Source organism: Saccharopolyspora flava, from assembly GCF_900116135.1.
GTDB lineage: Bacteria > Actinomycetota > Actinomycetes > Mycobacteriales > Pseudonocardiaceae > Saccharopolyspora > Saccharopolyspora flava.
In genome coordinates this window covers 172,781-230,451 of the sequence record NZ_FOZX01000009.1, presented here as the reverse complement: position 1 = coordinate 230,451, position 57,671 = coordinate 172,781, and the positions used below count along the sequence as shown (strand labels likewise).

The window sequence follows — 57,671 nt, the reverse complement described above, 5'->3', positions numbered from 1 at the left end:
ATCCACACCGCGTCCGGTGCCGGGGAGCGGTGCCGGTTCGGCGAACCGCACTCGGCCTTGAGCTCGTAGCCGAAGTAGCCCACGTAGCCGCCGGTGAAGTCGAACGGCAGCGGCGGGGCCTCGATCTCCCGGTCGCGCAGCTCGCGCTGCAACCGGTCCAGCACCGGCTCACCGGAACCGACCCGGTGGACCAGGGTTTCGCTCAGCGGACCGGAATCGTCGCCCAGGAACGAGAACCGCGACAGCCCCTCCTCCACCCGGGAGCTGTCCAGCCAGAACGCGCGGGCGGAGTCGGCGTACAGCCGCGCGAACACCGCCTCGGCGTCGACCGCGCCCGCGAGCTCCACCACGTTCGCGCGAAAACGCCGCGCGGCCGGGGACTTCGGCTCGGCGACCGGGTGGTGCCGGTGCGCGCGCCCCGGCGTCAGGTCGCGGAAGTTGGCCAGCAGCCGCTCGCCGTGCTCGGACTCGACCGACTCGGGGTGGAACTGCACGCCCCAGCGCGGCAGGCTCCGGTGCCGCACCGCCATCACCACGCCGTCCTCGGCCCGGGCGGTCACCCGCAGCTCCCCGGGAACCGGTTCGGCCACGCACAGCGAGTGGTAGCGCACGGCGCCGAACTCGGCCGGGATCCCGGCGAACATCGCGTCCCCGTCGTGCCGGACGCGGGTGAGGTGCCCGTGCCGCGCCTCCGGCGCCCGGACCACGCGCGCCCCCTCGCTCACCGCCAGCCCCTGGTGCCCCAGGCACACGCCCAGCACCGGGACGGTGGCACGCCGCAGGATTTCCGCGCCGATGCCGAAGTCGCGGGCGAGCTCGGGCGTGCCGGGACCGGGCGAGAGGACGATGTTGTCGTACTCGTCGAGGTCGAGGTCGCCCCAGGCGGCGTCGTGGGTGACCACGTGCGGCTCGCAGCCGTTGACCCGGGCCAGCAGGTGGAACAGGTTGTAGGTGTAGGAGTCGTGGTTGTCGACCAGCAGCGTGCGCACGACTCCCCGCGCAGCGCTCAGTTGCCCGGGCCCTTCTTGCCCGGTTCGCCCTTGTGCTCCTCGCCCTTGCCCGGCTTGTGCTCGTGGGGCTTCGGCGGCTGCGGGTGCTCGACCGGCGCGGGCGGCGGGGGCGGAGGCGGCGGGGGCGGAGGCGGCGGTGCGCTGGTGGAGGAGTCCAGGACCGAGTCGGACTCGATCAGCGGCTGGCGCACGCCGCGCAGCCCGAGCTGGTGGTGCTCGGTGATGCGGGTGCCGTCGGGCATCACCAGCACGATCCCGACGCGCACGGCGTTGCGGCCGGTGACCGTCGGCGGCTCGACGACCTGGACCTCGGACACGCTCGACCAGAAGGCCTCGTAGCCGTTCCTGCCCTGGGCCTGCAGCCCGGTGCCCAGCCGGGTCCAGGCGTTGGAGGGGTGTTCGGGCAGCAGCGCGTAGTAGTCGGACACGACGCGTTCGAGGTCGGCGGGCGCGGCCGTCTGCTGCTGCGGCTGCTCGTCCCCGGAGGGCAGCAGGAGCACCAGCGCGACCAGCACCACCGCGGTGAGCGCTGCGGCCGCCAGGTAGATCCAGCGGCGCGAGCGCCGCGGCGGCCCGACCGGGACGTTGTCCAGGCGGGTGCCATTGCCGACCGGCGCGGCCGCCTCGACCCGGCTCATCGGCTGGGTGAGGTCGGGTTCGGGCAGCGGGTTCGGCGCACCCGACCCCACGGCCCGCAGCGCCTCGGCGGCCTGCCCCGGGGTGGGCCGCTGCGCGGGATCGACCTGCAGCATCGTGGTCAGCACCGGCGCCAGGACCCCGGCCAGCTGCGGCGGCCGGAACCGCCCGGCGGCGACCTCGTGCAGCAGGGCGATCGAGTTCGTCGACTCCTCACCGAACGGCGGCACGCCCTCCACCGCCGCGTACAGCGTCGCGCCCAGCGAGTACACGTCGGAGGCCGGTGTCGGGGCCTGTCCCTGCGCGACCTCCGGGGCCAGGTAGGCGGGGGTCCCGGCGATGACGCCGGTGCGGGTGACCGACACGTCGTCGGCGGCGTGCGAGATGCCGAAGTCGGTGATCTTCGCGGTGCCGTCGTCGCCGAGCAGGACGTTGCCCGGCTTGATGTCGCGGTGGGTGATGCCGGCGGCGTGCGCGGCCTCCAGCGCGGCCGCGGCCTGCGCGCCCATGCCGGCGACCTTGCCCGGCGTCATCCGCCCCTTCTCCGCCAGCACGTCGGAGAGGCTGCGGGAGGGCAGGTACTCCATGATCAGCGCGGGCAGGCCGTCGTGCTCGACGACGTCGTGCACGGCGATCGCGTTCGGGTGGTGCAGGCGGGCGGCGATGCGGCCCTCGCGCATGGCGCGCTGCCGCGCCTCCTCGGCCACCTGCGGGTTCGCGCCCTCGGCGACGCTGAGCTGCTTGACCGCGACCGGGCGCTGCAGCAGCTCGTCGGCGGCCAGCCACACCACGCCCATGCCGCCGCTGCCCAGCCGCCGCTCCAGCCGATACCGGCCGGCCAGCAGCGCACCCACCTCCGTCACGCAGAACCCTTCCACTCGGCGAACCCCGACCAGGCTAACCCGTACGGATGACCCCGCTGCGCCCCCTGGCCACCCGGGCGCGAGATGACCAGGAGAAACGTCCACTTGCGGAACATCCGGCTCCGCTTCCCCACCCGTCCCGCCGGTGCGAGCTCGACCGTCGGCGCCGCGCTCGCGCTCCCACCCCCGGGACAAGAGCGGAACCCGACTCCCCCGGCCCGTCCGGGCGCGTTCGGCGCGGGCGCTATCGTGCTTGGCGTCGTGGCGTTTTCGCTTCGCCGGCGGTCATGTCGGACGCCGGGGCCCTGGACTCCTCGGAGGGGATGGCCTTGAGCAGCAACGAGATTCCGCGTTGGGCCGATCAGCCCACACCGTCGACGCCCGAAGAGTGGATCGCGAGAGCCCGTGCGGTGGCCCGAGTTCTGGCCGCCGACGCCGTGCAGCGCGACCGCGCCGGGACGCCGCCGACCGCGGAAGTCCGCCTGCTCAAGGAATCCGGACTGGTCACCCTGCTCGGCCCGGCCGAGCACGGCGGCGCCGAGCAGCACTGGACCACCGCCTGCCGCGTGGTCCGCGAGATCTCCGCCGGGGACGGTTCGATCGGCCAGCTGCTCGGCCACCACTACGTGTGGGCGTGGGCGATGCGGCTGGTCGGCACGCCCGAGCAGATCGCCGAGACCGACGAGCTCTACACCACCCGCGCGCACTTCTTCGGCGGCGTGGTCAACCCGCGCGACCGCGACCTGATCGTCACCGACGAGGGCGAAACCCTGCTCTACCGGGGCAAGAAGTCCTTCTCCACCGGCGCCAAGATCGCCGACCTGCTGGTCGTGGAGGGCACGCTGGAGCCCGGCGACCAGAGCGTGTTCGCGGTCGTGCCCGCCCGGCAGGACGCGATCACCTTCGGCGACGACTGGGACAACCTGGGCCAGCGGCTGACCGTGTCCGGCAGCGTGGAGATCACCGACCTGCGCGTCCCGTGGTCGGCCGCCGCCGGGTACGTCGACAAGCGGTTCCGCGCTTCGGCTTTCAGCACGCTGCACGTGCCCGCGCTGCACCTGGTGTTCGCCAACCTCTACCTCGGCATCGCCCAGGCCGCGCTGCGCGCCGGCGTCGCCTACACGCGCGGGCACACGCGCGCCTGGCCCTACGGCGGCGAGGGCAAGAACTCCGGGACCGAGGAGTTCTACGTCCTGGAGGGCTACGGAGACCTCCAGTCGAAGCTGTGGGCCGCGGAGACGCTCACCGACACCGCCGGGGCGAGCCTGGCGCAGCTGCTGCACTCCGATCGCGACGGCGTGACGCGCGAGATGCGGGGCCGCGCAGCGGTTCTCGTCTCGGCGGCGAAGCAGCGCACGATCGACGTCGGGCTGGAGATCGCCAACCGGATCTACGAGCTCACCGGCGCCCGCGCGACCTCCAACGCGGTCGGCCTGGACCTGTACTGGCGCAACCTGCGCACCCACAGCCTGCACGACCCGGTCGCCTACAAGCGCGTGGAGGTCGGCAGGTACGCGCTGCTCGGCGACCTGCCGACCCCGTCGGCCTACACCTGATCTACTCCGGCGCCTCGCCGTCGGTCCAGGTCTTGGGCGTGACGACGTGCAACGCGTTGCGGGCGACGCTGAAGGTCTGCGGCGTGCTGGAGACGACCTCGCCGTCGATGTTGATCGGCTGCGGTTCGTCGGTGACGACCTCGACCCGGCGGGTGCGGAACTGCTCGATCTGGTCGTTGGGCTCGCCGGTCTTGAGCCCCCGCACGACCCCGGCGAGCTGCCGGACGCTGCCCTGCCGGAGCACCGTGATGTCCAGCGCGTCGTCATCGATGCCGGAATCGCTGGCGGCGACCTGCCCGCCGCCGAAGTAGCGCCCGTTGGCGACCGAGATCTGCAGCAGGCTGTCGTAGGTGACGTCCTCGTGGTCCCCGTCGGGGAAGCGCAGCGTCGCGGAGAACGGCCGGTGCTTGAGGAACGCCTTGGCGGTGGCCACCGGGTAGGCCAGCGGGCCGACGAGGCGCTTGAGCCGCGGCGACATGGCCTGCGCGACCTCCGCCCCGATGCCCACCGAGGCGCGGTTGACGTAGTAGTTGTCCCCGCACAGCCCCAGATCGACGTCGACGATGTGGCCGCCGAGGATGGTCCGGCAGGCCCCGTCGAGGTCGTCGGGGATGTGCATGGTGCGCGCGAAGTCGTTCGCGGTGCCCAGCGGCAGCAGCCCGAGCGGCACGTCGCGGTGGGCGAGGCAGTCGACGACCGAGCTGACGCTGCCGTCGCCGCCGCCGACGATGATGAGGTCGTGGCCGCCGGCGGCGGCCGAGTCGACGGTCTCCACGAGCCGCGACGGATCGTTCAGCGGGTACGTGGCTCCCAGCGGGACGCCGAGCTCGCGCAGCCGCTCCAGGGCGTAGGCGTAGGCCTTCCCCCCGCTGCGCGAGTGCACGTTGACCACCAGGGCCGCTTTGGTGACAGGCCGCTCGATGCGAATGGTCCGCCTCCTGCGAAGTTCGAGGACACCGATGGCGTCCTTTCTACCTCCGCGAGGTCACGAATCGCACCTACGGGTGACGCCGCGGGTACGGCGAACCACCCCGGCGGCCCGCACCGGCGAGCACCGGGACTGCGGGACGTCGGACGATCAGGCGCGGACCGCGACGTCGGCGGTGACGACCCCGGTGTTGATCATCGGGCGCTTGGCGCGGCGGCTGCCCCACGGACCGTGCAGGGCGATCATGTCGGACGGGACCGGACAAGTGCGCCCGCCTTCGGCGATCCGGGTCATACCGGCTTCGGGGCGGGGCTGGGCGTGCTTGGACACAGTTCTCACCAGTGACGAGTAGACAAAGGGCAGAAAGGTTTCGGGCAGGAGAGCACGCGCTGCCGCAGATCCAGTATGCGCCATTCGATGTCGATCTTCACATCGGGGTCGTTGAACCCGGAACGATCACGGAGAACCCGGAACGATCACGGGCTCATTCCTCTGTGGACTCTTCCGGGGTGGGGGAAGTTTTCATGAAAACTTCGCCTCCCCCACACCCGAGCACGAGCCGCGAATTCAATTCACTTTCCACTGAACCCACAGGTCACACCATCACGAGGGCCGGTGCCCCTCGCCGGGTCGCGTTCACGGCGGCATGTCATCGTTGCGCCATGACCGCCGGGCAGCAGGCCGAGCCGATCGCACCGCAGTCCCCGCCCTCCCCCGGGCAGCGCTTCCACACCGCGATGGAGGCGGTGACGCGAAGACTCCCCTTCGGGCTCTCCCGCGTCGTCGCGCCCAGCTTCCTGGGCTTCGCGCTGATCAACGGCTCCACCTTCGCCCTCGACCTGCTGCTGCTCACCCTGTTCCGCAGCGCGCTGCACTGGCCCGTGCCGGTGGCCTTCACCGTCGCCTACCTGATCGCCTTCACCGCCAGCTTCCTGCTCAACCGGGCGCTGAACTTCCGCTCGCACGCACCGGTCGGACCGCAGGCCGGGCTTTACTCGGTCGCGGTGGCGATCAACTACCTGGTGTTCATCCTCGGCCTCGGCTCCGGGCTGGCGGCGCTCGGCACGCAGTACCACCTGTCGCGGCTCATCGCGGGGGCGTGCGAGGCGGCCTACATGTACAGCGCGATGCGCTGGGTCATCTTCCGCGACACCGGCGGCCGCGCCGACTGAGGGGGCCGCGTGCGCGGGATGGTCCGGAGGCTGACGTCAGCCGACCACGACTTCGTGCGGAGCACCGCCGCGTGGCCGCGCAGCGCCGCCGACCCCGCACTCCGACGCCTCACCCACCTCGCCGACCACAGCAAGCTGTGGCTCGGGCTGGCCGCGGCGCTGGCCACCCGCCGCGGGCGACCCCGCCGCGCGGCGCTGCGCGGAGCCGGGGCGGTCGCGTTCACCAGCGCCGTCACCAACGGCATCGGGAAACCGCTGCTGCCCCGGCGGCGTCCGGCCGCGAACCTGCTGCCCGAGCACCGCAGACTCGCCGCCCCGCCGACGTCCTCGTCGTTCCCGTCCGGTCACGCGGCCTCGGCCGCCGCCTTCACCGCCGCGGTGTCGATGGAATCGCCCCGGCTCGGCCTGGCGCTGCTGCCGCTGGCCGGGGCCGTGGCGTACTCGCGCGTGCACACCGGCGTGCACTGGCCCACCGACGTGCTCGTCGGCGCCGCGATCGGCACCGGCGTCGCGGTGGCCACCCACCGCTGGTGGCCGGTCCGCCCCGCCGCGCCCGGCCTCGCCCGCCCCAGCGCGCGCACCGCCGCGATCGAGCGCGGCGAAGGCCTCGTGCTGCTGGTCAACCCGGCCTCCGGCGGCGGGGACCCGTCGTGCGAGCTCGCCCGGCTGCTGCCGCGCGCCGATCTCGTGCACCCGATCCCGGGCCGCGATCTGACCGAGCAGCTGCACGCGCACCTCGACGCCACCGGGAACGCGCAGGCCCTCGGGGTCGCCGGAGGGGACGGCAGCGTGGCCGCGGCCGCGGCGGTGGCGGCCACGCGCGGTCTGCCGCTGCTGGTGGTGCCGACCGGCACGCTCAACCACTTCGCCCGCGACCTCGGGATCGTCGACGCCGCCGACTCGCTGCGCGCGCTGAGCAGCGGGTCGGCGGTCGACGTCAATCTGGGCGCGGTGCTGGTGGACGACCTGCCGCAGCGGTGGTTCGTCAACACCGCGAGCCTCGGCGGCTACCCGGACGTGGTGCGGCTGCGCGAGAAGTGGGCGCCGCGCTGGGGGAAGTGGCCGGCCGGAGCGGCGGCGCTGGTGCGAGTGCTGGCCAGCGCGGAGCCGATCCCGGTGCGGATCAACGGTTTTCGGCACCGGATCTGGCTGCTGTTCGTCGGCAGCAACGGGTATCGGCCCAAGGGCCTGGCTCCGACGTGGCGGCCTCGGCTGGACACCGGCGTGCTCGACGTCCGCTACGTCCGCGCGGACCTGCCGTTCTCCCGAGCCCGGTTCGTGGTGGGCGCGCTGACCGGAGCCCTGTTCCACAACCGCGCTTACGTCCAGCAGGAGTGCCGGCGGGTGCGAGTGGAGGTGCTCGGCCCGCCGGTGGCCCTGGCCCGCGACGGCGAGGTGTCGGTCACCGGCCGCGCGTTCACCTTCGCCGCCCGCGACGGAGCGCTCCAGGTCTACCGGCCCGAACGAGACGAACCCCGGGCGACGCCGCGTCCCGCGTTCGGCGTCGCCCGGGGTCCTTCGTGATGCGTCGTCAGGCGCCGATGGTGGCGGTGTCGATGACGAAGCGGTAGCGCACGTCGCTGCCGGTGACGCGCTCGTAGGCCTCGTTGACCTGGTCGGCGGAGATGGTCTCGATCTCCGCGCCGATGCCGTGCTCGGCGCAGAAGTCCAGCATCTCCTGGGTCTCGGCGATGCCGCCGATCATCGACCCGGCCAGCGACTTGTTGCCGGCGATCAGCGAGAACGCGTTGTAGGACAGCGGGGTGCCCGGGGCACCGACGTTGACCATCGCGCCGCCGACCCGCAGCAGGCTCAGGTAGGAGTCGACGGGCAGGTCGGCCGAGACGGTGTTGAGGATCAGGTCGAAACGTCCCGCCAGGGTCTGGAAGGTCGACTCGTCGCTGGTCGCGTAGTAGTCCTTCGCGCCGAGCTTGAGGCCGTCCTCCTGCTTCTTCAGGCTCTGGCTCAGCACCGTCACCTCGGCACCCATCGCCGCGGCGATCTTGACGGCCATGTGGCCGAGACCGCCCAGGCCGACGACGGCGACCTTCTTGCCGGGGCCCGCACCCCACTGGCGCAGCGGCGAGTAGGTGGTGATGCCGGCGCACAGCAGCGGGGCGGCGACGTCGAGGCCGATGCCCTCCGGGATGCCGCAGACGAACGAGTCCTTCACCACGACCTGCTGGCTGTAGCCGCCGTAGGTGTTCTCACCGTCGAAGCCGACGCCGTTGTAGGTCTGGACGTTGCCCTTGACGCAGAACTGCTCGGTGCCGGCCTGGCAGTACTCGCACTCGCCGCAGGAGTCGACCATGCAGCCGACGCCGACGCGGTCGCCGACCTTGTACTTGGTCACCTCGGAGCCCACCGCGGCGACGGTGCCCGCGATCTCGTGGCCCGGGACCATCGGGAAGATCGCGGTGCCCCAGTCCTCGCGGGCCTGGTGGATGTCGCTGTGGCAGATGCCGGCGTAGGCGATGTCGATCAGCACGTCGTTCGGCCGCAGGTCACGTCGCGTGATCGTCGTCTGCTCCAGGGGTGCCCCCGGGGACGGAACGGCGATAGCGTTCGTGATCGTGCTCATGAACCCTCCATGGAACAGCTTGTGCACGAGCCCTCGATGTAAGAGCCTTCTTACATCGAGACGTAAGAGGGGTCTTACATATTCCGAACGAGAGATGTGATCCAGGCCATGACCGGGAAGTACCACCACGGTGACCTGCGCGCCGAGCTCGTGCGGGTCGCGCTGGACCTGATCGCCGAGCGCGGCCCCGACGGCTTCTCCGTCGCCGAGATCGCCCGCCGCGCCAAGGTCAGCCCCGGAGCGCCCTACCGGCACTTCCCGGACCGCGACAGCCTGGTCGCGGCGGTCGCCACCCAGGTCGCCCACCAGCTCGCCGACGAGGTCGAGCAGGCCGCGGGCGAGCACACCGACCCGGTGGAGGGGCTGGCCGCCGCGGCGGGCGCCTACACCGGCTACTTGATCCGCCAGCGCGTCGGCATGGACCTCATCAACACCGAGATCCTCCAGGGACCCCGCTACGCGGACCTGCACGACCAGACCCGCCGCCTCACCGACCAGCTCCTGCTCCGCACCATGCAGGTGGCGGCCCCCGCCGACGCGCTGGAGCTCATGGAACAGCTGTTCACCCAGGCCCACGGCTACGGCACGTTCTGGCTCAACGGGGTGTTCACCAAGCACGGCTACACCCCGGCCCTGGTGGTCAGGAAATCAGCCCAGGCAGCCCGCCTCGCGGTCCAGGGCCACCTCCACACCACCCCCTGACCCGGCGACCCCCCGATCACTCCCCGTGTCCGCGAAAACCGGGGTTTTCGACCGGTCAAAAACCGCAGGTTTCGACCCGACGAATACCGCAGGTTTTGACCGGTCGAATACCGCAGGATTTGACCTCGGGTGGGGTCAGCCGGGGGTGGGTTGGGCGTCGAGGGCCTGGATCTCGCGGACGCTGTCGGCGAGGGTGCGGTTGGCGAGGGAGGCCAGGACGGCGTTCTCGGCTTCGGCCGTGAGCTCGGCGAAGTACTCGCCGGTGCGGGCGGCGACCATGCAGACGTGCTCGCCGTCGGGCGAGCGGGCCCAGAGAGGCTTGTCGCCGACCGCGCAGCGGTAGATGTCGGCGAGGGTGATCTCCTCGGCGGGCCGGCCCAGCCTGGCACCACCGCCGCGACCCTTCGTGCAGATCACGAGACCCTCGTTGTGCAGCGGGACGAGGAGCTTGCGCACCAGGCTCGGGTTGGTGCTGAGCTCCTCGGCGAACTGGGTAGAGCTGCGCACCTCCGAGCCCTCCTCGGCCGCGATGGCCAGCCGCATCATCACCTGAAGCGCCCGGCAGAACCGGATGTCGAGCACGTCTCCCACCTCCGTCCGCAGGTCAGGCCGCAGTCTAGCAACGATCCCAGAATAGCGACTGTCACAGTTGCAGTTGGCTGAATCGAATATGTACGTTTGTCTTGCACACTTCATCTCCGGGACGTCACGCCTGGAACGCAGGACAGGAGACCTTCACTGTGAGCAGTCGCGCTTCGCAGGCACTGGCCCGCCCGTTCACGCTCGGCTCGGCCGAGCTGCCCAACCGCATCGTGATGGCGCCGATGACGCGCACCATGTCCCCGGGCGGCATCCCCGGCGAGGACGTGGCCGCCTACTACGCCCGCCGCGCCGCCGCGGGCACCGGCCTGATCATCACCGAGGGCACCTTCGTCGACCACGCCTCGGCCGGCATGAGCTCGCGCATCCCCCGCTTCCACGGCGAGGAGCAGCTGGCCGGGTGGGCGCGCGTGGTCAAGGACGTGCACGCCGCGGGCGGCAAGATCATGCCGCAGCTGTGGCACGTGGGCATCCAGCGCCCGGCCGGTTCCGGCCCGTTCAAGGACGCCCCGGTCGTCGGCCCGTCCGGCATCGGCATGGACGGCGCGCCGGGAGCCGGTTCGCCGCTGACGCTGAGCGACATCGACGACCTGATCAACGCCTTCGCCGAGGCCGCCTGGGCCGCTGAGCGCATCGGCTTCGACGGCATCGAGCTGCACGGCGCCCACGGCTACCTGATCGACCAGTTCCTGTGGGAGCGCACCAACAAGCGCACCGACGCCTACGGCGGCAACCACGTCGAGCGCACCAAGTTCGCCACCGACATCGTCAAGGCGGTCCGCGAGCGGGTGTCGCCGGACTTCCCGGTGGTGCTGCGGTTCTCGCAGTGGAAGGCGCACAACTACGACGCCAAGCTGGCCACCGACCCCGACGAGCTCGCCGAGATCCTGGCGCCGCTGTCGGACGCCGGTGTCGACGCCTTCCACGCCTCGGGCCGCCGCTACTGGGAGCCGGAGTTCCCGGAGTCCGGTTCGGAGCTCAACATCGCCGGCTGGACCAAGAAGCTCACCGGCAAGCCGGTCATCACCGTCGGTTCGGTCGGCCTGGACGCCCAGTTCGAGCCGGAGACGCTGGGCACCAAGGGCGCCTCGGTGGAGAGCATCGAGCGGCTGCTGGAGCGCTTCGAGCGCGAGGAGTTCGACCTGGTCGCGGTCGGCCGCGCGCTGCTGGCCGACCCGGAGTGGTCGGCCAAGGTCCTCGACGACCGCCAGCACGAGCTCGTCCCGTTCGCCAAGGACGCGCTCAACACCCTCCACTGAGAATCCCGTCCGGTGACGACTCGGGTGCGTGGGGACGCGCAGTTTTCATGAAAACTTCCCTCCCCACGCACCCAACCCGAGATCTCCGCTGAAACCCCACCACCAGAGAACGCGCTGGTAGCAGGGCATCCGAGGTTCATCGGTGGGAAAGTTTCAGTGGAAACCTCCCCGGGTGGGTGGTGGGGGAAGTTTTCATGAAAACTTCCCCCACCACCCACCGAGCCACTCATCCGACGCGGAAGCGACGGACGGCGTCCTCGTCGAGCTCGACACCGAGGCCGGGCCGCGCCGGCACCTCGATCTCACCCGCGGCGTTGACCCGAACCGGGTCGGCGAGCATGAAGTCGCGCCGCTCCGGCGTCCAGCCCGGCGGGTCGAAGGGGTACTCGAAGAACGGGCCACCGCCGACTCCGGCCGCGACGTGCAGGTTGGCCAGCAGCCCGATGCCGTTGGTCCAGCTGTGCGGGGTGAACGCGCGGTGCTTGTGCTGCGCGAGTTCGGCCAGCGTCCGAGCCCGGTGCATCCCCACGGCCAGCACGACGTCCGGCTGGTACACGTCGAGCACGTCGTCGTCCAGACAGGACAGCAGCTCGGTCATCGAGTGCTGCATCTCCCCCGCCGCGATCCGCACGCCCGGGTTGTCGGCGCGCAGTCGCCGGAATCCCGCCGAATCCGCGTACGGCAGCGGCTCCTCGACCCAGAACACGTCCAGTTCGGACAGTCGCCGGACGAGCCGGCGGGTGGCCACCAGGTCGGTGGCGTCAGCGGTGTCGCCCGCCATCCGCCAGGACTGGTTGAGGTCCACCATGATCGCGAACTCCGGCCCCAGCGCGTCGCGCACGGCGGCGACCGCGGCGACCCCGTCCTCGGTGCGGTCGCGGTCGATGCGGATCTTCATCGCCCTGAACCCGGCTTCGCGCACCTGCCAGGCGACCTCGACCCGCTCCTGCGGGGACTTGAGCTCGGCGGTCGAGGCGTAGGCGGGCAGCGACCGGGACGCCCCGCCGAACAGTGTCGCCACCGGCAGTTCCGCGACCTTGCCGACGACGTCCCACAGCGCGGCCTCCAGCGGCCAGAACCGGCCGCCGTGGAAGTTCGCCGTCTCGATCGCCCGCACGTGCCGCACGATGTCGAGCGGGTCCTGCCCGACGAACAGGTGCCGCACGGCGTCGAACCCGTCCATCGTGTCCCCTGATCCGATGCCGGTGACGCCCTCGTCGGTGTGGACGCGGACGATCGTGGCGTCGAAGTGCCCGCGCGGGACGGGGTCCCACGCCGCGTGCAACGGCGGGTCGAGTTCGAGGCGGAGCCGGTCCAGGCTGATGTCAACGATCTTCATGGTGCCGTCGACGGTAGGAACGCCGGGAATTCGGCGGCAAGCGTTCCCGGCGGATCGCAACGCGCGTTGCGCTCACGCCAACTGCTCCGTCTAGGCTCGCCCCATGTCCTCCAGCAGGCCCATCGGGCACGGGTTGCGCCGCGATCTGGCGCTGCTGGACGCGCTGGCCTCCGACGAGGCGCAGCGGGCGGGTGGGCTCGGGGTGGTGCGCCTGGCCCGGATCACCGGCCGCGAGAAGAGCCAGGTCTCCCGCGCGCTGCAGGCGCTGGCCGCCGAAGGCGTCGTCGAGCGGGATCCGGAGACGCTGGGCTACCGGCTCGGCTGGAGGCTGTTCTCGCTGGTCGCGCGCACGGTCGAGGACCGGCTGGTGCGCACCGCCGAACCCGTGCTGCACCGGTTGTCCGCCGAGCTGGAGGAGACCGGGCACCTGTGCGTGCTGCGCGACGAGGCGGTGCTGACCGTGCTGTCGGTGTCCGGGCACTCCTACCGGGTGCACGGCTGGGAGGGGCGCGGCGTTCCCGCGCACTGCACCTCGGCGGGCCGGGTGCTGCTGCTCGACGCGACGCCGGACGACCTGCACATCCGCTTCCCCGCCGAGCTGACCGCGGGTCACGCCCCGAGGGCCCGCACGCTGCCGCAGCTGTGGGCGGAGATCCAGCGGGCCCGCCGCGCCGGCTACGCCGCGGTCAGCGAGGAGTTCGAGGCGGGCCTGTCGGGCGTGTCCGCTCCGGTCCGCGACTTCCGGGGCCGGGTCATCGCCGCCCTCAACATCTCGGCGCCCTCCTCGCGCCTGCCCGATCTGGACCGGGCGGGCCGGGCGACGGCCGCGGCGGCCGCGGCGGTCTCGGCCCAGCTGGGCAATCCGCTTCCCGCGTCCGGCCCGCACCGGATCCCGACTTGAGTCAGGCGGCTTCCAGCAGCGGTGTCGGCCGTTCCCAGGGCGCGGCGACCTCGAGCTGGCGGGCCAGGCGCAGCAGGAGACCTTCGCTGCTCGGCGGGCCGACGAACTGCACGCCCAGCGGCAGGCCGGCGTCGGTGCGGTGCAGCGGGAGGCTGATCGCCGGGCGTCCGGTGAGGTTGGCCAGCTGGGTGTAGGGCACCCAGCGCAAGCTGTTGTCGACGATCTGCTCGACGGTGCCCAGCAGCTTCAGCACCCGCGTGGTGCGGGTCTTGAGCATCGCCTTGACCACCGACCGCAGCGCGGCCGGGGTGTCCAGCGAGCCGACCTCGATCGGCGGTTCGCCCAGGCTGGGTGTCAGCAGCAGGTCGTAGCGGCTGTGGAAGTCGGCCAGAGCGGCGACGTGCTCGCGGCGCCGCTCCTGCGCGTCGTGCAGCGCGATGCCGCCCGTCGCCCGGCCCAGCGCGGCCATGACGAGCGTGTCGAGCTCGAAACCCTCGTCCCCGCAGCCGGTTTCGCGCTTGATCCGCTCGACGTCGGCGGCTTGCCGGACGAACCACATCAGCAGGAAGTCGCGGCCGAGCTGGCGGTCGTCGTGCGGCGGGGCGACCTCCTCGACCTCGTGCCCGAGCTCGGTGAGCAGTTCCGCGGAGCGCTCGACCGCGCGGACGGCCTCGGGGTGCGGCTGCTCGCGCAGCGCGCAGCGGGTGCTGTAGCCGATGCGGAGCTTGCCGGGCGCTTCGTCGAGCTGCTCGAGCAGCGGACGCTCCGGCCGTGCGGTGAGGCACGGGCTCACCGGCTCCGGGCCGACGAGGGCGTCGAACATGGCCGCGGAGTCGCGGACGGTGCGGGAGATGACGCCGTTGGTGGCCATGCCGAGGAACTGCTCGGTCTCCACCGGCCCGGTCGGCATCATCCCGCGCCCGGCCTTGAGGCCGACGAGCCCGTTGCAGGCGGCCGGGATGCGGATCGAACCGCCGCCGTCGCTGGCGGCGGCGACCGGCAGGATTCCCGCCGCCACGGCCGCGGCCGATCCGCCGGAGGAGCCGCCCGGAGTGCGCCGGGTGTCCCACGGGTTGCGGGACGGGCCGAACAGGTCGGGTTCGGTGACGCCCTTGGAGCCGAACTCGGGCGTGTTGGTCTTGCCGAAGATGACGAGCCCGGCGTCGAGCCAGCGCTGCACGACGGTGTCGGTCTTGGTGGCCTTGCGGCCGGCGAGCGCGCGGCAGCCGTCGTTGCTGACCGTTCCGGCGAGGTCCTGGTGCAGGTCCTTGAGCAGGAACGGGACCCCGGCGAACGGCCCGGACAGCTCACCGGCGACGCGCTGGTCGGCGTGGTCGTCGAGCCAGGCCACGATCGCGTTGATCGCGGGGTTGACCGCCTCGGCCCTGGCCCTGGCGGTGGCCAGCAGTTCGCTGGGGGTCACCTGCCCGGACGCGACCAGTTCGGCCAGTCCCAGTCCGTCGTGCCGCAGGTATTCCTCGACGTCCACCCGTCCTCCTCTGCCGCCGTCAGCCGAGCGCGTCGCAGCCGAGCTCCAGGCTCTGCCGGAACAGCGCGTGCTGCACCTCCGGAATCGCGCCCAGCATCTCCTCCTCGATCGCCGAGATCAACGGGTCGCAGCGTTCCAGCAGCTCACGCCCGGCGGGGGTGAGCGCCATCTGCAGCACGCGGCGGTTGTTGGGGTCCCGGCGGCGTTCGAGGTGCCCGTTGCGCTCCAGCGCCCGGACCATCTCGTTCATGGTCTGCGGCGTGACGAACGAGCGGCGCGCCAGCTGCGCCGACGACAGCCCGTCGCGCAGCCGCAGCACGGTCAGCGCGGTGAACTGCGGCGTGGTCAGCCCCAGCGGGCGCAGCGCTTCGTCCATCCTGGCCCGGATGGCCAGTTCGAGGCGTTTGACCAGGTACAGCGTCATCGGCTGAGGTTCATCAGCGGTCACCGCCCCATCATCGCGCACCTCAGTCCCGGTACGCCGAAAGCCCCGGCTTGTAGGTCTTGTCGTCGAGGAACTGCGACATGCCCTTCTGGCGGCCGTTGGTGTGGTCGAGGAACTGGGACTGCTCGAACTTGGCGTAGAGGTAGTCCTCGGCCTGCTCCCACGGCATGTCGCGGGCGACCTTGTAGCCGACCTTGGCGGCCCGCAGCACGACCGGGTTGGTGGCGGCGAGCTTGGCGGCGAGCTCGCGGGTGCGCTCGCGCAGCCGCTCGGCCGGGACCGCCTCGTTGACCAGCCGCATCTCGGAGGCCTGGCGTCCGTCGAAGAGCTCCCCGGTCATGATGTAGTACAGCGCGTCGCGCTGCGGCACGGTCGCGGCCAGCGCGCGGGTGACCACGCCGCCCGGCGGGATGCCCCAGTTGATCTCGGACAGGCCGAACCGCGCGTTCTCGTCGGCGATCGCCAGGTCGCAGGCCACCAGCGGGGTGAAGGCGCCGCCGAAGCACCAGCCGTTGACCATCGCGATGGTGGGCTTGGACCAGTTGGCCAGCCGCTTCCACTGCCACTCCGCGCTCGCCCGGCGCACCCGGATCTGCACCGACGGGTCGTCCGCCTCGTCGACCTCGCGGAAGTACTCCTTGAGGTCCATGCCGGCCGACCAGGCCTCGCCCGCGCCGGTGAGCACCAGCACGCGGCAGCGCGGGTCGGCTTCCAGGGCGTCGAGGGTGGCCACCATCTCGTCGTTGAGCGCCGGGTTCATCGCGTTGCGCTTCTCCGGGCGGTTGAGCGTCACCCAGGCGATGCCGTCCTCGAAGTCGACGAGAACGGTGTTGCCCCAGGGCTTCTCGGAAGTGGACATGGTGTACCTCTCCGCCGGAACCTCATAATCAGGAAACCTGATTGTTTCGGGACCGATCGTGGGCGCCGCTCCCCACGATGAGCAAGTTCTTGTGACCCTGGCCACCCAAGAACGATCGCGGTCCCTGATGGTTCAGGCGCGGTGTCCGGTCGCCTCCACCGCGACCTCCACGCGCGAGCGCACGCCCAGCTTGGCGAGCACGTGCGAGACGTGGACCTCGATGGTGCGGCGCGAGGCGAACAGCTCGGCGGCGATCTCCGGGTTGGACTTGCCGTCACCGACCAGCAGCGCCACCTCGCGCTCGGTGCGGGTCAACGCCTCCCAGCCGGTGGTGGCGCGCAGCCGCTTGGTGCGCGGCGTCCGGATGCCGTAGGGCAGCATCCGCGCGGCGGCGCGCTTGAGGTCCCAGCGGGCGCCGAGCTGGGTGAAGATCTCCGCCGCCTGCACGTAGGCCTTGCGGGCCGCCGGGATCTCGCCGCGCTCGGCCAGGACCGCCGCCAGGTCCTCCAGCGCGCGGGCCCGCTTGGGCGGCTGCTTGGTCTTGTCGTAGTGCGCGATGGCCGCGCGCAGCGTGATCGGGTCGCCTTCGAGCAGGCCCCGGCAGTGCTGGGCGGCGGCGAGCAGGTTCGGGGCCGCGCCCACCGTCGCGCCCTGCCCGCAGGAGTTGGTGGCCCGCGTGGCGGTCTCGACGTCGCCGGTCTGCAGCGCGTAGCGGACCAGCATCGGCAGCCACACGTAGTTGCTGCCGAAGCGCTCGCTGGCGTCGAGGGCCGCGACCAGGATCGCCTTCGCGCGTTCCAGGTCGCCGTCGATCTCGGCGCCGAGCACCCCGGCCACCATCAGGAAACCGGAGTTCTCCTGGGAATCCGGCGTCGCCTCGCCCGCGACCGCGAGCTGCTGGTCGAACAGCTCCCGCTCGCCGCGGTACCCGGCGAGCATCGCGCGCAGCCCGTGCAGCCAGCGCAGCTGGTGCGGGGTCATCTCGTCGCTGAGCTCGCTCGCGGCCTGCAGCTCGGCGTCGGCGTCGTCCCAGCGCCCGACGGTGAAGTAGTGGTTGCCCGCCGACAGCCGCACCACGGCCAGCCGGGACGGGGTCGCGCTGGTCTCGGCGATGGCCAGCATCTCGTAGAGCACGGTCTCGGCCTCGGCGGCGTGGCCGAAGGCGAACAGCAGCATCATCCGGTTGCTGAGCACCTGCAGCCGCAGGTCGACGTTCTCCAGCTCGTCGCCGAGCGCCGCCCCGGCCTCCTGGTAGCAGACCAGCGCTTCGGCGAGATCGCTGTTGCGGGCCCGCGCCGTCCCCCGGACGTGCAGCGCGAGCCCGAGGGCGTGGGCGTCGCCGGACTCGCGAGCCTCGGCCAGCGCCCGGTCGACGGTGCGCTCGGAGTCGGCGAAGCGCCCGGACATCAGCTGCGCCTGCGCGAGGGTGCCGCGCATCCGCGCCAGCCAGCGCAGCTCGGCGCCGGTGGTGGATTCGGCTTCGGCGATGACGGCGGCGGCCTCGTCGGCCCGCCGGCGCACGGCCAGCGACCACACGAGGTACCAGGTCAGCTCGGCGGCCCGGGAGCTGTCGGCGACCTCGGCGAGGGCGCGTTCGCTGAGCTCGTGGGCCTGCTCGGGCCGGTCGAGCTGCACCAGCGACAGGGCGCGGGCGGCCAGCAGCACGTCGCGGTGCTCCTCCTGGGACGGCATCGGGACGAGCGCGGCTTCGAGCAGGTCGGCGGCGCAGGCGGGCGCGCGGTGGGCCAGGGCGTGCCCGTGCTGCACGAGCCATTCCAGGCTCCAGCCGTCGAGTTCGCCGTCGCCGATGGCGATCGAGGCGAGCAGTTGGTCCCCGACGCGCTCGACGGAGGCACCGGACTCGTGCAGGACGTGCGCGGCCTGCACGTGCAGGGCCAGCCGGAGGGAGGTGGGCGTGGTCTCGTAGAGGGCGTGGCGCACGACCGGGTGCTGGAAGGCCAGGTGCAGTCCGGATTCGACGAGCACGCCGGTGTCCATCGCCTCCTCGACGTACCCGACGAGGTCGGAGACGGGGCGTTCCGAGAGCGTGGACAGCTCGGTCATCGCGAAGACCGGGCCGAGCAGCGCGGCCATCCGCAGCAGCCCGAGGGTCTGCGGGTCGAAGAACCCGAGCCGCCCGATCACGGCCTCGGCCAGCGAACGCGGCATCGCGTCGTCCCGGCCGGCGAGCTCGGCCCGGCCGTCGTCGACGGCGATCGCACCCTCCCGGGTCAGGGACAGCACGATTTCCCTGGCGTAGCGCGGGTTTCCGGCCGCCCCGGCGAGCGTCCGGCGCAGCCGGGGGCCGATCCGGGCGGCGTGGGTGAGCGTGCTCGCCAGACCGGCCACGGCGGTCTCGGCCAGCGGCGGGAGCACGATCCGGCGCGCCTGCGCGCGCACCTCGCTGTGCCCGCGGGCGGGCCGGGCGGCCGAGATCAGCAGCAGCGGCAGCTCGTCGGTGAGTCCCACGAGGTGCTGCCACACCTGCAGGCTCGCGTCGTCGGCCCACTGCACGTCGTCGGCGACGAGCACGACGGGCGCGTTCGCGCACCACCCGGCGACGAGGTCGGCGATCTCGCCGGTCGGGATGCCCTCGGCCGCGGAGATCCGCTCGTGCAGCTCCCGCAGCTCCGGTTCCTCGGACTTGGGCCCGATGCCGAGGCAGTCGAGCACGAACCGCAGCGGGAACTGCCTGCTGAGCCGGTCGGCGGTGGCGTGGCGCACGGCGCAGCCCTGCACCGCCGCGTCGGCGACGAGCTGGTTGAGCAGCGCGGTCTTGCCGATGCCGGGCTCGCCCTCGATCCACACGGCACCGCCGGTGCCGCCGGCCACCGACGCGACCAGCCCCCGCAGCTCGTCGAGCTCGGCCTTGCGGCCGAAGACCACCGGTTCCGACGTCATCACGCCGCGAGCCTAGCCGCTGTGAGCCCGCCCAGACCCCTCGAGTGATCAACTACGAACCAGATTGGGGGCTAGCCCTACCCCACCCCGCTCACCGCCCGGTGATGCCCAGGCGACGCGAGAGATCGGAGACGAAGATCCCGTCGGGATCGACGGAGTCCCGGGTCTTGCGCCACTCGTCGAGCCTCGGGTACATCCGGCGGATCATCTCCGGGGTCGTGCGCGAGTCCTTGGCGAAGTAGAGCCTGCCACCGGCCGCCAGCACCCTCTCGTCGAGCCGCCTGCAGAACTCGCCCAGCCCCTTCTTCATCGGGAAGTCCAGGCTGAGCATGAGCCCGGGGTGCGGCCACGACAGCGGCGCCGGGCTCCCCTCCCCCATGCGCTTGAAGACGTTGAGGAACGACCTGTGCCCGGAACGGGCGATGGTGCGGACCAGGTCGGCCATCTCCTGCTCGGCGCCGTAGGGGACCGAGAACTGGTACTGCAGGAACCCGGCGGAACCGTAGGCCCGGTTTTACTCGCCGAGCACGTCCAGCGGATGCAGGAACTGGGAGATGTTGGCGATCTTGCCGCGCGCGTGCTTGGGGAACATGCGGTGGGCGACCTCGCCCGCCACCCGTGAGGTGAGCGGGTTGAACACGCCGTTCGGGAACACGTCCGGCAGGGTCGCCAGCTGCGGGGCGTCCAGGCGCAGCGGGTCACGGCGGAGCTTCGCGGGCAGGTCCTCCAGGCGGGCCAGCGAGCCGCGGGAGAACGTGGCGCGGCCGAGGTGCGGGCCGGTGGAGATCGTGTCGGGCACGGCCGCGGAGTACTCGTACGCCTCGTCAGAACCGTTGGTGAGCAGTTCCATCGTCTCGTCGAGATCGCGGGTGCGGTCGTAGTCGGCGAGGAAGTAGGCGGTCTCGGTGCGCTTCATCCGGATCCGGACACGCACGATGACACCGGTCAGCCCGATGCCACCGACGGTCGCCCAGAACAAAGCCGAGTCACGGCCGTCCGGGGTGAGCGTGCGGACCTGGCCGTCGGCGGTGACCAGGTCCAGCGACAGCACGTGGTTGCCGAAACTCCCCGCGCTGTGGTGGTTCTTGCCGTGGATGTCGTTGGCGACGGCTCCGCCGACCGTCACCTGCCGGGTGCCGGGCAGCACCGGCACCCACAGACCGTGGGGCAGCGCGCGGCGCATCAGGTCGTCCAGGCTCACCCCGGCGTCGACGTCGACCACCGCTTCGTCCGGGTCGACGCGGTGCACGCGGTTCAGCCCGGTCATGTCCAGGACGAGACCGCCGGCGTTCTGCGCCGGGTCTCCGTAGGAGCGGCCGAGTCCGCGCGCGACAACGCCGCGCGGGCCCGCCCGGCGCACGGCCTGGACGACGGTCTCGACGTCCCCGGCGGGCAGCACGTCGGCGACCGTTCCCGCCGCCCTTCCCCATCCGCTCAACTCGCGCCGGTGCACGGCGCCGGAGTTCGTTGCGCTCGTCATCCCGCCAAGCTAGCGACGATGGCGGGTTTCGCGGGGGCAGAACGCTCGAACACCGCCCTGACCAGGTGCCGACACGCCGCCCGCGTGTCGGCACCCGACTTCCGGTCAGGAGGTGTGGTGGACCTCCTGGAGGCCGTAGACCGGGGTGGGGATTCCCTCGGCTCGGGCCTTGAGCTGCAGGGCCAGGTAGAGCGAGTAGTGGCGGGACTGGTGGAGGTTGCCGCCGTGGAACCACAGCGCCTGCTGCTGGGTGGGTTTCCACATGTTGCGCTCCTCGCCCTCCCACGGGCCGGGGTCCTTGGTGGTGTCCGAGCCCAGGCCCCAGACCTTGCCGACCTTGTCGGCGACCTCCTGGCCGACGATGTCGGCCGCCAGGCCGTTCATCGACCGGAAACCCGTGGCGTAGACGACGAGATCGGCCTCCAGCCGGGTGCCGTCGGCCAGCACCACCTCGGTCTCGGTGAGCTCGGCGACGTCGCCGTGGGCCAGCTTGACGCTGCCGTCGGCGATGAGCTCGCAGGCCCCGACGTCGATGTAGTAGCCCGAGCCGCGGCGCAGGTACTTCATGAACAGGCCCGAGTCGTCGTCACCGAAGTCCAGCTGGAAACCGGCCCGCTCCAGCCGGGCGTAGAACTCGGCGTCCTGCTCGCGGATCACGTCGAACGCGGGCTTCTGGAACTCGTTGAGGATCCGGTACGGGATGGAGGCGAAGGTCAGGTCCGCGGTGCGGGTGTCGATGCCCGCGGCCACCGCCTCCTCCGAGTACAGCGGGCCGAGGCTGTGCTTCATCAACGAGTCCGACCGCACCACGTGCGTGGAGGAGCGCTGCACCATCGTGACGTCGGCCCCGGCCTCCCACAGCGCGCCGCAGATGTCGTGGGCGGAGTTGTTCGAGCCGATCACCACCGCCTTCTTGCCCCGGTAGGCGTCCGGCCCGGGGTGCGCCGAGGAGTGGTGCTGGTCGCCGCGGAAGCGGTCCTGACCCGGGAAGACGGGCACGTTCGGCTTGCCGGACACGCCCAGGGCCATCACCAGCTGGCGCGGCCGGAGGGTGACCTGCTCGCCGTCGCGGTCCACGACCAGCTCCCACTGGCCGTTGTCCTCGTCGTACTTCGCGCTCAGCGCGGTGGTGGAGCCCCAGTAGTTGAGCTCCATGACCTTGGTGTACATCTCCAGCCAGTCGCCGATCTTGTCCTTCGGCGCGAAAACCGGCCAGTTCTCCGGGAAATCGATGTAGGGCAGGTGGTCGTACCAGACCGGGTCGTGCAGCGCGAGCGACTTGTAGCGCCTGCGCCACGAGTCGCCGGGCCGCTCGTTGCGCTCGACGATGATCGTGGGCACGCCCAGCTGGCGCAGCCGCGCGCCGAGCGCGATGCCGCCCTGCCCGCCGCCGACGATGACGACCTCCGGCTGCCGGGTGTAGCCGAGTTCGGCGAGCTCGGCCTCCCGCCCCTCGCGCCAAGTGACCCGGTCCGGGTTGGCGCCGTGCTCGGCGCCCCGCGGCCTGCGGTGGTTCTTCGGCTCCTCGTGACCCTTGAGCTCGTCCAGGGTGGTCAGGAACGTCCAGGCCTTGCCGTCGACCAGGCGCAGGTGGCCGGTGCCGCGCCCGACGGCGGTCTCGAAGGAGAACCACGCCTCGGTGACCCCGCCGGACTCGGTCGGTTCGCCGAGGACGGTGAACCCGGTCGGTTCCGCGTGCTCCAGCGTCGCCGAGAGCATCGCGGCGATGTCCGCCCGCCCCTCGCAGGTCTTGATGTTCCAGGTGAGCGCGATCAGGTCGCGCCAGTAGCAGTCCTCGCCGAACAGCGACACCACGCGATCGACGTCGCGGGCCGCGATGGCTTCGGAGAACTCGGTGATCCACTGCTCGACCCGGGCTCGGGTCGCGTTGTGCTCGACGGTCTGGCTCACGCCGACTACCTCCCGCGCGGGCGTCGTTGCCCCTTGAGTGGTCGCGATCACATGACATCAGTCATGGAGCCACACCGGCTCCGGTCGCGCACGGGTTGCAGGGGGTTGCAGTCAGCCGCGCACCGACGGGGCGGTGGAGTGCGGCAGCAGCGCGGCCGGGTCGTCGGGCCGCAGCACCTCGACCTCGACGGAGTCGCTGAACCGGTAGGGACGCCTGCTCAGCAGACCGCCGAGGGTCCGGCGCAACCGCGACATCTCGGCCCGCACGGTGACGGTGCGCCGCTCGTCGCCGAACACCTCGGCGGCCAGCCGCGCGGCCGTGCACCCGGCGGGGTGGGCGGTGAGCAGGAACAGCAGTTCCGCGTGGCGGGGGCTCAGCGGGTGGCTCCAGCCACCGGCGGCCGCGTCCACCTCGACGCGGGGCTGGGATTCGCGCAGGTCGAGGCGCACGCGGGTGCGCTCGGTCAGCGTCGCGCCCGGGTCGTCGTCGAGCAGCCGCACCAGCCACCCGCCCGGGACGGGTTCGACCGCGCAGTCGCCGAGAGCGGGCAGCCACGCCCGCCCGGCGTCGCAGCGGGCGGGCAGCGCGACGTGGTCGACCGGACCGAGACCGGTGGAGGCCGCGACCCACCCGTGCGGATCGGTGACCACCGCGCGGCCGGAGACCCGCGACAGCAGCGGAACGGCACTGCCGCGCAGTCCTTCGAGGGAGGTGAGATGGCTGGTCCGCAGCTGGGCCTCGGCCAGCTGCGCGACCGTCTGCACCAGGGCCAGCGTGGTGGGGCTGACGGTGGACGCGGGCCCCGACAGGTCGACCGCGCCGAGCAGCCGTCCGGTGCGCGGATCGTGCAGGGGCGCGCTGGCGCAGGTCCAGGCGTGGTGGGTGCGCACGTAGTGCTCGGCGGAGTAAACCTGCATCGGCAGGCCGGTGACCAGGGCGGTTCCGATCGCGTTGGTGCCCACGACGTCCTCGCCCCAGCTCATGCCCTCGACAAAGCCGAGCGAGTCGGCGTTGCGGCGCACCGCCGCGCTGCCGTCGCGCCACAGCACGTGCCCGTCGGCGTCGGTGATCACCATGATGTTCGCGGTCTGCTCCGCGACCCCGCCGAGCCTGCTGCGCAGCAGCGGCAGCACCTCGGCCAGCGGCGACTGCCGCCGCCGCTCGGCCAGCTCGTCGGCGGGCAGCTGCCGGGGCGCGCGTCCCCGCTCGGGGTCGATGCCCCGCGACCGCATCCGCCCCCACGACGCCCCGATCACCGCCCGAGGCCGAGCGGGCAGCGCCTCTCCGGCCACGGCCGCGTCGTGCACCCGAGCCAGCAACCGCGCGTACCGCTGGGGGTCCTCCCCCACCGGCAACGCCGCCTCCAAACTCTCCTCACGCACGCCCCAAGTGTGACCCACACCGCAACCTCAGCCAACCACGGCGACCGCACCACCCCTCACGTCGAAAACCCCGGTTTTCGCCGGGTCGAATACCGCAGTTTAGGCGCGACTTACTACGGATACGTTTCGCAAGGGAACGCGACCAAGACGACCCAAGCTTTGGTAAACGCGCCCCACTACGGATACGTTTCGAAAGGCAGGGGAAATTTCTTCTGAAATTGGCGGACTCCACAACGCAAGAAAAGCACAGAACGAAGCCAATTTCAGGAGAAATTGCCCCTCCGTGCCCACCCAGAGCACCCCGCGAAGCGCTCCCAAGGCGATCCCGTGGGGGTCGGGACAGTTTTCATGAAAACTGTCACTCCACTCACACGACGGAACCCCAAAACCCCAGCTCAACCACCTCGAGAGCCCTGGAGTCCTCCCCACAGAGACCCCCGTGGGGCGGTGACAGTTTTCATGAAAACTGTCACCGCCCCCACGGGGTTCTTCAGGAGCGCTTCGCGGGGTCGAGCTGCTTGCGTACGGAGTGCCAATTTCTCCAGAAATTGGCTTCGTTTCCTGGTTTTCTTGCGTTGTGCGATCTGCCAATTTCAGAAGAAATTGTCACGGCCTTTCGAAACGTATCCGTAGTGGGGCGCGTCCACTAAAGCTTGGGTCGTCTTGGTCGCGTTCCCTTTCGAAACGTATCCGTAGTGGGGCGCGCCTAAACTGCGGTTTTTGACCCGGGGGTGGGTTTCAGGTGGTGGGGGTGGGCCAGTCGATGTGGTGGTCGTAGGCCCAGCCGCGGCCCATCGGGGGTTTGCGCTGCCAGGCGAAGGCTCGTTTGGCCTTGTTGCGGAGGTCCCGGAAGCGGCGGGCCATGGGGTGGTGGGCTCGGCTGGTGCCCATGCGGCCCATCGCGACGACCGCTTCGACCCGTTCTCTGCGGAGGCGTTCGAAGGCGGCGAACGCCGCTGCGGGGCTGGTGTGGTCGCGGAGGCAGCGGGCGAGCTGGACCCCGTCCTCGACGGCCATCGCCGCGCCCTGCTCGGAGGCGGGCGGGGCGACGTGCAGGGCGTCGCCGATGATGATCGCCCGGTCGGTGCACCAGCGCGGCACGTGCGGCAGGGCGTGGTCGTCGAAGGACAGGATGCGCTCGGAGTTGCCGACCACCGTCGGGGCGATCGTGCCGTCGCCGGCGAACAGCTCGGTCATCTCGGCGCGCAGGGCGTCGACGTCCTGCGGCTCGTCGCGGCGACGCGGGACCGGGGCGCGCAGGCTGGTGAACCAGAAGCAGCCGCCGGAGTGCGAATCGCGGGTGGCGGCGAAGAAGCCCTTCGCCCCCAGGTAGGAGCGCAGCACCTCCGGGGGCGGCGGTTCGCAGCCCGGCTCGGCCGCGTAGCCGTAGATCGTGCGGGTGCCCAGGCGCTGCGGCTCCGGCCCGTCGGGGTTGATCCGGCCGCGCACCAGCGAGTTCGCTCCGTCGGCGCCGACGAGGACGTCGCCTTCGACGCGGCTGCCGTCGGCCAGCGTGACCGCCGCCGCGGCCGGGTCGGCGTCGACGACGCGGCAGCCGTTCCGGAACTCGGCGCCGCGCTCGACGGCCTGCTCGCGCAGGACCTCCGAGAGCACCGGCCAGTGCATGACCCGCGGCAGCCCGCGCTCGGAGCTCGGGTCGGCGCCCAGCGAGTACCCGATCCGGCTGCCGTCGGGGCGGACGCGCTCGGTGCGCACCAGCGGGAACGAGCGGGCGATGACCGGCTGGTGGGCGTCCACGGCGCGCAGCGCGTCCATCCCGTTGGGGTTCAACCGGACCACGGCGCCCTCACCGTGGTCGGCCGGGCGCGATTCCACCACGGTCACCGCGATCCCGGCGCTGCGCAGGGCCAGCGCCAGCGCCGTTCCCGCGATCCCTCCCCCGCTGACGACGACGTGCTCCACAGCATCCCCCAGGACACTCGACCGATTCACAACCCTCCCGGCACCCTAGCCCGCCGCAGCCGCCGATCTCCCTAGAAAACCCGCACCCGCCCGAAACACCCCAACACCCACCCGATGCCGGATTCGACCCCGAACGTCCCCGCAGTCACCCCGATTTCCATGGAAATCGGGTCACGTCGGTGCGCGGGAGACGTTCGGGGTCGATGCGTCAGGTCAGGAGGGACTGGGCGATGGCGTTCTTCTGGATCTCGGAGGAGCCCGTGAGCACCCGGAACATCCGCAGGCGGCGGAACAGCGACTCGACCTCCGAGCCGCGGACCATGCCGGCCTTGCCGTGGAGCTGCATGGCCTCGTCGGCGATGCGGAAGGCGTTCTCGGCGACGAACAGCTTGCACATGAACGCCTCCGTCGCCGGCCGCCGACCGGCGTCGAGGTCGGCGAGCGCGTCGTAGGTCATGGCGCGCGCCGCGTAGTGGGCGGTGGCCATGTCGGCGAGCTTGTGCTGCACGCTCTGCAGCCCGGCCATCGGCCCGCCCGCGACCTCCCGGCCCAGCACGTGCGCCCGCGTCAGGGCGATCAGCCTGCGGGTGCTGCCGAGCACCGTCGGGCAGTGCAGCAACCGGTTGGTGGTGACCCGGCCGAGCCCGATCCGCAGGCCCTGCCCGACCTCGCCGAGCAGCTGCTCGGGCCCGACGTAGCAGTCGTCGAGGACGATGTCGGCCTCGATGTGCTGGCCGGACAGCGGCACCTCGCCGGGCAGCACCGAGCAGCCGGGCGAGTCGAGGTCGACCAGGAACGCCGAGTAGCTCTCCCGCTCCCCGGCCATCCGCGCCACCAGCACCGAGAAGTCGGCGAACGGCCCGGCGGAGCTGAACACCTTGTGCCCGCTGATCCGCCACCCCTCGCCGTCGGGCGTGGCGGTGGTGCGCATGGCGCGCACGTGCGAGCCCGCGTCCGGTTCGGTCAGCGAGAAGCAGCAGGCGCGGTCGCCCTCGACGACCGGCCGCAGGTACCGCTCGACCTGCTGCGGGGTGGCGTGGCCGAAGATCGCCCCGGCGCGCAGCGGCCCGCCCATGTCGCCGAGCACGCTGTGCCCGAGCACCCGGCCCGAGGCGGCGACCTCCTCCTTGAGCACCGCGAGGCGGGTGGCGCTCAGGCCGCGCCCGCCGTGCTCGGGCGGCAGGTGGATGCCGTAGAAGCCGAGCTGCCGGGCGCGCTTCCACACCGGCTGCAGGATCTCGCGGCCGTACGCCGATTCGTGGTCGAGCCCGTGGTGCCGCTCGTAGTCGGCGAGTTCGCCGTGCAGGTAGTCCCGCAGCGCGACGACCAGGTCGGCGAGTTCGGGATCGTGGTCGTAGGTGGGTTCGAGTGCGAAGCTCACGCCGTCCCCTCCCCCGCCAGTTCGCCTGAGACGCGGGCGGTTTCGCGGAAGATCCCGCGCGCCATCAGCGATTCCTCGGATTCGGCGCGCGCCCGGTAGACCTCGGCCCGGACCCGGTGCAGCGCGGGGTCGTCCGGCTCCGCCTGGGTGGCCATCTCCGCGAGGTGCCCGGCCAGCCGCAGCTCGCCGGTGTCCCGGGCGCGCAGCGCCGCGTCGGCGAGAACCCGTGCGCCACAAGCGAGTTCGGCGACGGCCGAGGCCAGGACCGCGTCCGGCGCGGGTTTGAGGCGGGCCGGGTTGCCGTCGTACCAGCCGCCGTAGCGGCGCCACAGGTTGCGCACCACGAACTCCGGTTCGTCGTAGCGGGCGCGCAGGTAGACGCGGTCGGCGAGGTGCCGCGGCGGGGTCACGCGCTGCACGATCTCGTCGAGCGGGTGACCGTCGTTCATCATCCCGAGCGTCTGCTCCACCAGGGATTCGAGCCATTCCGCGGTGTCGGTCAGCGCCTGCTCGACGCGGTCGGCGCCGAAGATCGGGGCGCCGTGCGAGGGCAGCATGATCTCGGCGCCGAGCCCGGCCATCCGCCGCAGCGCCTGCGCCCACTCCCGGGGGTAGCGCTGCGCCTTCTGCGGGTTGCCGCAGTTGGGGCTCACCCAGACGAACAGGTCGCCGGGCAGCAGCAGCCGGTGCTCGGGGACGTAGGCGACGGCGGCGTCGTCGGTCTCGCCTTCGGCGTGGAACAGCTCGAAGGTCAGCCCGGCGCGGGTGACGGTGAGCGCGTCGCGGAAGGTGACGTCGGGCAGCCGGTAGGTGCGCGGCCAGCGCAGGTCGTCGATGCCGAACTGGCGGCGGTTGATCAGGGCGTTGTACCCGGCGGTGAGCGCGTAGCGGTCGAACCGGTCGCGGACCCGTTCCTGCGCGACGACCTGCGGCGGGCGCGGTTCGGCGTCGAACGGGTCGAGGCCGCCGACGTGGTCGATGTGGCCGTGCGAGTAGAACGCCAGCGTCAGCGGGTCGCCGCTCCACTCGCGCAGGATCGCGTGGGTGCGCGGGGCCGACAGCGGGTTGCCGGTGTCGAAGAGCAGCAGTTCCCCGGCGGAGCGGAAGGCGATGGCGTTGCCGAATCCGGGCAGCAGCCCGAGCCCGTCGGCGATGTCGATGACGGCGTCAGCGCGAGTGCCGCCGGCGATGTGGTCGTCGATCCGGCCGTTCCAGACCTGGTCGGCGTGGGTTCTGATCTCGCTCATGAGGTCTCCTGGGCTCAGCCGATGCGGCGTTCGACGCCGGTCCAGTCGCGTTCGCGCAGCGCGCGGCGGTCGACCTTGCCGGTGCGGGTGCGGGGCAGCGCGTCGAGGAACTCCACGACGCGCGGGATCTTGTGCCGGGCGATGCGGGCCGCGCAGGCCTCGACGAGCGCGTCGGCACCGACGTCGGATCCCGCGCGGCGCACGACGCAGGCCTTGACCGTCTCGCCCCACTCCTCGTCGGGAACGCCGTGGACGCAGGCCTCGTCGACGTCGGGGTGGGTGTAGAGGGCGGCTTCGACCTCGGTGCAGTAGACGTTGTAGCCGCCGGAGACGATCATGTCCTTCTTCCGGTCGACGAGGAACAGGTAGCCGTCCTCGCGGAACCGGCCCAGGTCGCCGGTGCGCACCCAGCCGTCGCGGAACGTCTCGGCGCTCGCCTCCGGCGCCCGGTGGTACTCGCGCACGCAGTCCGGGCCGCGCGCCACGACCTCCCCGATCACGCCGGGCGGCACGGGCGCGCCGGAGTCGTCGACGACGCGCACCTCGGTGTCGAAGACGGGACGTCCGCACGACAGCAGCAGTTCCGGGTCGGCCTCGACGGCGTGCGCGATCTCCTCGGCCGAGAGGTGGGTGATCGCGCTGGTGGTCTCGGCCTGCCCGTAGCCCTGCGCGACGACCGGGCCGAAGGCCGCGACCGCCTCGCGCAGCCGGGTGGGGCTGACGGGGGCGCCGCCGAGGGTCAGCGAGCGCAGGGCGGACAGGTCGCGCTCGGCCAGCGTCGGCGAGGCCAGCACCCGGTTGAGCATCGCAGGCACCAGGAAGGTGGTGGTGACGCGTTCGCGTTCGAGGACGTCGAGGTAGCCCTCGACGTCGAAGGCGGGCAGCACGACCACGGTCGATCCGCGGAAGAAGCAGGACAGGATGCCCATGCCGCTGGCGTGGGTGATCGGTCCGGGCGCGAGGTAGACCTCGGTGTCGCCGGTGCCGCGCATCGCGAGCTTGCGGAGGCAGGCCAGGCGGTTGCCGACGGTCTGCACGGCGGCTTTGAGGGTGCCGCTGGAGCCGGAGGTGAAGTTCAGGACGGCCGGGTCGTCGGGCGAGACGTCGACGGCGATCTCCGCCTCGTCGCCCTCGGCGACCAGCTGGCGGTACGAGAAACCTTCTCCCGCATCGAGTTCCACGACCAGCGCGGCGTCGTCGAGCAGCGGGCGGAGGGTGTCGCGGTGGGCCCGGTCGACGAAGACCGCGCGCGGCTCGGCGTCGGCGAGGACCTGGCCGATCTCGGCGGCCGACAGCCGCGGCGAGAGCGGGACGCGCACGAGACCGGCCTTGCACAGGGCCATCTCGACGACGACGAGCTCTCCCCGGTTGCCCGCGAGGGTCGCCACGCGGGTGCCCCGGGTGAATCCGCGAGCCCGCAGCGCGGAGGCGATCCGGTTGCTCTCGGCGTCCAGTTCCGCGTAGGTCCAGCGCTGATCCGCGCAGGTCAGCGCGATCGCGTCCGGGCGGTTCCGGGCGGTGCGGGTGAGGTAGTGACCGAGGTTCACGCCACATGTTCGCAACATGAAGACCATTTATAGACAGACTGTCCAGGATTGTCCAGGGCGTCCGCTGGCAGAATCAGCGCATGCCCACCAACGCCCCGACCACGACCGGCGGCTCTCGCCGGGACGCCCCGCGCCGCGAGGACCGCAGGACGCGGCGCACCCGCACCGCGCTGCAAACCGCGCTCGTCGAGCTCGCCCTGGAGCGCGGCTACGCCTCGCTGACCGTCGAGGAGATCGCCGAGCGGGCCGACGTCGGGCGCGCGACGTTCTACACGCACTACAGCGACAAGGACGAGCTCTTCGACGCCGTCGTGCGCACCCTGCTCGGCGAGCTCGCCGAGCGGACCCAGCCCGCGCTGGACTCGGCGGAGGGCTTCAACGGGCGTCCGGTGCGAGCCCTGTTCGAGCACGCCGAGGAGCGCGGCGAGGTCTACCGGCTGATCCTGCGCGGCGACGGCGACGGCCGGGCGCTGCACGCGCTCACCGAGGCGCTGTCCCGATCGGTGCGCGCCGAGTTCTCCGCCCGCGCCGAGACCAACGAGGTGACTCCCCGGCTCGATCTCGACCTGCTGGCGCGCACCTGGGTCGGCGAGGTGACCGCCGTGCTGACCTGGTACTTCTCCAGCCCGGAACCGCCGATGCCGCTGGCCGAGGCGGCGCGGATGCTGGCCTCGCTGTCCCGGCACGGCCGGTGGTGGGGCCTCGGTTTCGACGGCCCGCCACCGGACCTCGAATCCTGAGAACCGCTTGAGCACCACCGCCCTCCGGGCTAGTTTCTGGACAGCTCGTCCATGAATGGACCATCTGTCTCGAACAGTGAGGAGCGGTGCCGTGCTGCCACATCGTCGTGAGCTGCAGACCTATCCGACCGGTGCGCGACGGCGCGGGCTGCTCGCCGCCGCGATCCTGGCCATGTTCCTCACCGCCTACGAGGGCCAGATCGCCCCGGTGCTGAGCCTGCTGCTCGCCGACCTCGGGATGCCGCTGGGCCGCTACGGCGTGATCACCGCGGTGTCGCTGCTGGTCGGCGCGGTGGCCGGGTTCGTCGGCGGCAAGCTGGTGGACCGGCTCGGCCGGGTGCGGCTGATGGTGCCGTTCCTGTTCCTGTCCGGACTGGCCTGCCTGTTCATGGCCACCGCCACCACCGAGGCGCAGTTCACCACCGCCCGCGTCGTGCTCGCGCTGGTCGAGGGCATCGCGGCGGCCGGAAGCGCCCCGCTGGTGCGGGATTTCGCGCCGCGCATGGGCAGGGCGCAGGCGTTCGCGTTCTTCTCCTGGGGCACCGTGGGCGCCAACTTCTTCGCCGCCGCGCTGACCGCGCTGACGCTGGACCTGCTCGGCGGGACCTGGCAGGCGCAGCTGCACCTGATGGCCGGGATCTCGCTGGCCGGGGCCGTCGTGGTCGCCGCGACCCTGCGCGAGCTCGCCCCACCGGTGCGCCGGGAGATCCGGCTGTCGGAGGAATCGGTCCGTTCGATCACGCCGACCAGGACCGACTCCCCCGTGCGCAACGCGACGGCGTGGACCTACGTGGCGGCGATGTCGGCGCTGTTCCTGCTGCTGGGCACGCTCAACGCCTACGGCCAGGTGCTGCTCGGCGAGGCGCTCGGGGTTCCGGTGCGGCTCGCCTCGCTGATCATGATGCTCTTCTGGGGAGCGAACCTCGTGGCGAGCCTGGGGTTCTCGCGCTGGTCGGACCGGCTCCAGCGGCGCACCCCGTTCCTGCTCGCCGGCGGCACGACCTCGGGCGCGGCGCTGCTGGCCCTCATCGTCCTGCTCGGACTCGGCACCGGGGCGCCGGCGGCGGTCGTTGCCGTGGCGTTCATCGCCCTGGGGGTCGCGCTCGGCGCGGTCTTCGGGCCGTGGATGGCGGCCTTCGCCGCCTACGTCGAGGAGACCCACGTCGACGCCGAGGGCACGGCCTTCGGCCTGCAGCACCTGGTCAGCAGGCTCGTCGTGCTCGGGGCCGTGCTGCTGGCGCCTCGGTTTGCCGAGGCCGCGGGCTGGTCGGCGTGGCTGCTGGTCACCCTCGCCGCGGTGGTCGTCTTCCTCGCCCTGATCGTGTTCCTGCACCGCAGGAACCCGGAGCGGGCGCCGGAGGCCGTCCCGGAGAGCGCGGTCGCCGGATGATCGTGGCGAAGGACGAATAAGTGCTAGTAGCCTCTCACTTATCCGGCGAACGCGAGGAAAGGGCGGGCGAACGATGACGGTGGAACTGCCGCTGCAGATGCGACGCGACGGGTTCAACCCCGGCGCCGAACTCGGCGAGGTGCGCGACGGGGACGGCGTGGTGAAGGTGGAGTCCCCCTTCGGCCAGACCGGCTACCTGGTGACCCGCTTCGCCGACGTGCGGCGCGTGCTCGGCGACCCGGCCCGGTTCAGCAACGCCCGGGCCCGGGCCACCTCACCGCTGGAGGAGCAGCTCAGCGACGAGGAGAAGGCCCGGATGCGGGCCGGTGGCCTGCTCGGCTACGACCCGCCGGAGCACTCGCGGCTGCGCCGGATGCTCACCCCGGAGTTCACCGTGCGCCGGATGCGCCGGCTCGAACCGCGGATCGTGGAGATCGTCGAGGCCGCGCTCGACGACTTCGAGCGAGCGGGCAAGCCCGCCGACCTGGTCGCCAACTTCGCGCTGCCGGTCCCCTCGCTGGTGATCTGCGAGCTGCTGGGCGTGCCCTACTCGGATCGCGACGAGTTCCAGAGCATCTCGGCCCGCCTGCTCGACACCTCGCTGCCCCGGGAGCAGCGGATCGAGGCCCAGCGCGCCAACCGGGACTACATGACCGGACTCGTCGAGCGCGCCCAGGCCGACCCGGGCGAGGACATGCTCGGCATGCTGGTGCGCGAGCACGGCGACGACATCACCACCGACGAGCTGGTGGGCGTCGCCGCGCTGCTGCTGCTCGCCGGGCACGAGACCACCTCGAACATGCTCGGGCTGGGAACCCTGGCGCTGCTGCAGAACCCCGACCAGCTCGCCCTGGTCCGCGACGACCCGGCGATGGTCGAGCCCGCCGTGGAGGAGCTGCTGCGCTGGCTGTCGATCGTGCACTCGGTGGCGATGCGGATGACCACCGAGGACGTCGAGATCGCCGGGAAGACCATCCCGGCGGGCGAGCTGGTGCTGCTGTCGATCCCGGCCGCCAACCGCGACGCCTCGTTCATCGACGACCCGGAGACCCTCGACATCACCCGGGGAGCCGGCGGGCACCTCGCGTTCGGCCACGGCGTGCACCACTGCCTCGGCGCCCCGCTGGCCCGGATGGAGATGCGCATCGCCTTCCCCGCGCTGCTGCGGCGTTTCCCGGACCTGGCCCTGGCGAACCCGGACGCGGAGCCGGACTTCCGCGTCTTCAACGCCGTCTACGGGTTGCAGCAGCTGCAGCTGACCTGGTGAGCGGCTGAACTCGCGGCCGCGCGGTGCTGTTACGGTCCCGTGCCATGGCGGAGCGGACATTGCGGGCGGATGCCGCGCGCAACCACCAGCGGATCGTCGACGCCGCGCTGGCGGCGTTCGAGGACGCGGGTCCGGCCGTCACGCTCGAGGAGATCGCCGACCGCGCGGCCGTGAGCGTGGCGACGCTCTACCGGCGCTTCGGCAACCGGGACCAGGTGGTGCGCGCGGCCTTCGACCACGTGCTCAGCACCGAGGTGGAGCCGGTGGCCGACGCGCGCACCGACGACGCCTGGCACGACCTCACCGGCCTGCTCAGCGCCGCGGTCGACTCCCTCTCCCGGCGCCAGGGCCTGCTCGCGGTGACCCGGGAGGCCCGCGTGGCCGACGTGGAAAGCGTGCAGCGGTGCGTGAATTCGCTGCGGCGGATGCTCGACCGCGCGATCGAGGCGGGCGTGGTCCGTCCCGAGCTGGAGGTCCGCGACCTGGCGGCGGTCATCTCCATGACGCTGAGCACCGTCCACCCCGACGACCCCGAGGGGCTGGACCGCCGCCGCTACCTCGCGCTGCTCGTCGACGGCCTGCGCCCGTCACCGGACACGCTGCCTCCCCCGTCGGCGCGCGGCCGGTGACGGTGAGCGGCCCGCGCTAGCGTGAGCGGATGACCATCAGCGACATCGACCGCGATTTCCTGCGCCGCGCGGTGGGGCTCGCGACCCGAGCACTGGAGTCCGGGGACGAACCGTTCGGCTCCGTCCTGGTCTCCCCCGAGGGCGACGTGCTGTTCGAGGACCACAACCGCGTGTCGGGCGGCGACGCCACGCAGCACCCGGAGTTCGCGATCGCGCGGTGGGCGGCCGGCAACGTCGCCGCCGCGATCCGCCCGCGCTGCACCGTCTACACCTCCGGCGAGCACTGCCCGATGTGCTCGGCGGCGCACGCCTGGGTCGGGCTGGGCCGCATCGTCTACGCCTCCTCGTCGGCGCAGCTCGGCGAGTGGGCCGCCGAGCTGGGACTGCCCGTCTCCCCCGTCGCGGCGCTGCCGATCGAGCTGATCGTGCCCGGCGCCGACGTCGACGGCCCGGACCCGGAGCTGGCAGCGGAGGTGCGCGCGCTGCACGCCCGCCGGAGCTGATGCCGCTGTGCCGTCGGCGACAGTCGGTCGTGCCTGCGCGGGTTCCCGGAGGCCTCCGGCTAAGTTGATCACCGATCACACCGGGTACGACATCGGGGGACAACACGTGAGCACACGCGAGCGATTGCGCGAGCTGGTCGAGGCGCCGCGGTTCCAGCAGTTCATCATCGGGGTCATCCTGCTCAACGCGGTGACGCTGGGCTGCGAGACCTCGCCTTCCCTGGTCGCCGAGTACGGCGAGGTGCTGCACGCGGCCGACCGGATCGCCCTGGCGATCTTCACCGTCGAGCTCGCCGCGCGCCTCTACGCGCACGGGCCGCGCTTCTTCCGCGACCCGTGGAACTGCTTCGACGCGATCATCGTGGGCGTCGCGCTGCTGCCCGCCACCGGTTCGCTCGGGGTGCTGCGGGCGCTGCGGATCCTGCGGGCGCTGCGGCTGATCTCGGCGGTCCCCAGCATGCGGCGGGTCGTCGGCGCGCTGCTGAGCGCGCTGCCGGGGATGACCTCGATCGCGGCGTTGCTGGTGCTGATCCTCTACGTGGGCTCGGTGATCGCCACCAAGCTGTTCAGCACCGTCGCGCCGGAGTACTTCGGCGACCTGGGGTCCTCGCTGTTCACCCTGTTCCAGGTCATGACCGGGGAGGCCTGGTCGGAGGTGGCGCGCTCGGTGATGGAGGCCGAGCCGCTGGCCTGGATCTTCTTCATCGCCTACATCGCGGTCACCACGTTCACCGTGCTCAACCTGTTCATCGCGGTGACGGTCTCGGCGATGGAGTCGCAGGTGGCCCGCGAGCACGAGCGGGCGGAGGAGAACCAGACCACGATCCTGCTCGCCGAGATCCAGCAGCTGCGTGACGAGGTCCGCCGCCTGCATCCTGCCGGGCAGACCACCTCGACCGACTAGGAGCGCCATGGATGACCGGCTCGTCTTGTGGGACGTCGACCACACGCTGATCGATTCGGTGGGGCTGGGCGGCGCGGCCTACGAGCGGATCTTCCCGCAGGTCACCGGGGAACCGGTGCGGGAACCGGCGTTGCTGGACGGGCGCACCGATCTCGGCACCATCGACCGGATGCTGCGCGCCCACGACCTCGAACCGACCGAGGAGCGGGTCGCGGCGATGACCACCGCGCTGGCCGAGGTCTTCGAGGAGGTGCGCGGGGAGCTGGTGTCCCGCGGCCGGGTGCTTCCCGGGGTGCGGGAGGCGCTGTCGGCGTTCGACGCCGATCCCTCGGTGCACCAGAGCGTGCTGACCGGCAACACCGCGCAGGTCGCGCGGATCAAGCTCGGCGCGTTCGACCTGCTCGGCCACTTCGACCTGGCGATCGGCGCGTTCGGCGACGACCACCTGCGCCGGGGCGGCCTGGTTCCGGTCGCCCGGGAGAGGGCGGCGCGCCGGCTGGGCATCGACTTCCCGGCCGAGCGGATCGTGCTCATCGGCGACACGCTCAACGACGTGCGCGCGGCCCACGAGTCGGGTGCGCGGCTGGTCGCGGTCGCCACCGGTTCCCACAGCGCCGACGAACTGCGGTCCGCCGGCGCCGAGGTCGTCTTCGACGCCCTGCCCGCCCCGGACGAGCTCCGGGCGGCGCTGGGCTGAAACGGCGTTTTGGGCTGAAAACCACGTCCTGGACGGCCTGCTCGCGTCTGCGCGGGTGAGCAGGCCACGTCCAGGCGTTCGGCTAACGAACTGCTCATCGCCCGAGCTTCCGGTAGAAGCGGGCGCGGTCGACGGTGGCCACCTGGTGGTGCAGCACTCCGGCCTGCTGTCCGGTGTCGACGTTGATCGCGCGGGCGGTCCAGGTCTGGCGGCCGACGTCGGGTGCCGGGCCGCGCTCGACCTCGATGCGCACCACCTGACCGGGCAGCGTGGGCGCGGTGTGCTCGTAGACGCCGCCGCAGCCGAGCATCGCGAACTCGTCGGGGACGTCGGGGGCCAGCAGCTCCCAGGTCGCGTCCTCCAGCATCGCGATCAGGGTGCCGGTGGCCAGCACCGGTTCGCCGCGCCGCGCGAGCAGGGTTCCGGGCAGGATGCTCGGCACGGTGTGCGCGGCGGTGATGGTCCGCGTGCAGCTGTGCACCTGGACCGGCTGGGTGTTGGTCACGCGAACTCCCCTCCCAGCAGCGCCGGTGCGGTGGTGATCACGGCGCCGCCGCTGCGGATCGGGTCCTCCCGCAGACCCGGTTCGCAGGGGTCGCGCCAGAACACGGCGCAGTCGGGGCAGAACCAGCGCAGCAGCGGCGGTTCCAGCCACCGCACCTCGTCGGTGCACAGTGGACAGTTCAGCGCGAGGGTTCCCGTCACCGACCCGTATCGATTCAGCCCTACAGCAGTCATCTCACTCCTCCTGTTCGACTCCGGCGGACCCGCCGTCCGCTTCGTCCGGAGTATCGACCGGACCGAGATCGGAACTGAAGGGCGTTGATCTTGTGCATTCACCGATCGGACGGCATGTCGAACCCGCCCGTGAGGGAGAGTCCACAGAGGATCATCCGAAAGTGGAACAACTAAACCGGCACGGTACGAATCTGTTTCGCTAATCCACTGTGGACCTTCTCACAGGAAACGCCGATCCGGACCGCTCCGCCCCGCACTCACTTCTCGGACGCGGTCGTGTTGGGGTGGGGGAAGTTTTCATGAAAACTTCCCCCACCCCAACACGAGCCGCCACCACAGGGACTTCCTCATCATTACCCATAGGTCTGCTTCAGGCTCCCACGATGGGTTGTTTGGGGAGTGATTGGCCTGGTCTGACGGTTTTCCGGAGAATGGGGTTGAGTCTCCAGCCGGTGGAAGGTCGAAGGTGGATCCCGTGAGCGAGAAACCCGAGCTGTTCACCATCGGCGAGCTGGCGCAGCGAACCGGGCTCGCGGTGCGGACCATCCGCTTCTGGTCCGACAGCGAGGTCGTGACGCCCAGCGCCCGTTCGGCCGGCGGCTACCGGCTCTACGACGCCGAGGCCGTGGCGCGCCTGGACCTGGTGCGCACGCTGCGGGAACTGGGGCTGGACCTGGCCTCGGTGCGGCAGGTGCTGTCGCGCCAGGTCACGGTCCAGGACGTCGCCGAGGAGCACCTGCGGGCGCTCGACGGCGAGCTGCGCACCCTGCAGACCCGGCGCGCCGTGCTGCGGTGGATCGCTCGACGCGGAACCACCACCGAGGAGATGAGGACCATGCACGAAGTGGCCAAGATGTCGGCCGACGAGCGCCAGCGCGTCATCGACGACTTCGTCGGCACGACCTTCGAGGGCATCGACGACGACGCCCCGGGCGCGCACATCGCCCAGGGGATGCGCTCGATGCCACCAACGCTGCCGGACGACCCCACCACCGAGCAGGTGGAGGCGTGGGTCGAGCTCGCCGAGCTCGTCGCCGACGAGGACTTCCGGCGCCGCTGCCGCGAGATGGCGGTGACCGGGGCGCGGGGCATCGACCAGCCGGGCGGCTACACGCCGGACAAGACGATGGAGCACGGCGCCGAAGCGCTGCGGGAGGGCGTCGCACCGGAATCCGCCCGCGGCAAGGAGATCCTCGACCGCATCGTCGACCCGGACCTGAGCGCGCAGCGCCGGCGGGAGCTGGCCGACACGGTCGAGACCTTCACCGACCGCCGCGTGGAGCGCTACTGGCAGCTGCTGGGCGTGCTCAACGGCTGGCCCGCGTTCGAGCCGCACGTGCCGCGCTTCGAGTGGCTCATCGCGGCCCTGCGCGCCCACGCGTGAGCACGAGCGAACCGGTCAGACGTTGCGGAGGACCGAGACCACGGTTCCGAGGATGACCGCGTCGTCGCCGTCGATGACGTCGTAGTCGGGGTTGCGCGGTTCGAGGTAGACGTGGCCGTTGCGGCGGCGGAACACCTTGACCGTGGCCTCGTCGTCGAGCATCGCGGCGACGATCTGGCCGGAGTGCGCCTCGGGCTGCTGGCGCACCACGACGATGTCGCCGTCGCAGATGGCGGCGTCGACCATCGAGTCACCGCGCACGCGCAGCCCGAAGACGTTGCCGCGTCCGGTGAGCTCGCGCGGCAGCGTCAGCACGTCGTCGACGTGCTCCTCGGCGGAGATGGGCGCCCCGGCGGCGATGTCGCCGACGACCGGCACGGGCACGTTGTGCTCGTCGCCGGAGCGGGAACCGCTGTCCCGCAGGAAGAGTCGCACGTCGATCGGCCGGGAGAGGGTTTCGCTGCGCCGCAGGAAGCCCTTGTCCTCCAGGGCCGCCAGGTGCCGCGACACCGAGGAGGTGGAGCGCAGCCCGACCGCCTCACCGATCTGCCGGGTGCTCGGCGCGTAGCCGTGCTCGACCACCCAGTCCCGGATGGTGGCCAGGATGCGCTGCTGGCGCTCCGGCAGGACCGAGGTGTCGAGGTGCTCGAGGTCGTCGAATGCGGTCATCCGGACCATCGTAATCCTCCCCTCGGAGGCATGATCGACCTGGTCAGAACGCTCGCGATTGAAACATGTTCTACGTCTCGGGTAGCGTCGGCCGCATGGGACGCGTGGAGGGCAAGGTCGCCGTCATCACCGGTGGAGCCCGGGGCATGGGCGCCGCGCACGCCCGGGCGCTGATCGCCGAAGGCGGACGGGTCGTCATCGCCGACGTCCTCGACGAGCAGGGCCAGGCGCTGGCCGAGGAGCTCGGCGAGGCCGCCCGGTACGCGCACCTGGACGTGACCCGGCCGGAGGACTGGGAGCGGGTCACCGAGTTCGCGGTGGCCGAGTTCGGGTTGCTCGACGTCCTGGTGAACAACGCCGGCATCGTCAACGGCAGCGCGATCGAGCACTTCGACCTGGATCACTGGCAGCAGATCGTCGACGTCAACCTCACCGGCACGTTCCTGGGCCTGCGGGCCGCGGTGGAGCCGATGAAGGCGGCGGGCGGCGGCTCGATCGTCAACGTCTCCTCGATCGAGGGCCTGCGCGGAAGCGCTTGGGCGCACGGCTACGTCGCCACCAAGTGGGCGGTGCGGGGGCTGGCGAAGTCGGCGGCGGTGGAGCTGGCCGCGCACGGGATCCGGGTGAACTCGCTCCACCCCGGGATGGTCCGCACGCCGATGACCGCGGACCTGCCGGAGGACATCATCAAGGCTCCCCTGGGCCGCGCCGCCGACCCGGAGGAGGTCGCGGCGTTCGTGGTGTTCCTGGCGAGCGAGGAGTCGTCGTTCGCGACCGGCTCGGAGTTCGTCGTCGACGGCGGCGCCACCGCCGGCGTACCGCACGGATGAATCACCCCCGGGAGACTCACCCGCGACCACGCCTCTGAAACACGTTCCACGTCGTCGGCCGAGGCGTCGCGATCGCGCGGATCGCCACCGCTCCCGCCGCGAGGAGCGCCAGGAAGCCCGTCCCCTCCAGGACAGCAGGGACTCCACCCGTCGGGTCTCCGCCGAAGAGCACCGCCACCACCACGACCGAGGCGAAGGCCCCGTAGCCGCAGGAGGCCAGCCGGATCACGGCGAGGCGGAAGCGCTCCGAGCGCTCGGCGTAGCGCAGCGACCAGGCCAGCGCGGGCAGCACCAGCACGCCGTGCATCGTGGCGGCGTGGGCGGGTTTGAGACCCGCGGTGAACGCGAACGCCTGCGCCACATCGCCCTGCACGCGGGTGAGCACCGTCCCCCGGGCCATCATCAGCACCCCGATGGCCAGGGCGACCATCAGCGAGAGGAACCCGACGCGCAGCGCCAGCCGCATGCTCGGCGGGAGCTCCTCGTGGCGGCGCAGCGCCACGACGGTCGCCGTCGTGATCACCCCGACGATCGCGACCGCGCCCAGCGCCGCCGAGGCCGCCGCGACCACGTCGGCGGCGGTGGCCGACTCGGGCGGGATGAAGTGCGACGGGACCCGCCGCCAGGCCTGCATCGTGATCCCGGCGACCTCCACCGCGCACGCCGCCGCGAAGATCACCAGCAGCCGCGAGCGGGTGCGGGCGCGCATCGGCACGAACGACAGCACCCAGGTCAGCGTGGCCAGCGTCAGCCCGAACGACAGGCCGAAGGTCGCCGGTTTGCGCCAGGACAGCGGACCGCTCCACTGCCCGCCGGTCGCCAGCAGCACACCGAGGTGGACCACCCCGCTCACCAGCAGCAACGCCGCCACCCGGTAGCAGGTGCGCTCCACGGCCGACCCGCCCCGGTAGGCCTCCGCCAGGTCGGTCGCCATCGCCCGCAGGACTCGTCGGCCGTGCGTCATCGTCGTGGTCATCGCGCGCCTCCGTTCATCACCGACGATGCTGCGCGCGGGTGGGGCCGCGAACATCCGTCGGCGCGCGACACCCGGCCTGCGCCCCGGGGCGTAGACGGCTTCTAGAGCAGGTCGAGGAACGTGTGCAGGACCGGGTTGTCGTTGCTGCCGCGCCAGGTGAGGTGGAGCTCGACGGGGTCCGGGACCGGCAGGCGGACCGGGCGCAGCGCCACGCCCTCGAAGCGCAGCCGCGCCGCCGTCGAGGGCACCAGGGCGATGCCGAGACCGACCTCCACCAGCGCGAGCACGGTGTGCACCTGGTCGGCGTGCTGCACGTAGGCCGGGTGCACACCGGCCTCGCCGAACAGGGCCGCCAGCAGGTCGTAGAAGTAGCGGGCCGCGAACGGCGAGTACCCCACGACCTCGGCGCCGTGGAAGTCCGCCGGCTCGAGCTCGTCCCGCTCGGTGAGCGGGTGCTCGACCGGCAGGGCCGCCACCAGGGGTTCGGCCCGGAACAGCCGCGATTCCAGTCCCGGAGGAGTGGGCGGCCGGACCAGGCCGAGGTCCAGGGCGCCGGCGGACAGGCGCTCCAGCTGGTCGCCGCTGACCAGCTCGTGCAGCACGACCTCGACGTGCGGCAGGTGGCTGCGGGCGGTGTTGAGCAGCCCGCCGAGCACGCCGTAGGCCGACGTGGCGGTGAAACCCAGCCGGAGCACGCCGGTGCGCCCGCCGGTCACCCGGCGCACCGAGCGGGCCGCGTTCTCGGCGTCGTGCAGCAGCCGCCGGGCGTCGGTCAGGAACGAGCGCCCGGCCGGGGTGAGCCGCACTGTCCGGCTGCTGCGGTCGATGAGACGGACCGCCAGCTCCCGCTCCAGCTGCTGGATCTGGCGGCTCAGCGGCGGCTGGGTCATGTTCAGCCGGGCGGCGGCGCGGCCGAAGTGGCCCTCTTCGGCGACCGCGACGAATCCGGCGAGTTGGGTGATCGTGAACATCGATGCCGTCTCGGTATCAGTGGATGCTTTTTCGGAGTTGGACGCGCATTGATGGGCGACTCTAACGTCACTCCCGACCGAGCACCGGCCCTGGAGGAAACGATGTCGCGCTTCTCGCCAGCCGAAGTCGCCGAAAGGCTTGCCGGCGGGCTTCTCTCGTTCCCGGTGACCCACTTCCGCGAGGACCTGAGCTTCGACGAGACCGCCTACCGGGACAACATCGGCTGGCTGTCGGGCTTCGGCGCGACGGGGCTGTTCGCGGCGGGCGGGACCGGCGAGTTCTTCTCGCTGACCACCGCCGAGGTGGAGCGCGTGGTCTCCGCCGCCGCGCAGGAGGTTCCCGCCGACGTCCCGGTGATCGCCCCCGCCGGGTACGGCACGGCCTCGGCCGTGGAGCTGGCCCGCGCGGGCGAGCGCGCCGGTGCCGACGGGCTCCTGCTGCTCCCGCCCTACCTCACCGAGGCACCGCAGGAGGGCCTGATCGAGCACGTCCGCGCGGTGTGCGCGGCCACCGACCTGGGCGTGATCATCTACAGCCGCGCCAACGCCGTCTACTCCGACGAGGCGGTGGCGCGGCTGGCCGAGGAGTGCCCGAACCTCATCGGCTTCAAGGACGGCGTCGGCGACATCGAGAAGATGACCCGCATCTACTCCCGCGTCGGCGACCGCCTGACCTACGTCGGCGGCCTGCCCACCGCCGAGACGTTCGCGCTGCCCTACCTGGAGATGGGCGTGACGACCTACTCCTCGGCGATGTACAACTTCGTGCCCGAGTTCGCGGTGCGCTTCTACAACGCGGTCCGCGCACGCGACCGGGCCACCGTGTACCGCTACCTCGACGAGTTCGTCCTGCCCTACTGCGACATCCGCAACCGCAGCGCCGGCTACGCGGTGAGCATCGTCAAGGCGGGTGTGCGCGCCATCGGCCGCCCGGCGGGTCCGGTCCGCGCGCCGCTGACCGACCTCGACGACACCGAGATGCGGCTGCTGACCGACCTGATCGACCGCGTCCCGGAGGCGTGAGCGCCAGTCCCCGATCCCCTGACGGCGTGCCCGGCAGGCACTGAGCACTGGGAGCCCCATGACACCCGTGATCTCGCAGCTGCGCGTCATCCCGGTCGCCGGGCACGACAGCATGCTGCTCAACCTCAGCGGCGCGCATGCGCCGTTCTTCACCCGGAACCTGCTGGTGCTCACCGATTCCGAGGGGCGCACCGGGGTCGGCGAGGTGCCCGGCGGTGAGCCGATCCGCCGGACGCTGGAGGAGTCGGCGGAGCTGGTCGTCGGGCAGCCGGTGGCGCGGTTGCGCTCGGTGCTGCGGGAGGTGCACGCGCGCTTCGCCGACCGGGACTCCGGCGGGCGCGGCGCGCAGACCTTCGACCTGCGGGTCACCGTGCACGCGGTGACCGCGATCGAGTCGGCGATGCAGGACCTGCTGGGCAAGCACCTGGGCGTGCCGGTGGCCGAGCTGCTCGGCGACGGGCAGCAGCGGGCCGAGGTGCCGGTGCTGGGCTACCTGTTCTTCGTCGGCGACCGCACCAGGACCGGCCTGCCCTACCAGGCTCCCGGCGACGGCGACGACTGGTCGCGGTTGCGGCACGAGGAGGCGCTGACACCGGAGGCGGTGGTGCGGCTGGCCGAGGCGGCCCGCGAGCGCTACGGGTTCCGCGACTTCAAGCTCAAGGGCGGTGTGCTGCCCGCCCGCGAGGAGGCCGAGGCGGTCACCGCGCTGGCCGAGCGGTTCCCCGACGCGCGAATCACCCTGGACCCCAACGGTTGCTGGTCGCTGCCGGAGGCGATCGAGGTCGGCCGCTCGTTGCGCGACGCGCTCGCCTACGCCGAGGACCCGTGCGGCGGCGAGGGCGGCTACTCGGGGCGGGAGACGATGGCGGAGTTCCGCCGCGCCACCGGGCTTCCCACCGCGACCAACATGATCGCCACCGACTGGCGGCAGCTGGGTCACGCGGTCCGGGCGGGCGCGGTGGACATCCCGCTGGCCGACCCGCACTTCTGGACCATGAGCGGGTCGGTGCGGGTGGCGCAGTTCTGCCACGACTGGGGTCTGACGTGGGGTTCGCACTCCAACAACCACTTCGACGTCTCGCTGGCGATGTTCACCCACGTCGCCGCCGCGGCCCCGGGCGAGATCACCGCGATCGACACCCACTGGATCTGGCAGGACGGCCAGCGCCTCACCCGAAACCCCCTGCAGATCACCGAAGGCCGCCTTCCTGCCCCCACAACCCCCGGCCTCGGCGTCGAACTCGACGAGGACCGCGTCGCCGAAGCCCACGACCTCTACCTCCACCACGGCCTCGGCTCCCGCGACGACGCCGCGGCCATGCACCACCTCATCCCGAACTGGACCTTCGACCCCAAGCGCCCCGCCCTCGACCGCCCCTGAAAACCCCACCCCGATCCACCCGATCGGACCCCTCAAGTCAAATACCGGGGTTTTCGACCGGTCGAATACCGCGGTTTTTGTCGGGACGAATACCGCGGTTTTTAACTTGAGGGCCTGATCGGGTGGGGGTGGGTGGTGGGAGGAGGAAGGCAATGATGCCTGTCGGATCTGCTGTGGACTTCTTGAGCGCGACGTCGTCGGCCGCGGGTGAGCGGGCTTGGAGCCTGCCGCCGTGGGCCCTGCTGGTGCTGGTGGTGGGTGGGATCGCGCTGCTCCTGCTGCTGGTGATGAAGGCGAAGCTGCACGCGTTCGTGGCGCTGCTGGTGGTCAGCGTCGTGGTGGCGGCCGTGGCCGGCATCAGCCCCGCCGAGATCCCGGGACTGCTCGAGGACGGGATGGGCGAGACCCTCGGCGAGATCGCCATCATCGTGGCGCTGGGCGCCATGCTCGGCCGGTTGATCCAGGAGTCCGGCGCGGCCGAGGTGCTGTCCGGACGCCTGCTCGCCGCCTTCGGGGAGCGCCGGGCTCCGCTGGCGGTCGGGGTGACCGCGCTGATCTTCGGCATCCCGGTGTTCTTCGACGTCGGGTTCATCATCCTGCTGCCGCTGATCTACTCGGTCGCGCAGCGCTCCGGACGGTCGGTGATCAGCATCGCGCTGCCCGCCGTCGGCGGCCTGGCGATCATGCACGCGGTGCTGCCTCCGCACCCGGGCCCGGTGGCCGCGGCCGGTCTGCTCGGCGCGAACCTGGGCTGGGTGACGATCATGGGCCTGGTCTGCGGTCTTCCCGCCTGGTTCGTCGGGGCGTACCTGTTCGGCACCCGCATCGGCGACCGGCTGGGCACCCCGGTTCCCGCGCAGCAGCTCGGCGAGGCCGAGGAGCAGGCCGGAACCGGTGGTGGCGTGACGACCAAGGCACCGCCGTCGCTGGGCGTGACCGTCGGCGTGATCCTGCTGCCGGTCGTGCTGATCATGCTCAACACCTTCGCCGAGGTCGTGCTGCCGGAGGGCGCGTTCCGCGACGTGCTGACGTTCGTCGGCGCCCCGGTCATCGCGCTGACGATCGCGACGCTGGCCTCGTTCTGGGTGCTGGGCCTGCGCGGCGGGTTCTCGATGGAGCGCATCGAGAAGGCCGCGTCGGCCTCGCTGGGACCGGTGGCGCTGGTGCTGCTGGTGACCGGTGCGGGCGGCGTGTTCGGCGCGGTCCTGGAGGCCACCGGCGCCGGTGCGGCGCTGGCGGACCTGCTGGGTCAGACGTCGCTGCCGGTGGTGCTGCTGGCGTTCCTGATCGCCACCGCGTTGCGCGTGGCGCTGGGCTCGAAGACGGTGGCGATCGTGACGACGGCGCCGATCGTGGCCCCGCTGATCCACGAGCTCGGCCTGACGCAGCCGGAGATCGCCCTGGTGGTGGTCGCGGTCGCCGCGGGAGGCACGGTCCTGTCCCACGTCAACGACTCGGGTTTCTGGCTGTTCAACCGCTACATGGACCTCGACATCAGGACCACCCTCAAGACCTGGACCCTCATGGAGACGTTCATGGGAGGCACGGCCTTCCTCATCGCCGCCGCCCTCAGCGCACTCCTCGCCCTCACCTGACCCCGCTCGGAGCGCGGCGCCCTTCCCATCGGGAGGGGCGCCGCCGTCGTGGGTCACCAGGGGACAGTTTTAGCCATAACTGTCCGGACAATTCGGACATTGATCATGGGTGATTATGGCTAAAACTGTCCACTGCCAACCACCGATGACACCGTCACCGGACCTCCCGATCAGGGTTTCCGGGTGAAACCCGCTGGGATGAGGAGGTCTTCCGGGGTGAGGTCGTGGATTGAGGGGCGCGCCAAGGCGAGGAGGGAGGAGTCGATGCCGCTTCGCAGGATGTCGAAGACGTTGCGGACTCCGGCTTGGCCTTCGGCGGCCAGGCCCCAGAGGTAGGCGCGTCCGATGAGGACGGCGCGGGCGCCGAGGGCGAGGGCCTTGACGACGTCGCTGCCGCGGCGGACGCCGCCGTCGAGCAGCACCTCGACGTCCCCGCCGACGGCCTCGGCGATCGCAGGCAGCAACCGGATCGTCGCCGGCGTCGAATCGAGGTTGTTGCCGCCGTGGTTGGACACCGAGATCGCGGTGGCGCCGATGTCGCGGGCGCGGCGGGCGTCGTCGGGATGCGTGACGCCCTTGATCATGAACGGCCCGCCCCAGCGCTCCCGCAGCCAGGCGATGTCCTCCCAGGTGGGAGGCGGGGTGAACATCCACTCGCCGTAGGCGCCGAAGAACGTCGGGGCGGCCTGGCCGCGCGGCACCATGTTCGGCGTGGTCAGGTCCGGCAGCCCGTGCCGGAGGAACCCGCTCAGCCATCGCGGCCGCAGCAGCCCCTGCGGGGCGAAGCTCAGCTTGGTGCGCAGGTCAAGCTTCTCCGGGATCGGCGGGCTGCCCCAATCGCGCCCGGTGGCGAAGCACCAGTCGAGGGTGACGATGAGCCCCTTCGCCCCGGCCGCGCGGGCGCGCTCGGCGCGGGCCAGCACCTTCTCCCGGTCGCCCACCCAGTACACCTGGAAGAACGTCTTCGGGTTGGCCTCGGCGACGTCCTCGACGGCGCGGCTGGCGAACGACGACAGCCCGATCGCCGTGCCCGCCTCCGCCGCGGCCCGGGCCACCGCGACCTCACCCTCCGGGTGAACGGCCTGCACCCCGGTCGGGGACACCAGCACCGGCAGTGACAGCTCCTGGCCCAGCACCGTCGTGGCCATGTCCCGCTCGGCGGGCAGGTCCGCCACGCGCGGGGCGAAGCCGAGCTCGCCGAAGGCCCGGATGTTGTCCTCCAGCGTGGATCCGCGTTCGCTGCCGGCCACCAGCGCCAGGTAGACCGACCGGGGCAGTCGCCTGCGGGCGCGCCGATGCGCCTCCGCCACTGTTTCGAACCACTCCGCCATGCCGCACCACGCTAGGGCCCGCGGACCTCGGCGGCACCGTGCGAGCGGTCCACCAACGTCCCCTCCGATCGAACGGGCGGCAGCCGGGCTACCTGACCGATCGGACGGGTGCGCTCCTCCCCGATCGTCCCGACCTGGGGCCTCGGACGAGGGGTCTTGGTCCGCTGCCGTTCTCCCGGGGTGAGCTGGGGCACTAGCTTCCGGGCCAGAGGCGGGTTCGACGTCCCGCTCCCCCGCCCGGCCGGAGAGCAACGCGCGACGAGGCGCGTGGAAAGGACACCGACATGCAGGTCGATGAGCTGCTCAAGCCGTTCCCGATCAAGGAGTTCCACCCGTTCCCCCGCGCCCTGCTGGGCCCCGGTTCGCACGAGATGATCGGCCCGGAGGCCCTGAAGCTGGGCTTCAAGAAGACCCTGGTGATGACCTCCGGCCTGCGCGGCACCGACATCGTGCACAAGATCGTCGAGTCGATGCGCTACCACGGCCTGGAAGTCGTGGTCTACGACCAGGTCGAGTCCAATCCCAAGGACTACAACGTGATGGACTCCGTCGCGATGTACCAGGAGAACGCCTGCGACTCGTTCGTGTCCATCGGCGGCGGCTCCTCCCACGACGCGTGCAAGGGCGCGCGGATCTCGGTGGCCCACGACGGCCGCAACGTCAACGAGTTCGAGGGCTTCAACAAGTCGGAGAACCCCAAGAACCCGCCGCACATCGCCGTGTCCACCACGGCCGGAACGGGTTCGGAGACGTCCTGGGCGTACGTCATCACCGACACCACCACCGACCCGGACAACCCGCACAAGTACGTCGCCTTCGACGACAACTCGGTGACCACGCTGGCCGTCGACGACCCGGTGCTCTACTACGACTGCCCGATCGACTACACCGCGCAGTGCGGGTTCGACGTGCTCGCCCACGCCTCCGAGCCCTACGTCTCGCGGCTGAACTTCCCGCCGTCGCTGGGCAACGCGCTGCACGCGGTGAAGATGACCGCCGAGAACCTGCGCCAGGCGGTGTGGAACGGCCAGGACCTGCCGGGCCGCGAGGGCATGATGTACGCGCAGTACATCGCCGCGCAGGCGTTCAACTCCGGCGGTCTGGGCATCATCCACTCGATCTCGCACGCCGTGAGCGCCTTCTACGACACCCACCACGGGCTCAACAACGCCATCGCGCTGCCGCGGGTGTGGGCGTTCAACATGCCGGTGGCCTACAAGCGGTTCGCCGAGATCGCCGAGGCGATGGGCGTCGACACCCACGGCATGACCGCGCCGCAGGCCGCCGACGCCGCCCTCAACGCCGCGATCCGGCTGCTGCGCGACGTGGGCATCACCGAGCGCTTCGTCGACGTCAACGCCGACACCTACTCCAAGAACCGGCTCGGCCAGGGCCCGACGAAGTTCTACGAGCGCTCCAAGGAGATCAAGGGCGACGCCGCCGACGTCGACCGCATCACCAACCACGTCCTCGGCGACGCCTGCACGCCGGGCAACGCCAAGGAGTGCACGTTCGACACGGTGCGCCCGGTCGTCGAGCACTGCATGACCGGGGATCTGGACGACCTGCTGACCTGATCCCCTCCCGGACCGGCCGTGGTGTCGCGCCCCTCCGACCTGTGCGGCACCACGGCCTTCCCACCCAGCACCGCTCGCATCCCGGAGGTATCGCAGTGCTCGACGACATCGCGGATCAGCCCGGAGACAAGCCCTTCGAGTCGGTGGAGGAGGTGATCAACCGCTTCGGGGAGCACGGCTACATCTCCGACCGGCGGCTGGCCACCACCGTCTTCCTCCAGTCCAGATTGGACAAACCGCTGCTGCTGGAAGGCCCAGCGGGGGTGGGCAAGACCGAGCTGGCCAAGACGCTCGCGGAGGCCACCGGGCGAAAGCTGCTGCGGTTGCAGTGCTACGAGGGCCAGGACGAGAGCAAAGCGCTCTACGAGTGGGACTACGGCAAGCAGCTGCTCTACACCCAGATGCTGCGCGACAAGATCGGCGAGATCATCGCCGACGCGCCGGACCTGTCCACGGCGATCGACCGGATCGGCGCGCAGGACAGCGTGTTCTTCTCCGACCGGTTCCTGGCCGCCCGGCCGCTGCTGGAGGCCATCCGCGGCGAGCAGCCCGCGGTGCTGCTGGTCGACGAGGTCGACCGCGCCGACGAGGCGCTGGAGGCCGTGCTGCTGGAGTGCCTGGCGGAGTTCCAGGTGTCGGTGCCCGAGGTCGGCACCTACACCGCGGCGACCCCGCCGTACGTGGTGCTGACCTCCAACAACACCCGCGACCTGTCGGCGGCGCTGAAACGCCGCTGCCTGCACCTGTTCCTGGACTACCCGGACCACGACCGGGAGCTGGAGATCGTCCGCTCCAAGCGCACCGGCCTGCCGGAGCACCTGGCCGAGCAGCTGGTGACGGTGGTGCGCCGGCTGCGCGAGCTCAAGCTGCGCAAGGCGCCGTCGATCTCGGAAACCATCGACTGGGCGCGGACTCTCGCCGTCCTCGGCGCCGAGGAGCTGGGGTCGGAGGTGCTGGCCGAGACCGTCAACGTCGTGGTGAAGTACGAGCGCGATCTGCAGCAGGCGCTGGACGTGATCGGGCACATGTCCGACCCGAACCGCGACATCCCCCAGCAGCTGCCGTCCCACGGCCACGGGCACGGACATGGCCATGGGCACGGGCACGACCACGCCGACGACGGCGGTGACGTCGACGGCCGGGAGGTCCGCGCGGCCAAGGACCGGCCGGGCCGGCACGACGATTCCTACTACGGCGCACCGGGTTCGGCCTCGTCCGGGCAGCGGGGCAGCGGCAGTCAGGGGGCCCGGTCGTTCTCCTCGGTGACCCGCCGCAAGTCGTGAGGAGCGCGCCGTGGAATCAGCACTGCACCGGTTCGTCCGGTTGTTGCGCCTGTTCGGCGTGCGCATCTCGGTCTCCGAGGCGACCGACGCGATGCGCTGCGCCGCCCAGCCCGGGATGCTCGACGACCGGGAGGCGCTGCGCAACGCCCTGAAGGTCGCGATGATCAAGGACCGGCGGGACGAGGAGATCTTCGACGAGGTCTTCGAGGTGTTCTTCGCGCTGCGCCCGGTGGTTCCCGACGACGCCGAGCACGAGCACAGCCACGAGCACGACGACCTCTCCGACACCGGTGAGCTGCAGTCGTTCACCGTGTCCGAGGAACCCGCGGACACCCCGCAGGAGGGGCACACGCACGCCAAACCCGCCGACATCCGCGACTACTTCGACCCCGAGGACCTGGCCCAGCAGTACAACCTGCACCAGGAGAGCAACAAGATAGACCTCGCCTCGATGACCGACGAGGTCGTGTTCTCCAGCGACAACAGCAGCACCGGTGGCGGTTCGGTGCCGTCGGTGCAGCTGGAGACCGAGCAGCTGCACAACGCGGGCACGCCGGGGTCGCTGGCCGAGCACACCGGGCAACGCATCGACACCCGGCTGAGCATCGCCGAGGAGCAGACGCTGCTGGACTGGCTCGGCGACGACGAGGAACCCGATTCGGCGCCGCGCGGGCAGCTCACCGGGGTGCTGGAGAACCTGCCGGAGCTGCTCAAGCAGCACCTGGCCAAGCTCGCCGAGCTGGAGCGCACCGCCACCGAGTCCCGCGAGGTCGCCGCCGGCCGGCTGGACCGGGTCGACGAGGGCGAGCGCCAGCAGCTGGAGGAGTCGCTGCGGCGGATCGTGCACAGCCTGCGCGGGGCGCCGACCAGCAAGCGCCGCAACACCCCGCGCGGCCGGGTGCACCCGGCGCGCACGATGCGCCGCAACATGCGCTACGACGGCGTGCCGTTCCGGCCGATCACGGTCACCCGCGCCGAGGACAAGCCGAGGCTGGTGGTGCTGGCCGACGTGTCGCTGTCGGTGCGCTCGACCGCGCGGTTCACGCTGCACCTGGTGCACGGGCTGCAGTCGCTGTTCACGCAGGTCCGCACGTTCGCCTTCGTCGACGATCCGGTGGAGATCACCGAGCTGTTCACCGATCACCCGCTGGAGCGGGCGCTGGGGCTGGTCTTCGACGGGTTGCCGCAGGGCGGTGTGCTCGACGTGGACGGCAACTCCGATTACGGCGCCACGTTCGGCCGGTTCCTGGAGGAGTTCGGCACGACGCTCAACCGCCGGACCACGGTGCTGATCCTCGGGGACGGGCGCGGCAACGGCAACGACCCGAACGTCGACGCGCTCGCCGAGATCGCCCGCCGCGCGCGGGAAACCATCTGGCTCACCCCGGAACCGCGGTACTCGTGGCGGTTGGGCCGCTGCGACCTGCCGGACTACGCCGACCACTGCGACCGGGTGCAGGTGGTGCGGGACCTGTCCGGGCTGGCGAAGGCCGCCGAGTCCATCGCGACGGAGGTGACGGGGCGGTGACGGCCGGAGAGCGCGCGGCGCTGCACCACATCGACCCGCTGGCCCCGCACGGGCGGGATCCGCTGGTCACCGTGGCGCGGCACTCGGGGTGCGACGCGCGGATCGCGGTGACCCGCACGCCGCACTTCTGCCTGCACCGCCGGGACCACCGGATGGAGATCACCCACTGGTTCCGGCCCGAGCAGCTGGACAACAACCTGGCGGGCGTGCTCGCCGACGAGCTGTTCGCGCCGGGCTGGCTCAGCGGCGTGGAGGTCTTCGAGCGGGTGTTCACCGAGGTGGTGCAGTCGGTGATCGAGGATCCGCTGCGCGCGTGGACGACGTTCTACGCCAACACCCTCGACCGGATCCGGGAGTGCTGGTCGCAGCCCGACGGGTCCGCCCCGCACTCCTCGATCGCCGACTTCGCCCCGCTGTACCGGCGGGTGCTGAGCACGGCGCCGCCCGGGCGGGTGCTGGACCTGGGGTCGTGCTTCGGCTTCCTGCCGCTGCTGCTGGCCGAGCGGGGCGAGCACACGGTCATCGCCTCGGACCTGGCTCCCGGCAGCATGCGCCTGCTCAAGACGGTCGCCTCGGCCCGGGGGCATCACATGCACACCCTGGTCTGCGACGCGGCCCAGGTCCCGCTCCCCGACGGCGCGGTCGACACGGTCACGGCCATGCACCTGCTGGAGCACCTCGAACCGGCCCGGGGAGACGCGGTCCTCGCCGAAGCCCTCCGCTTGGCCCGGCGCCGCGTCATCATCGCCGTCCCCTTCGAGGACAGGCCCAACGCCGCCTTCGGCCACGTCCGCACCTTCACCGAGGCCGACCTCCACGAACTCGGCACCTCCACGGGTCTCCCCTACGAGGTCACCCACCACCACGGAGGCTGGCTCGACATCCGCAAACCCCCGAACCCCGCACAGTTTTCATGAAAACTGTCCCCCCACGAACAACGAAAATCCCGTTGTCCCTTCACGGAGGTGGGTGGTGGGGAAGTTTTCATGAAAACTTCCCCACCACGAACAAAACCCGAGGTCAGGGGAATCCCCTTCCCTCCCGTTCTGGACGGGGTGGGGGAAGTTTTCATGAAAACTTCGCGTCAGATGAGGTGGAGCTTGCTGGCTTCGTAGACCGCTTCCGCGCGGCTGGTGGCGGTGAGCTTGCGCATGATGTTGCGGACGTGGAACTTCACCGTCGTCTCGGAGATGAACAGCTTCGCGCCGATGTCGCGGTTGCTGAGGCCGTGGGCGAGCTGGCGGAGGACGTTGAGCTCGCGCTCGGTCAAGCGGGGCTCGGTGGTGGGGGCGTTCATCGACTCGACCATCGCCGCGGCCGAGCGGGAGTCGAAGGAGCTCTCGCGGCGGGCGACGGCGCGGATGGAGCGGACCAGTTCGGTGGTGTCGACGTCCTTGACGACGTAGCCGCGGGCACCGCGGTGGATGGCGTCGACGACCAGCCCGCCGTCCAGGAACGTGGTGAGCACCAGGACGCCGAGGTCCGGGTGTCGCTCGGTGAGCTGCCCGCACAGCTGCAGGCCCTCGGTGTTGTCGCCGGTGGAGAGCTTGAGGTCGAGCAGCACGATGTGCGGCGCGGCGTCGGCGACCACGGTCAGCGCCTCAGCTGCGGTCGCGGCTTCGCCGACGACCTGCAGGTCGTCCTCGCGTTCCAGCACCGAGCGCAGCCCGTGCCGGACGATGGCGTGGTCGTCGACGAGGACGATCCGCACCGAGGGGTCCCCGGTGCGCTGGTCGGGCAGTCTCACGGCGTCACCTCCCGCTCCGGCGACAGCGGCACCCGCAGCTGCAGCGCCACCCCGCCCATCCGCGACCGCCGGATGCCCAGCGTCCCGCCGAGCTCCCGCGCCCGCGCCGCCATGTTCGCCAGCCCCCGGTGCCTGCCCGCGAGGTCGGCGGCCTCGGAGAGCTTCAGGGACCGCCGCAGCTGAGCGGGGTCGCCGGTGCCGTCGTCGGAGACGGTCAGCCGCAGCCGGCCGGGCTGGTAGACGAGGTGCACGACGGCGCGGGTGGCTTCGGCGTGCGAGACGATGTTGAACAGCGCTTCGCCGGTGAGCCGCAGGATGGAGCTCTCGTCCTCCGGCGGCAGCGGCGCGGGGCTGCCTTCGACGCGCACCTCCACCCGCAGTTCGCTGGACAGGTGCACAGTGGACAGCTGCTCGAGCAGCACCGGCAGCGATCCCGGCGGTTCCTCGGCCCCGTGGTGCAGGGCGTAGATCGCGGCCCGCAGCCGTTCCACGGCCTGCTGGGTGAGTCCCTTGGCGGGGGCGAGCTTCTCGGCGACGCGCTCGGCTTCCGGCCCCATCTCGGCGAGTTCGGCGCGGCACACCTCCACCGTCATCCCGGCGCTGAGCACGTACTGGGTGACGGTGTCGTGCAGTTCGCGGGCGATGCGGTGGCGCTCGTCGTCGAGGGCCTGGCGCTGCATGGCCTCGACGAGGCGGCGTTGGGTCTCCTGCAGCTCGGCGTTGCGGGCGGCCAGGTCCCGGGCCTGCTGGGCGGCGGCCTCGGAGAGCTGCTCGGTGCGCCCGCGCAGCTGGGCGGCGGCGTGGAACAGGAACGAGTTGTGCACGGCGACGGCGGCCTGGTTGGCCAGGACCCGCAGGATCGCCAGGTCGGTGTCGGCGACCTGGACGTCACCGGGCCAGCCGACGATGCCGCCGACGGGTTCGCCGTCGAGGGTCATCGGCGCCCGCACCCACCCGGGCCCGCCGGGTTCCAGCTCGATCTCCCAGGGCCGGTTGCGGATGACGTCGAGCTGCTCGCGGGCCTCGGGCGGCAGCGCGTCCTCGTCGTCGACGAGCTCGCCCCGGTCCAGCAGCAGGAACCGGGGCCGGGCGGCGCGCAGCGCGCCGTCGGCGATGCCGACGAGCATCCGGTCGGCCTGCAGGTGCTCGGCCGCGGCCCGGACGACGGCTTCGACGAGGGTGCGCGGTCCTTCGACGGTGCGCACCAGCGCGCGGGAGATGCGGTCGAGGGCCTGCACGGCGTGCTCCAGGCGCTCGGCGGAGCGGACGTACTCCGGGTAGAAGGAGCGCTTGCCGGAGCGCAGCCCGGTCAGCACGCCCAGGTCGTCTCCGAAGTCGCCGCCGGACATCGCACCGCTCACAGCGCGGCCCGGAACAGCCCGGCGATGTCGGTGGCCCGCGCCTCGCGCGGGTTGGTCGTCAGGCAGGCGTCCTTGAGCGTGTTGCGCGTCAGCACCGGGATGTCCACATCGGACACGCCGAGCGACCGCAGCGTCTTGGGCACGCCGACGACGTCGGCCAGCTCCCGCACCCGCTCGGCCAGGGCCAGCGCCACGTCGACGGCGGGCACCCCGGCGGTGTCGATGCCGATCGCGGCGGCCAGCGGGACGTAGCGGTCGGGGTCGGCCTCGGCGTTGAAGCGGATGACGTGCGGAAGCAGCACCCCGTTGATCACCCCGTGCGGGGCGTCGAGCAGCCCGCCGACCTGGTGGCTCATGGCGTGGGTGGCGCCGAGGATGGCGTTGGTGAAGGCCATCCCGGCCTCCAGCGCGCCCTGCGCCATCGCGATGCGGGGTTCGGCCTCGGCGGGCCGGAACAGGGTGCGGGCGAGGTTGCCGGTGATGAGCTGCGCGGCGTGCAGCGAGTGCTGCTCGGTGAGGGTGTTGTGCGCGCGGGAGACGTAGGACTCGATGGCGTGGGTGAGCGCGTCGAGGCCGGTGGCGGCGTTGAGCCAGTCGGGCATGGTGGTCAGCAGCCGGGGGTCGACGACCGAGATCTCGGGCACCAGCGCCCGGCTCAGGATGGTGATCTTGGTGGCGTTGCCGGTGTCGGTGACGATGGCGAACTGGGAGACGTCGGCTCCGGTTCCCGACGTCGAGGGCGCCATGACCAGCGGCGGGATCGGGTGCACGACCTGGTCGACGCCTTCGTAGTCGAGGATGCGCCCGCCGTTGCCGGACAGGATCGCCACGCCCTTGGCCGCGTCGATCACCGAGCCGCCGCCGACCCCGATGATCACGTCGGCACCGGATTCGGCGTAGCGGCGGTGCGCGGCCTCGATCTCGTGGTCCTTCGGGTTGGGCGTGACCGCGTCCCACACCACCGCCGAGAGCCCGACGGATTCGAGGTGACCGGCGGCCTCGGCCGCCCAGCTCGCCTCGGTGAGGCCGCCGTCGGTGACCAGGAACGGTCGGCGGGCGCCGAGCCGCCGCGCGCAGTGCCCGAGCTCGGCCAGCGCGCCCGGGCCGAACACGACCTCGGGCACGTGGAACTTCGCCAGCCTCGGCGGTTCGCCGCCGGACCGCGTGATCAGCGGCCCGGGCAGCTCGGTGACGCCGAGTTCGGGCGGGCCGGGCACCCGGCTTCGCACAGTCATCAGGCATCCTCCAGGCACCGGTGCGTGGGATCCGCGAACGCCGGCCGGGTCGACGCGCCGGACCCGACCATCCTATCCTGGAACGTGACCCGGACCACAGCAGCGAGACCGGCGGGGTCCGCCCGGTCCGGGCAGACCCCGCAGCCGCCCCCCTTCGCACGGCGCTCGCCGGTCAGGCGAGACCGAACGCCTCGAGCTCGTCGTCGGTGAGCAGCCGCGAGCGGATCAGGAACCGGACTCCCTCGGGGGCTTCCAGCGAGAACCCGCTGCCGCGGCCGCGCACGACGTCGATGGTCAGGTGGGTGTGCTTCCAGTACTCGTGCTGCGCCTGCGACATCCACACCGGTACCGCTTCGCCGTCCACGTCGAGGTCGCCGAGGTGGACGTCGGAGTCGCCGGTGCGGAACTCCCCCGCCGGGTAGCACATGGGAGCGCTGCCGTCGCAGCAGCCGCCGGACTGGTGGAACATCAGCGGGCCGTGGTCGGCCCGGAGGCGGCGGAGCAAGTCCGCCGCCTCCGGGGTCACGGCCACCCGAGCGGGCTCCATCAGAAGAAGCCCAGCTTGTTCGGCGAGTAGCTGACCAGCATGTTCTTGGTCTGCTGGTAGTGGTCGAGCATCATCCGGTGGTTCTCCCGGCCGATGCCGGACTGCTTGTAGCCGCCGAAGGCCGCGTGCGCCGGGTAGGCGTGGTAGTTGTTCACCCACACCCGGCCGGCCTGGATCTCGCGACCGGCGCGGTAGGCGGTGTTGGCGTCGCGCGACCACACCCCGGCGCCCAGGCCGTAGAGGGTGTCGTTGGCGATCTTCATGGCGTCGGCGTAGTCGTCGAAGCGCGCCACGGAGACCACCGGACCGAAGATCTCCTCCTGGAAGACCCGCATCTTGTTGTGGCCCTCGAACACCGTCGGCTGCACGTAGTAGCCGCCGGAGAGCTCGCCGCCGAGGTCGGCCCGCTCGCCACCGGTGAGGACCTTGGCGCCCTCCTGCTTGCCGATGTCGATGTAGGACAGGATCTTCTCGAGCTGGTCGTTGCTGGCCTGCGCACCGATCATGGTGTCGGTGTCGAGCGGGTTGCCCTGCTTGACGGCCTTGGTGCGGTCGACGGCCTCGCCGAGGAACCGGTCGTAGATGCCGGTCTGGATCAGCGCGCGCGACGGGCAGGTGCAGACCTCGCCCTGGTTGAGCGCGAACATCGTGAAGCCCTCGAGCGCCTTGTCGTAGAAGGCGTCGTGGGCGGTGGCGACGTCGTCGAAGAAGATGTTCGGGCTCTTGCCGCCCAGCTCCAGCGTCACCGGGATGATGTTCTCGCTGGCGTACTGCATGATCAGCCGCCCGGTGGTGGTCTCCCCGGTGAAGGCGATCTTGCTGATCCGCTTGTTGGAGGCCAGCGGCTTGCCCGCCTCGACCCCGAAGCCGTTGACGACGTTGACCACGCCGGGCGGCAGCAGGTCGCCGATGACGCTCATCAGCACGTGGATCGAGGCCGGGGTCTGCTCGGCGGGCTTGAGCACCACGGCGTTGCCCGCGGCCAGCGCGGGCGCCAGCTTCCAGACCGCCATCAGGATCGGGAAGTTCCACGGGATGATCTGGCCGACCACGCCCAGCGGCTCGTGGAAGTGGTAGGCGACGGTGCTGTCGTCGACCTCGCTGATCCCGCCCTCCTGGGCGCGGATGGCGCCGGCGAAGTAGCGGAAGTGGTCGATGGCCAGCGGGATGTCGGCGGCCAGGGTCTCGCGGACCGGCTTGCCGTTCTCCCAGCTCTCGGCGACGGCCAGCTTCTCGAGGTTCGCCTCCATCC

At 71.6% G+C, this 57,671-nt stretch carries 50 protein-coding genes and 1 pseudogene (2 of these 51 running past the window's edge); 22 read left to right on the top strand and 29 right to left on the bottom strand.

Features of this window, described 5'->3' with window-relative positions; translation table 11 throughout:
• Positions 1-989, bottom strand: partial view of an aminodeoxychorismate synthase component I gene (pabB, locus tag BM424_RS23165; RefSeq protein WP_093421812.1) — the 5' end (the start) only. Its footprint begins 1,048 nt before the window's first position; the window shows 989 of its 2,037 coding nt (coding positions 1-989); its start codon is at positions 987-989; its stop codon lies off the left edge, out of view.
• Positions 990-1,006: 17 nt separating this feature from the next.
• Positions 1,007-2,509 carry a serine/threonine-protein kinase gene (locus BM424_RS23160; protein WP_093421809.1) on the bottom strand — a complete coding sequence of 501 codons (1,503 nt, stop codon included), beginning with the start codon at positions 2,507-2,509 and terminating at the stop codon, positions 1,007-1,009.
• 410 nt (positions 2,510-2,919) lie between these two features.
• Between BM424_RS23160 and BM424_RS23155 the strand changes: the two genes are divergently transcribed.
• On the top strand, positions 2,920-4,065 hold the full coding sequence (locus tag BM424_RS23155; RefSeq protein ID WP_245776064.1) for an acyl-CoA dehydrogenase family protein: 1,146 nt from the start codon (positions 2,920-2,922) through the stop codon (positions 4,063-4,065).
• A 1-nt stretch (position 4,066) separates the two neighbouring features.
• Here the strand turns inward: BM424_RS23155 and BM424_RS23150 are convergent, their stop codons facing one another.
• Entirely contained in the window at positions 4,067-4,957 is an 891-nt protein-coding gene (locus tag BM424_RS23150) for a diacylglycerol/lipid kinase family protein (RefSeq protein WP_245776063.1), read from the bottom strand.
• A 186-nt stretch (positions 4,958-5,143) separates the two neighbouring features.
• The gene (locus BM424_RS28545) at positions 5,144-5,332 is read right to left on the bottom strand and encodes a hypothetical protein (protein WP_139274139.1); all 189 of its coding nucleotides are present in this window, start codon (positions 5,330-5,332) and stop codon (positions 5,144-5,146) included.
• Between the two features lie 398 nt (positions 5,333-5,730).
• On the opposite strand from BM424_RS28545, the gene BM424_RS23145 reads away from it, so the two are divergent.
• Both BM424_RS23145 and BM424_RS23140 read left to right on the top strand, forming a co-directional pair.
• Complete coding sequence (locus tag BM424_RS23145) at positions 5,731-6,165, top strand: GtrA family protein (protein WP_093422014.1); 435 nt, start codon at positions 5,731-5,733, stop codon at positions 6,163-6,165.
• 54 nt (positions 6,166-6,219) lie between these two features.
• On the top strand, positions 6,220-7,689 hold the full coding sequence (locus tag BM424_RS23140) for a bifunctional phosphatase PAP2/diacylglycerol kinase family protein (protein WP_245776062.1): 1,470 nt from the start codon (positions 6,220-6,222) through the stop codon (positions 7,687-7,689).
• A gap of 7 nt (positions 7,690-7,696) precedes the next feature.
• On the opposite strand, the gene BM424_RS23135 is transcribed toward BM424_RS23140, so the two are convergent.
• Complete coding sequence (locus BM424_RS23135) at positions 7,697-8,746, bottom strand: NAD(P)-dependent alcohol dehydrogenase (protein ID WP_093421804.1); 1,050 nt, start codon at positions 8,744-8,746, stop codon at positions 7,697-7,699.
• Between the two features lie 108 nt (positions 8,747-8,854).
• Between BM424_RS23135 and BM424_RS23130 the strand changes: the two genes are divergently transcribed.
• A complete protein-coding gene (locus BM424_RS23130; protein ID WP_245776061.1) occupies positions 8,855-9,448 on the top strand; it encodes a TetR/AcrR family transcriptional regulator in 594 nt (197 codons plus the stop codon).
• Between the two features lie 135 nt (positions 9,449-9,583).
• Here the strand turns inward: BM424_RS23130 and BM424_RS23125 are convergent, their stop codons facing one another.
• On the bottom strand, positions 9,584-10,030 hold the full coding sequence (locus tag BM424_RS23125; protein ID WP_175548224.1) for an Rrf2 family transcriptional regulator: 447 nt from the start codon (positions 10,028-10,030) through the stop codon (positions 9,584-9,586).
• Positions 10,031-10,188: 158 nt separating this feature from the next.
• Between BM424_RS23125 and BM424_RS23120 the strand changes: the two genes are divergently transcribed.
• Entirely contained in the window at positions 10,189-11,307 is a 1,119-nt protein-coding gene (locus BM424_RS23120; RefSeq protein WP_093421797.1) for an NADH:flavin oxidoreductase, read from the top strand.
• A gap of 226 nt (positions 11,308-11,533) precedes the next feature.
• On the opposite strand, the gene BM424_RS23115 is transcribed toward BM424_RS23120, so the two are convergent.
• Positions 11,534-12,646, bottom strand: a complete 1,113-nt coding sequence (locus BM424_RS23115; protein ID WP_093421794.1) for a mandelate racemase/muconate lactonizing enzyme family protein — start codon at positions 12,644-12,646, stop codon at positions 11,534-11,536.
• 103 nt (positions 12,647-12,749) lie between these two features.
• Here BM424_RS23115 and BM424_RS23110 point away from each other — a divergent pair, with 103 nt between their 5' ends.
• Complete coding sequence (locus BM424_RS23110) at positions 12,750-13,547, top strand: IclR family transcriptional regulator (protein WP_093421792.1); 798 nt, start codon at positions 12,750-12,752, stop codon at positions 13,545-13,547.
• A 1-nt stretch (position 13,548) separates the two neighbouring features.
• Here BM424_RS23110 and BM424_RS23105 read toward each other — a convergent pair whose 3' ends face one another.
• The 11 genes and pseudogenes from BM424_RS23105 to BM424_RS23055 all read right to left on the bottom strand — a co-directional run bounded on the left by BM424_RS23105 (position 13,549) and on the right by BM424_RS23055 (position 30,131).
• On the bottom strand, positions 13,549-15,036 hold the full coding sequence (locus BM424_RS23105; protein WP_093421789.1) for an amidase: 1,488 nt from the start codon (positions 15,034-15,036) through the stop codon (positions 13,549-13,551).
• A gap of 19 nt (positions 15,037-15,055) precedes the next feature.
• Complete coding sequence (locus tag BM424_RS23100) at positions 15,056-15,460, bottom strand: MarR family winged helix-turn-helix transcriptional regulator (RefSeq protein ID WP_093421787.1); 405 nt, start codon at positions 15,458-15,460, stop codon at positions 15,056-15,058.
• Between the two features lie 43 nt (positions 15,461-15,503).
• A complete protein-coding gene (locus tag BM424_RS23095; RefSeq protein ID WP_093421785.1) occupies positions 15,504-16,340 on the bottom strand; it encodes a p-hydroxycinnamoyl CoA hydratase/lyase in 837 nt (278 codons plus the stop codon).
• Between the two features lie 132 nt (positions 16,341-16,472).
• Positions 16,473-19,241, bottom strand: a complete 2,769-nt coding sequence (locus BM424_RS23090; protein ID WP_093421783.1) for an ATP-binding protein — start codon at positions 19,239-19,241, stop codon at positions 16,473-16,475.
• A 91-nt stretch (positions 19,242-19,332) separates the two neighbouring features.
• Positions 19,333-20,721, bottom strand: a pseudogene (gene dprE1 / locus BM424_RS23085) (decaprenylphosphoryl-beta-D-ribose oxidase).
• Positions 20,722-20,826: 105 nt separating this feature from the next.
• Positions 20,827-22,632, bottom strand: coding sequence for an NAD(P)/FAD-dependent oxidoreductase (locus BM424_RS23080; protein WP_093421780.1), 1,806 nt, complete (start codon positions 22,630-22,632; stop codon positions 20,827-20,829).
• Between the two features lie 111 nt (positions 22,633-22,743).
• Positions 22,744-24,015, bottom strand: coding sequence for a helix-turn-helix domain-containing protein (locus BM424_RS23075; RefSeq protein ID WP_093421778.1), 1,272 nt, complete (start codon positions 24,013-24,015; stop codon positions 22,744-22,746).
• A gap of 738 nt (positions 24,016-24,753) precedes the next feature.
• Positions 24,754-25,938: an FAD-dependent oxidoreductase gene (locus BM424_RS23070; RefSeq protein WP_175548222.1), complete on the bottom strand. Its 1,185-nt coding sequence runs from the start codon at positions 25,936-25,938 to the stop codon at positions 24,754-24,756.
• A gap of 208 nt (positions 25,939-26,146) precedes the next feature.
• A complete protein-coding gene (locus BM424_RS23065) occupies positions 26,147-27,319 on the bottom strand; it encodes an acyl-CoA dehydrogenase family protein (RefSeq protein WP_093421774.1) in 1,173 nt (390 codons plus the stop codon).
• Entirely contained in the window at positions 27,316-28,566 is a 1,251-nt protein-coding gene (locus BM424_RS23060) for an alkyl sulfatase dimerization domain-containing protein (protein WP_245776060.1), read from the bottom strand. Before BM424_RS23060 ends, BM424_RS23065 begins: the two co-directional genes overlap by 4 nt.
• 14 nt (positions 28,567-28,580) lie before the next feature.
• Positions 28,581-30,131 (bottom strand): class I adenylate-forming enzyme family protein, encoded by a 1,551-nt coding sequence (locus tag BM424_RS23055; protein WP_245776059.1) that lies wholly within the window; start codon positions 30,129-30,131, stop codon positions 28,581-28,583.
• Between the two features lie 62 nt (positions 30,132-30,193).
• Here BM424_RS23055 and BM424_RS23050 point away from each other — a divergent pair, with 62 nt between their 5' ends.
• From BM424_RS23050 to BM424_RS23020, 7 genes are all read left to right on the top strand, one after another.
• A complete protein-coding gene (locus BM424_RS23050; RefSeq protein ID WP_093421771.1) occupies positions 30,194-30,853 on the top strand; it encodes a TetR/AcrR family transcriptional regulator in 660 nt (219 codons plus the stop codon).
• Positions 30,854-30,944: 91 nt separating this feature from the next.
• Positions 30,945-32,243 carry an MFS transporter gene (locus BM424_RS23045; protein ID WP_175548221.1) on the top strand — a complete coding sequence of 433 codons (1,299 nt, stop codon included), beginning with the start codon at positions 30,945-30,947 and terminating at the stop codon, positions 32,241-32,243.
• Between the two features lie 73 nt (positions 32,244-32,316).
• Positions 32,317-33,510 carry a cytochrome P450 gene (locus BM424_RS23040; protein ID WP_217649804.1) on the top strand — a complete coding sequence of 398 codons (1,194 nt, stop codon included), beginning with the start codon at positions 32,317-32,319 and terminating at the stop codon, positions 33,508-33,510.
• A gap of 44 nt (positions 33,511-33,554) precedes the next feature.
• Entirely contained in the window at positions 33,555-34,139 is a 585-nt protein-coding gene (locus BM424_RS23035; protein WP_093421766.1) for a TetR/AcrR family transcriptional regulator, read from the top strand.
• Positions 34,140-34,168: 29 nt separating this feature from the next.
• Complete coding sequence (locus BM424_RS23030; protein ID WP_093421764.1) at positions 34,169-34,642, top strand: nucleoside deaminase; 474 nt, start codon at positions 34,169-34,171, stop codon at positions 34,640-34,642.
• A 106-nt stretch (positions 34,643-34,748) separates the two neighbouring features.
• The gene (locus BM424_RS23025; RefSeq protein WP_175548220.1) at positions 34,749-35,546 is read left to right on the top strand and encodes an ion transporter; all 798 of its coding nucleotides are present in this window, start codon (positions 34,749-34,751) and stop codon (positions 35,544-35,546) included.
• A gap of 7 nt (positions 35,547-35,553) precedes the next feature.
• Positions 35,554-36,243, top strand: coding sequence for an HAD family hydrolase (locus tag BM424_RS23020; protein WP_093421759.1), 690 nt, complete (start codon positions 35,554-35,556; stop codon positions 36,241-36,243).
• 94 nt (positions 36,244-36,337) lie between these two features.
• Here the strand turns inward: BM424_RS23020 and BM424_RS23015 are convergent, their stop codons facing one another.
• On the bottom strand, positions 36,338-36,748 hold the full coding sequence (locus BM424_RS23015) for a thioesterase, FlK family (protein ID WP_093421756.1): 411 nt from the start codon (positions 36,746-36,748) through the stop codon (positions 36,338-36,340).
• Positions 36,745-36,981: a hypothetical protein gene (locus tag BM424_RS23010; RefSeq protein ID WP_139274138.1), complete on the bottom strand. Its 237-nt coding sequence runs from the start codon at positions 36,979-36,981 to the stop codon at positions 36,745-36,747. Before BM424_RS23010 ends, BM424_RS23015 begins: the two co-directional genes overlap by 4 nt.
• 475 nt (positions 36,982-37,456) lie before the next feature.
• Here BM424_RS23010 and BM424_RS23005 point away from each other — a divergent pair, with 475 nt between their 5' ends.
• Positions 37,457-38,365 carry a helix-turn-helix domain-containing protein gene (locus BM424_RS23005; RefSeq protein WP_093422006.1) on the top strand — a complete coding sequence of 303 codons (909 nt, stop codon included), beginning with the start codon at positions 37,457-37,459 and terminating at the stop codon, positions 38,363-38,365.
• Positions 38,366-38,380: 15 nt separating this feature from the next.
• Here the strand turns inward: BM424_RS23005 and lexA are convergent, their stop codons facing one another.
• Positions 38,381-39,034, bottom strand: coding sequence for a transcriptional repressor LexA (gene lexA, locus BM424_RS23000; protein WP_093422004.1), 654 nt, complete (start codon positions 39,032-39,034; stop codon positions 38,381-38,383).
• Positions 39,035-39,129: 95 nt separating this feature from the next.
• Between lexA and BM424_RS22995 the strand changes: the two genes are divergently transcribed.
• On the top strand, positions 39,130-39,864 hold the full coding sequence (locus BM424_RS22995; RefSeq protein WP_093422001.1) for a glucose 1-dehydrogenase: 735 nt from the start codon (positions 39,130-39,132) through the stop codon (positions 39,862-39,864).
• A gap of 16 nt (positions 39,865-39,880) precedes the next feature.
• Here BM424_RS22995 and BM424_RS22990 read toward each other — a convergent pair whose 3' ends face one another.
• On the bottom strand, positions 39,881-40,840 hold the full coding sequence (locus BM424_RS22990; protein ID WP_175548219.1) for a hypothetical protein: 960 nt from the start codon (positions 40,838-40,840) through the stop codon (positions 39,881-39,883).
• Between the two features lie 101 nt (positions 40,841-40,941).
• A complete protein-coding gene (locus tag BM424_RS22985; protein WP_093421751.1) occupies positions 40,942-41,811 on the bottom strand; it encodes a LysR family transcriptional regulator in 870 nt (289 codons plus the stop codon).
• A 102-nt stretch (positions 41,812-41,913) separates the two neighbouring features.
• On the opposite strand from BM424_RS22985, the gene kdgD reads away from it, so the two are divergent.
• The 3 genes from kdgD to BM424_RS22970 all read left to right on the top strand — a co-directional run bounded on the left by kdgD (position 41,914) and on the right by BM424_RS22970 (position 45,810).
• Entirely contained in the window at positions 41,914-42,834 is a 921-nt protein-coding gene (kdgD, locus tag BM424_RS22980; RefSeq protein ID WP_093421748.1) for a 5-dehydro-4-deoxyglucarate dehydratase, read from the top strand.
• 58 nt (positions 42,835-42,892) lie between these two features.
• A complete protein-coding gene (locus tag BM424_RS22975) occupies positions 42,893-44,215 on the top strand; it encodes an enolase C-terminal domain-like protein (protein WP_093421746.1) in 1,323 nt (440 codons plus the stop codon).
• 152 nt (positions 44,216-44,367) lie between these two features.
• Positions 44,368-45,810, top strand: a complete 1,443-nt coding sequence (locus tag BM424_RS22970; protein ID WP_093421743.1) for a GntP family permease — start codon at positions 44,368-44,370, stop codon at positions 45,808-45,810.
• 170 nt (positions 45,811-45,980) lie between these two features.
• Here the strand turns inward: BM424_RS22970 and mftD are convergent, their stop codons facing one another.
• Positions 45,981-47,141 carry a pre-mycofactocin synthase MftD gene (gene mftD, locus BM424_RS22965; RefSeq protein WP_093421741.1) on the bottom strand — a complete coding sequence of 387 codons (1,161 nt, stop codon included), beginning with the start codon at positions 47,139-47,141 and terminating at the stop codon, positions 45,981-45,983.
• Between the two features lie 284 nt (positions 47,142-47,425).
• Between mftD and mdo the strand changes: the two genes are divergently transcribed.
• The 4 genes from mdo to mftM all read left to right on the top strand — a co-directional run bounded on the left by mdo (position 47,426) and on the right by mftM (position 52,446).
• On the top strand, positions 47,426-48,718 hold the full coding sequence (mdo, locus tag BM424_RS22960; RefSeq protein WP_093421738.1) for an NDMA-dependent methanol dehydrogenase: 1,293 nt from the start codon (positions 47,426-47,428) through the stop codon (positions 48,716-48,718).
• Between the two features lie 95 nt (positions 48,719-48,813).
• Complete coding sequence (locus BM424_RS22955; RefSeq protein ID WP_245776058.1) at positions 48,814-50,001, top strand: AAA family ATPase; 1,188 nt, start codon at positions 48,814-48,816, stop codon at positions 49,999-50,001.
• A gap of 10 nt (positions 50,002-50,011) precedes the next feature.
• Positions 50,012-51,529 carry a VWA domain-containing protein gene (locus BM424_RS22950; RefSeq protein WP_093421736.1) on the top strand — a complete coding sequence of 506 codons (1,518 nt, stop codon included), beginning with the start codon at positions 50,012-50,014 and terminating at the stop codon, positions 51,527-51,529.
• Entirely contained in the window at positions 51,526-52,446 is a 921-nt protein-coding gene (gene mftM / locus BM424_RS22945) for a mycofactocin oligosaccharide methyltransferase MftM (RefSeq protein ID WP_245776057.1), read from the top strand. Before BM424_RS22950 ends, mftM begins: the two co-directional genes overlap by 4 nt.
• A 167-nt stretch (positions 52,447-52,613) precedes the next feature.
• On the opposite strand, the gene BM424_RS22940 is transcribed toward mftM, so the two are convergent.
• The 5 genes from BM424_RS22940 to adh form a co-directional block, all read right to left on the bottom strand.
• Positions 52,614-53,276, bottom strand: a complete 663-nt coding sequence (locus BM424_RS22940; protein WP_281248790.1) for a MadR family response regulator transcription factor — start codon at positions 53,274-53,276, stop codon at positions 52,614-52,616.
• The gene (locus BM424_RS22935) at positions 53,273-54,625 is read right to left on the bottom strand and encodes a MadS family sensor histidine kinase (RefSeq protein ID WP_093421733.1); all 1,353 of its coding nucleotides are present in this window, start codon (positions 54,623-54,625) and stop codon (positions 53,273-53,275) included. The genes BM424_RS22940 and BM424_RS22935 overlap by 4 nt, the downstream gene beginning before the upstream one ends.
• A gap of 8 nt (positions 54,626-54,633) precedes the next feature.
• Positions 54,634-55,872 carry an iron-containing alcohol dehydrogenase gene (locus BM424_RS22930; RefSeq protein WP_093421730.1) on the bottom strand — a complete coding sequence of 413 codons (1,239 nt, stop codon included), beginning with the start codon at positions 55,870-55,872 and terminating at the stop codon, positions 54,634-54,636.
• A gap of 172 nt (positions 55,873-56,044) precedes the next feature.
• On the bottom strand, positions 56,045-56,419 hold the full coding sequence (locus BM424_RS22925) for a DUF779 domain-containing protein (protein ID WP_175548218.1): 375 nt from the start codon (positions 56,417-56,419) through the stop codon (positions 56,045-56,047).
• A protein-coding gene (gene adh / locus BM424_RS22920) for an aldehyde dehydrogenase (RefSeq protein ID WP_093421728.1) crosses the window boundary here: on the bottom strand, positions 56,419-57,671 show its 3' portion. 271 nt of this gene lie beyond the right edge of the window; only the last 1,253 of its 1,524 coding nucleotides appear in the window; its start codon lies beyond the right edge, outside the window; its stop codon occupies positions 56,419-56,421. Before adh ends, BM424_RS22925 begins: the two co-directional genes overlap by 1 nt.

Coding starts and splice junctions, on each gene's coding strand:
- BM424_RS22995 (WP_093422001.1), top strand. CDS start 39,130: ATGGGACGCGTGGAGGGCAAGGTCGCCGTCATCACCGGTGGAGCCCGG.
- BM424_RS23060 (WP_245776060.1), bottom strand. CDS start 28,566: ATGAGCGAGATCAGAACCCACGCCGACCAGGTCTGGAACGGCCGGATC.
- BM424_RS23020 (WP_093421759.1), top strand. CDS start 35,554: ATGGATGACCGGCTCGTCTTGTGGGACGTCGACCACACGCTGATCGAT.
- BM424_RS23110 (WP_093421792.1), top strand. CDS start 12,750: ATGTCCTCCAGCAGGCCCATCGGGCACGGGTTGCGCCGCGATCTGGCG.
- BM424_RS23030 (WP_093421764.1), top strand. CDS start 34,169: ATGACCATCAGCGACATCGACCGCGATTTCCTGCGCCGCGCGGTGGGG.
- BM424_RS23130 (WP_245776061.1), top strand. CDS start 8,855: ATGACCGGGAAGTACCACCACGGTGACCTGCGCGCCGAGCTCGTGCGG.
- BM424_RS23040 (WP_217649804.1), top strand. CDS start 32,317: ATGACGGTGGAACTGCCGCTGCAGATGCGACGCGACGGGTTCAACCCC.
- BM424_RS22990 (WP_175548219.1), bottom strand. CDS start 40,840: ATGACCACGACGATGACGCACGGCCGACGAGTCCTGCGGGCGATGGCG.
- BM424_RS23090 (WP_093421783.1), bottom strand. CDS start 19,241: ATGACGTCGGAACCGGTGGTCTTCGGCCGCAAGGCCGAGCTCGACGAG.
- BM424_RS22970 (WP_093421743.1), top strand. CDS start 44,368: ATGATGCCTGTCGGATCTGCTGTGGACTTCTTGAGCGCGACGTCGTCG.
- BM424_RS23010 (WP_139274138.1), bottom strand. CDS start 36,981: ATGACTGCTGTAGGGCTGAATCGATACGGGTCGGTGACGGGAACCCTC.
- BM424_RS22935 (WP_093421733.1), bottom strand. CDS start 54,625: ATGTCCGGCGGCGACTTCGGAGACGACCTGGGCGTGCTGACCGGGCTG.
- BM424_RS23100 (WP_093421787.1), bottom strand. CDS start 15,460: ATGACGCTGTACCTGGTCAAACGCCTCGAACTGGCCATCCGGGCCAGG.
- BM424_RS22930 (WP_093421730.1), bottom strand. CDS start 55,872: ATGACTGTGCGAAGCCGGGTGCCCGGCCCGCCCGAACTCGGCGTCACC.
- BM424_RS22985 (WP_093421751.1), bottom strand. CDS start 41,811: ATGTTCACGATCACCCAACTCGCCGGATTCGTCGCGGTCGCCGAAGAG.
- BM424_RS23035 (WP_093421766.1), top strand. CDS start 33,555: ATGGCGGAGCGGACATTGCGGGCGGATGCCGCGCGCAACCACCAGCGG.
- mdo (WP_093421738.1), top strand. CDS start 47,426: ATGCAGGTCGATGAGCTGCTCAAGCCGTTCCCGATCAAGGAGTTCCAC.
- BM424_RS23095 (WP_093421785.1), bottom strand. CDS start 16,340: ATGTCCACTTCCGAGAAGCCCTGGGGCAACACCGTTCTCGTCGACTTC.
- BM424_RS23135 (WP_093421804.1), bottom strand. CDS start 8,746: ATGAGCACGATCACGAACGCTATCGCCGTTCCGTCCCCGGGGGCACCC.
- BM424_RS23055 (WP_245776059.1), bottom strand. CDS start 30,131: ATGTTGCGAACATGTGGCGTGAACCTCGGTCACTACCTCACCCGCACC.
- BM424_RS23115 (WP_093421794.1), bottom strand. CDS start 12,646: ATGAAGATCGTTGACATCAGCCTGGACCGGCTCCGCCTCGAACTCGAC.
- lexA (WP_093422004.1), bottom strand. CDS start 39,034: ATGACCGCATTCGACGACCTCGAGCACCTCGACACCTCGGTCCTGCCG.
- BM424_RS23050 (WP_093421771.1), top strand. CDS start 30,194: ATGCCCACCAACGCCCCGACCACGACCGGCGGCTCTCGCCGGGACGCC.
- BM424_RS22975 (WP_093421746.1), top strand. CDS start 42,893: ATGACACCCGTGATCTCGCAGCTGCGCGTCATCCCGGTCGCCGGGCAC.
- BM424_RS22925 (WP_175548218.1), bottom strand. CDS start 56,419: ATGGAGCCCGCTCGGGTGGCCGTGACCCCGGAGGCGGCGGACTTGCTC.
- mftD (WP_093421741.1), bottom strand. CDS start 47,141: ATGGCGGAGTGGTTCGAAACAGTGGCGGAGGCGCATCGGCGCGCCCGC.
- kdgD (WP_093421748.1), top strand. CDS start 41,914: ATGTCGCGCTTCTCGCCAGCCGAAGTCGCCGAAAGGCTTGCCGGCGGG.
- BM424_RS23145 (WP_093422014.1), top strand. CDS start 5,731: ATGGAGGCGGTGACGCGAAGACTCCCCTTCGGGCTCTCCCGCGTCGTC.